At 67.3% G+C, this 46,790-nt stretch carries 39 protein-coding genes and 1 tRNA gene; 25 read left to right on the top strand and 15 right to left on the bottom strand.

Features of this window, described 5'->3' with window-relative positions:
• Positions 1 to 75: 75 nt before the first annotated feature.
• On the top strand, positions 76 to 1,914 hold the full coding sequence (glmS, locus tag AC3WON_RS19380) for a glutamine--fructose-6-phosphate transaminase (isomerizing) (RefSeq protein WP_492321194.1): 1,839 nt from the start codon (positions 76 to 78) through the stop codon (positions 1,912 to 1,914).
• Positions 1,915 to 1,991: 77 nt separating this feature from the next.
• Here the strand turns inward: glmS and AC3WON_RS19375 are convergent, their stop codons facing one another.
• Positions 1,992 to 2,627, bottom strand: a complete 636-nt coding sequence (locus AC3WON_RS19375) for a TetR/AcrR family transcriptional regulator (protein WP_492352512.1) — start codon at positions 2,625 to 2,627, stop codon at positions 1,992 to 1,994.
• Between the two features lie 186 nt (positions 2,628 to 2,813).
• Between AC3WON_RS19375 and AC3WON_RS19370 the strand changes: the two genes are divergently transcribed.
• A complete protein-coding gene (locus tag AC3WON_RS19370; protein WP_492352511.1) occupies positions 2,814 to 4,136 on the top strand; it encodes an MFS transporter in 1,323 nt (440 codons plus the stop codon).
• A 29-nt stretch (positions 4,137 to 4,165) separates the two neighbouring features.
• Here the strand turns inward: AC3WON_RS19370 and AC3WON_RS19365 are convergent, their stop codons facing one another.
• Complete coding sequence (locus AC3WON_RS19365) at positions 4,166 to 5,107, bottom strand: LysR family transcriptional regulator (RefSeq protein ID WP_492352510.1); 942 nt, start codon at positions 5,105 to 5,107, stop codon at positions 4,166 to 4,168.
• Positions 5,108 to 5,213: 106 nt separating this feature from the next.
• On the opposite strand from AC3WON_RS19365, the gene AC3WON_RS19360 reads away from it, so the two are divergent.
• From AC3WON_RS19360 to AC3WON_RS19345, 4 genes are all read left to right on the top strand, one after another.
• Positions 5,214 to 6,206 (top strand): Bug family tripartite tricarboxylate transporter substrate binding protein, encoded by a 993-nt coding sequence (locus tag AC3WON_RS19360; RefSeq protein ID WP_492352509.1) that lies wholly within the window; start codon positions 5,214 to 5,216, stop codon positions 6,204 to 6,206.
• A gap of 294 nt (positions 6,207 to 6,500) precedes the next feature.
• Positions 6,501 to 6,968: a bacterioferritin gene (bfr, locus tag AC3WON_RS19355; RefSeq protein ID WP_035820638.1), complete on the top strand. Its 468-nt coding sequence runs from the start codon at positions 6,501 to 6,503 to the stop codon at positions 6,966 to 6,968.
• 86 nt (positions 6,969 to 7,054) lie between these two features.
• Positions 7,055 to 7,129 (top strand) — tRNA-Cys (locus tag AC3WON_RS19350).
• Positions 7,130 to 7,447: 318 nt separating this feature from the next.
• A complete protein-coding gene (locus AC3WON_RS19345; protein ID WP_492321217.1) occupies positions 7,448 to 7,891 on the top strand; it encodes a GNAT family N-acetyltransferase in 444 nt (147 codons plus the stop codon).
• Between the two features lie 24 nt (positions 7,892 to 7,915).
• Here the strand turns inward: AC3WON_RS19345 and dmeF are convergent, their stop codons facing one another.
• Positions 7,916 to 8,899: a CDF family Co(II)/Ni(II) efflux transporter DmeF gene (gene dmeF, locus AC3WON_RS19340; RefSeq protein ID WP_492321218.1), complete on the bottom strand. Its 984-nt coding sequence runs from the start codon at positions 8,897 to 8,899 to the stop codon at positions 7,916 to 7,918.
• A gap of 381 nt (positions 8,900 to 9,280) precedes the next feature.
• Complete coding sequence (locus AC3WON_RS19335; RefSeq protein ID WP_492352508.1) at positions 9,281 to 10,747, bottom strand: aminotransferase-like domain-containing protein; 1,467 nt, start codon at positions 10,745 to 10,747, stop codon at positions 9,281 to 9,283.
• 330 nt (positions 10,748 to 11,077) lie between these two features.
• Here AC3WON_RS19335 and aptA point away from each other — a divergent pair, with 330 nt between their 5' ends.
• The 3 genes from aptA (at position 11,078) to bcaP (ending at position 15,820) form a co-directional block, all read left to right on the top strand.
• Positions 11,078 to 12,409 carry an omega-aminotransferase AptA gene (gene aptA, locus AC3WON_RS19330; RefSeq protein WP_492321220.1) on the top strand — a complete coding sequence of 444 codons (1,332 nt, stop codon included), beginning with the start codon at positions 11,078 to 11,080 and terminating at the stop codon, positions 12,407 to 12,409.
• Between the two features lie 109 nt (positions 12,410 to 12,518).
• Entirely contained in the window at positions 12,519 to 14,036 is a 1,518-nt protein-coding gene (locus AC3WON_RS19325; RefSeq protein ID WP_492352507.1) for a CoA-acylating methylmalonate-semialdehyde dehydrogenase, read from the top strand.
• A 386-nt stretch (positions 14,037 to 14,422) separates the two neighbouring features.
• Positions 14,423 to 15,820 carry a branched-chain amino acid transporter BcaP gene (bcaP, locus tag AC3WON_RS19320; RefSeq protein WP_492318889.1) on the top strand — a complete coding sequence of 466 codons (1,398 nt, stop codon included), beginning with the start codon at positions 14,423 to 14,425 and terminating at the stop codon, positions 15,818 to 15,820.
• Between the two features lie 6 nt (positions 15,821 to 15,826).
• Here bcaP and AC3WON_RS19315 read toward each other — a convergent pair whose 3' ends face one another.
• Positions 15,827 to 17,233 carry an aminotransferase-like domain-containing protein gene (locus tag AC3WON_RS19315; protein WP_492318890.1) on the bottom strand — a complete coding sequence of 469 codons (1,407 nt, stop codon included), beginning with the start codon at positions 17,231 to 17,233 and terminating at the stop codon, positions 15,827 to 15,829.
• 209 nt (positions 17,234 to 17,442) lie between these two features.
• On the opposite strand from AC3WON_RS19315, the gene AC3WON_RS19310 reads away from it, so the two are divergent.
• From AC3WON_RS19310 to AC3WON_RS19290, 5 genes are all read left to right on the top strand, one after another.
• Positions 17,443 to 17,781, top strand: a complete 339-nt coding sequence (locus tag AC3WON_RS19310; RefSeq protein WP_492352506.1) for a DUF2917 domain-containing protein — start codon at positions 17,443 to 17,445, stop codon at positions 17,779 to 17,781.
• A 281-nt stretch (positions 17,782 to 18,062) separates the two neighbouring features.
• Positions 18,063 to 21,353: a fused isobutyryl-CoA mutase/GTPase IcmF gene (gene icmF, locus AC3WON_RS19305; RefSeq protein ID WP_492352505.1), complete on the top strand. Its 3,291-nt coding sequence runs from the start codon at positions 18,063 to 18,065 to the stop codon at positions 21,351 to 21,353.
• Between the two features lie 142 nt (positions 21,354 to 21,495).
• Entirely contained in the window at positions 21,496 to 21,933 is a 438-nt protein-coding gene (locus tag AC3WON_RS19300; protein WP_013955378.1) for an HIT family protein, read from the top strand.
• A gap of 51 nt (positions 21,934 to 21,984) precedes the next feature.
• Positions 21,985 to 22,839 carry a 3-hydroxybutyryl-CoA dehydrogenase gene (locus tag AC3WON_RS19295; RefSeq protein WP_492318892.1) on the top strand — a complete coding sequence of 285 codons (855 nt, stop codon included), beginning with the start codon at positions 21,985 to 21,987 and terminating at the stop codon, positions 22,837 to 22,839.
• A 183-nt stretch (positions 22,840 to 23,022) separates the two neighbouring features.
• Positions 23,023 to 23,355 (top strand): hypothetical protein, encoded by a 333-nt coding sequence (locus AC3WON_RS19290; RefSeq protein ID WP_084187236.1) that lies wholly within the window; start codon positions 23,023 to 23,025, stop codon positions 23,353 to 23,355.
• A 48-nt stretch (positions 23,356 to 23,403) separates the two neighbouring features.
• Here AC3WON_RS19290 and AC3WON_RS19285 read toward each other — a convergent pair whose 3' ends face one another.
• Complete coding sequence (locus AC3WON_RS19285; RefSeq protein WP_492318893.1) at positions 23,404 to 23,826, bottom strand: DUF3293 domain-containing protein; 423 nt, start codon at positions 23,824 to 23,826, stop codon at positions 23,404 to 23,406.
• A gap of 1 nt (position 23,827) precedes the next feature.
• Positions 23,828 to 24,496, bottom strand: a complete 669-nt coding sequence (locus AC3WON_RS19280) for a Crp/Fnr family transcriptional regulator (protein WP_010814879.1) — start codon at positions 24,494 to 24,496, stop codon at positions 23,828 to 23,830.
• Between the two features lie 278 nt (positions 24,497 to 24,774).
• On the opposite strand from AC3WON_RS19280, the gene AC3WON_RS19275 reads away from it, so the two are divergent.
• The 7 genes from AC3WON_RS19275 to AC3WON_RS19245 all read left to right on the top strand — a co-directional run bounded on the left by AC3WON_RS19275 (position 24,775) and on the right by AC3WON_RS19245 (position 33,422).
• Positions 24,775 to 26,733 carry an AMP-dependent synthetase/ligase gene (locus AC3WON_RS19275; RefSeq protein ID WP_492352504.1) on the top strand — a complete coding sequence of 653 codons (1,959 nt, stop codon included), beginning with the start codon at positions 24,775 to 24,777 and terminating at the stop codon, positions 26,731 to 26,733.
• 14 nt (positions 26,734 to 26,747) lie between these two features.
• A complete protein-coding gene (locus AC3WON_RS19270) occupies positions 26,748 to 27,710 on the top strand; it encodes an ABC transporter ATP-binding protein (RefSeq protein ID WP_492318895.1) in 963 nt (320 codons plus the stop codon).
• Positions 27,711 to 27,721: 11 nt separating this feature from the next.
• Positions 27,722 to 28,636, top strand: coding sequence for a branched-chain amino acid ABC transporter permease (locus AC3WON_RS19265; protein ID WP_010814876.1), 915 nt, complete (start codon positions 27,722 to 27,724; stop codon positions 28,634 to 28,636).
• Between the two features lie 24 nt (positions 28,637 to 28,660).
• The gene (locus AC3WON_RS19260; RefSeq protein ID WP_492318896.1) at positions 28,661 to 29,737 is read left to right on the top strand and encodes a branched-chain amino acid ABC transporter permease; all 1,077 of its coding nucleotides are present in this window, start codon (positions 28,661 to 28,663) and stop codon (positions 29,735 to 29,737) included.
• A gap of 91 nt (positions 29,738 to 29,828) precedes the next feature.
• Positions 29,829 to 31,166 (top strand): ABC transporter substrate-binding protein, encoded by a 1,338-nt coding sequence (locus tag AC3WON_RS19255; RefSeq protein ID WP_492318897.1) that lies wholly within the window; start codon positions 29,829 to 29,831, stop codon positions 31,164 to 31,166.
• Between the two features lie 100 nt (positions 31,167 to 31,266).
• Positions 31,267 to 32,085: an ABC transporter ATP-binding protein gene (locus tag AC3WON_RS19250; RefSeq protein ID WP_010814873.1), complete on the top strand. Its 819-nt coding sequence runs from the start codon at positions 31,267 to 31,269 to the stop codon at positions 32,083 to 32,085.
• Positions 32,086 to 32,171: 86 nt separating this feature from the next.
• Entirely contained in the window at positions 32,172 to 33,422 is a 1,251-nt protein-coding gene (locus AC3WON_RS19245; RefSeq protein ID WP_010814872.1) for a phenylacetate--CoA ligase family protein, read from the top strand.
• A 140-nt stretch (positions 33,423 to 33,562) separates the two neighbouring features.
• On the opposite strand, the gene AC3WON_RS19240 is transcribed toward AC3WON_RS19245, so the two are convergent.
• The 8 genes from AC3WON_RS19240 to AC3WON_RS19205 all read right to left on the bottom strand — a co-directional run bounded on the left by AC3WON_RS19240 (position 33,563) and on the right by AC3WON_RS19205 (position 43,550).
• The gene (locus AC3WON_RS19240; RefSeq protein WP_492319065.1) at positions 33,563 to 33,931 is read right to left on the bottom strand and encodes a YbaN family protein; all 369 of its coding nucleotides are present in this window, start codon (positions 33,929 to 33,931) and stop codon (positions 33,563 to 33,565) included.
• Between the two features lie 119 nt (positions 33,932 to 34,050).
• Positions 34,051 to 35,028, bottom strand: a complete 978-nt coding sequence (locus tag AC3WON_RS19235; RefSeq protein ID WP_010814870.1) for an NAD(P)H-dependent flavin oxidoreductase — start codon at positions 35,026 to 35,028, stop codon at positions 34,051 to 34,053.
• A gap of 126 nt (positions 35,029 to 35,154) precedes the next feature.
• Positions 35,155 to 36,591 (bottom strand): two-component system sensor histidine kinase CreC, encoded by a 1,437-nt coding sequence (creC, locus tag AC3WON_RS19230; protein ID WP_492352503.1) that lies wholly within the window; start codon positions 36,589 to 36,591, stop codon positions 35,155 to 35,157.
• A 9-nt stretch (positions 36,592 to 36,600) separates the two neighbouring features.
• Positions 36,601 to 37,299 (bottom strand): two-component system response regulator CreB, encoded by a 699-nt coding sequence (gene creB, locus AC3WON_RS19225; protein ID WP_492318899.1) that lies wholly within the window; start codon positions 37,297 to 37,299, stop codon positions 36,601 to 36,603.
• Positions 37,300 to 37,470: 171 nt separating this feature from the next.
• On the bottom strand, positions 37,471 to 38,598 hold the full coding sequence (locus tag AC3WON_RS19220) for an NAD(P)/FAD-dependent oxidoreductase (RefSeq protein WP_492352502.1): 1,128 nt from the start codon (positions 38,596 to 38,598) through the stop codon (positions 37,471 to 37,473).
• 239 nt (positions 38,599 to 38,837) lie between these two features.
• Positions 38,838 to 40,163 (bottom strand): sigma-54-dependent transcriptional regulator, encoded by a 1,326-nt coding sequence (locus AC3WON_RS19215; RefSeq protein WP_492352501.1) that lies wholly within the window; start codon positions 40,161 to 40,163, stop codon positions 38,838 to 38,840.
• 8 nt (positions 40,164 to 40,171) lie between these two features.
• Positions 40,172 to 42,169, bottom strand: coding sequence for a sensor histidine kinase (locus AC3WON_RS19210; protein ID WP_492352500.1), 1,998 nt, complete (start codon positions 42,167 to 42,169; stop codon positions 40,172 to 40,174).
• A gap of 82 nt (positions 42,170 to 42,251) precedes the next feature.
• Positions 42,252 to 43,550, bottom strand: a complete 1,299-nt coding sequence (locus AC3WON_RS19205; RefSeq protein WP_492352499.1) for a dicarboxylate/amino acid:cation symporter — start codon at positions 43,548 to 43,550, stop codon at positions 42,252 to 42,254.
• 393 nt (positions 43,551 to 43,943) lie between these two features.
• Here AC3WON_RS19205 and AC3WON_RS19200 point away from each other — a divergent pair, with 393 nt between their 5' ends.
• The 4 genes from AC3WON_RS19200 (at position 43,944) to AC3WON_RS19185 (ending at position 46,683) form a co-directional block, all read left to right on the top strand.
• Positions 43,944 to 44,264 carry a (2Fe-2S) ferredoxin domain-containing protein gene (locus AC3WON_RS19200; protein ID WP_010814863.1) on the top strand — a complete coding sequence of 107 codons (321 nt, stop codon included), beginning with the start codon at positions 43,944 to 43,946 and terminating at the stop codon, positions 44,262 to 44,264.
• 148 nt (positions 44,265 to 44,412) lie between these two features.
• Positions 44,413 to 45,054, top strand: coding sequence for an alpha/beta hydrolase (locus AC3WON_RS19195; protein WP_492318904.1), 642 nt, complete (start codon positions 44,413 to 44,415; stop codon positions 45,052 to 45,054).
• A gap of 62 nt (positions 45,055 to 45,116) precedes the next feature.
• Positions 45,117 to 46,316 (top strand): D-alanyl-D-alanine carboxypeptidase family protein, encoded by a 1,200-nt coding sequence (locus AC3WON_RS19190; RefSeq protein ID WP_010814861.1) that lies wholly within the window; start codon positions 45,117 to 45,119, stop codon positions 46,314 to 46,316.
• Positions 46,317 to 46,377: 61 nt separating this feature from the next.
• Complete coding sequence (locus AC3WON_RS19185) at positions 46,378 to 46,683, top strand: YbeD family protein (protein WP_492318906.1); 306 nt, start codon at positions 46,378 to 46,380, stop codon at positions 46,681 to 46,683.
• The last annotated feature ends 107 nt before the right edge of the window (positions 46,684 to 46,790 follow it).

Here is a 46,790-nt window from a genome sequence, read left to right as displayed (position 1 = left end):
ACTCCAGGCGGCGCCACAGGATTCATACCGGCGCCTGAGGTCTACGGGCAGGGCGCCAGCAAACGGGGGTTCAGCATGTGTGGCATCGTCGGCGCGGTTTCCACGCGCAATATCGTTCCGGTCCTGATCGAAGGGCTGCGCCGCCTGGAGTATCGCGGCTATGACTCGTGCGGCGTCGCCGTCGTGCGCGACGATGCGGTCGAGCGTGCGCGCACCGTGTCGCGCGTGGCCGACCTGGAGGCGCAGACGCAGGCTTCCGGCCTGTCCGGCTTCACCGGCGTGGCGCATACGCGCTGGGCCACGCATGGCAAGCCCGATACCGTCAACGCGCACCCGCACCTGTCGGGCGAGACCATCGCGCTGGTGCACAACGGCATCATCGAGAACTACGAGCCGTTGCGCGAAGAACTGCGCGCGGTCGGCTACGGCTTTGAATCGCAGACCGATACCGAGGTGGTTGCCCACCTGATCCACCAGGCCTACACCTACCCCAGCAGTGCCACGCGCGGCGACCTGTTTGCCTCGGTGCGCGCGGTGACCAAGCGCCTGCACGGCGCCTACGCCATCGCCGTGTTCGCCAAGGACCAGCCCGGCCGCGTGGTCGGCGCGCGCGCCGGTTCGCCGCTGGTGGTGGCGCTGGGCGAGAACGAGGCCTTCCTGGCCTCCGACGCGCTGGCCGTGGCCGGCACCGCCAACCGCATCATCTACCTGGAAGAGGGCGATGTGGTCGAGCTCACGCTGGACGGCGTGACCATCCACGACATCGACGACCACCCGGTCGAGCGCGAGGCGCGCGTGGTCGAAGCGCACGCCGCGTCGGTGGAGCTGGGCCCGTACCGCCACTTCATGCAAAAGGAGATCTTCGAGCAGCCGCGCGCGCTGGGCGACACGCTGGAAGGCATTGAAAGCATTGCGCCGGAGCTGTTCGGCAGCGGCGCCGCCGAGGTCTTTGCCGGCATCGACAGCGTGCTGATCCTGGCCTGCGGCACCAGCTACTACTCCGGCTGCACCGCCAAATACTGGCTGGAGAGCATTGCCAGGATCCCGACCCAGGTCGAGGTCGCCAGCGAATACCGCTACCGCGAGACCGTGCCCAATCCGCGCGCGCTGGTGGTGGTGATCTCGCAGTCCGGCGAGACCGCCGACACCATGGCCGCGCTGCGCCATGCGCGCGCGCTTGGCCACGTGCACACGCTGGCGGTCTGCAATGTGGCCACCAGCGCCATGGTGCGCGAGACCGAGCTGCGCTTCCTGACGCGCGCCGGCACCGAGATCGGCGTGGCCTCGACCAAGGCCTTCACCACGCAGCTGGCCGCGCTCTACATGCTGACGCTGGCGCTGGCCAAGGTGCGCGGCCTGCTGACCGAAGACGCCGAGGCCAAGGCCCTGACCAACCTGCGCCACCTGCCCGCCGCGCTGCATGGCGTGCTGGCGCTGGAGCCGCAGATCATCGCCTGGTCGGAAGACTTCGCGCGCCGCGAGAACGCATTGTTCCTCGGCCGCGGACTGCATTACCCGATCGCCCTGGAAGGCGCGCTCAAGCTCAAGGAAATCTCCTATATCCATGCCGAGGCCTACCCGGCGGGCGAGCTCAAGCACGGCCCGCTGGCACTGGTCACCGAAGCCATGCCGGTGGTCACCGTCGCCCCCAACGACGCACTGCTCGAAAAGCTCAAGTCCAACATCCAGGAAGTGCGCGCCCGCGGTGGCCGCCTGTACGTGTTTGCCGACAGCGACACGCAGATCCAGTCGTCCGACGGCATCCAGGTGATCCGCCTGCCCGAGCACTACGGCGATCTCTCGCCGATCCTGCACGTGGTGCCGCTGCAGCTGCTGGCTTATCACACGGCCTGCGCGCGTGGCACCGACGTGGACAAGCCGCGTAACCTGGCGAAGTCGGTCACGGTGGAGTAAGACGAGGAAAGCCCCGCCGCGCTTTGCTGGAAGAACAAAGAGGCCCCGCGGGGCCTCTTTGCATTGGCGGCGCCTGGCTATGCCACGTACAGCAGGAACGCTCGCGCCATCTCCATATCCAGCCGCCGGTCCGACAGCGCAAAGGTGCTGTCGCGGTTGATCAGCGCGTACAGCAGGATGCCGGCCAGCGCCTGGTGCGCAAAGCGGATGCGCAGTTCCAGTTCCGGCGAGGCGCCCGCCGGGTGCAGCCGTGCCAGGCGCGAAGCCAGGTCGTCCATGTACTGCCGGTTGAGCTGCCGGATCGGATCCTCGCCGCTGGTGACGCGGGCAACCAGCGAGGCACGCAGCACTCCAGCATTGCGGTAAGCCCAGAGGCGGCTGTCGCGCGCCAGCATGCACACGGCGTCTTCCAGCGTCGGCGGGTGTGTGTCGAGTTGCGCAAGGCGCTCTGCCATGGCCTTGCGCAGCGTGGTCAGCACCAGGACCTGCAGCGCCTTGAAATAGCTCTCCTTGCCTTCGAAGCGGCTGTAGAACGCGCCGGTCGTGACGCCTGCGTGCGCGCAGATCTCGTGGATCGAGACCTGTTCCAGCGTGCGCTCGCGCAGCAGCCGGCGGCCGGCTTCCAGCAGCAGCAGCGTGGTGCGCAGGCCGCGCGAATAGCGCGGTGCGGCATAGCCGGCGTGGCCCTCCAGCCCGGTCAGCTTGTTTTCCATGACGACCCTTTCTCCCCGCGGGGCGTGGCCTGGGCCCGCCCCGTCATGTCCGCGTTTTTACGGATGTCGTGAACTGTATCAGGCCAACATACTGGCTCAAAAACGTAATCAATATTACGAATTGAGCGGCGCCAAGCCTATCGGGTGCCGCCCGGAGATCGATAAGTGCCCTCCCGGAGACCTCGCATGACCATGTCCTACCAGCCGCGCCGCGCGTGGCTGACCGCAGTGCTGTTGTTCTTCTTCCTGGTGGTCAACGCCATGGACAAGATGGTGGTGGGCCTGCTGGCCGCGCCGATGATGGATGAACTGGGGCTGACGCCGGCGCAGTTCGGCCTGGTCGGCAGCAGCTTCTTCTGGCTGTTCGCGGTGTCCGGCGTGCTGGGCGGCTTTCTTGCCAACCGCACGCCGACCTCGCGGCTGCTGGTCTGCATGGCGCTGGCATGGTCGCTGTGCCAGATCCCGCTGGCGCTGTCGTCCAGCCTGGCGGTGCTGATCGTCTCGCGCATCCTGCTGGGTTTCATGGAAGGGCCGGCTGCGCCAGTGGCGATCCACGCCTGCTACAAGTGGTTTCCGGACCGCCGGCGCAACCTGCCCGTGGCGGTGCTGACGCAGGGGGCCGGGATCGGCATCGTGCTGGCGGGCTTCCTGATCCCGGCGGTTGCCGTGCATTGGGGCTGGCGTGCCAACTTCTACGTGCTGGCGGCGCTGGGCGTGCTGTGGGCCGTGGCCTGGCTGGCGCTCGGGCGCGAAGGCACGCTCGACGAGCGCCCGGCGGGGCACGCTGCGCCCCACGCCTGCGTGGCCGCCAGCGCGCCGCTGCGCCTGCCGTACCGGGTATTGCTGAGCGATCCCACGGTGCTGGGCTGCTTCGCGCTGCGGCTGGCGGCATACTGGGGCCTGGCGCTGTGCCTGACCTGGATCCCGGCCTACCTGCAGAGCGGGCTGGGCTTCGACCACGCCGTCAGCGGCAAGCTGTTCGCGCTGATCATCGGCACCAACCTGCCGTTGACGCTGGCCATTGCCTGGTTCTCTGAGCGGCTGCTGGCGCGCGGCGTGTCGTCGCGGGTGGCGCGCGGGCGGGTCTCGGCCGGCATGCTGCTGCTGGCAGGCGGATTCTTCCTGTTGCTGCTGTGGCCGGACACCACGCCGGTCATGCGGGTGGGCCTGCTGGTAGTGGCCTGCGTGTGCGCGCCGGCGATCTATTCGCTGGGCCCGGCGATGCTGGCTGAGGTGGTGCCGGCGGGGCAGCGCGGTGCGATCCTCGCCATCGATGCGTCGGTGTCGTCGCTGGCTGGCGTGCTGGCGCCGCTGGTCACGGGCGTGCTGGTGCAGAACGTCCCTGGGGCACGCGGTTTCGAGCTGGGCCTGGCCGTCTGCGGCGCGATCATGGTGGTGGCGGCGCTGGCGGGCCTGTACGTGGTCAACCCTGAGCGCTCGCGCCGCCGGCTGGCCGCGCACCTGCCGTCGCGTGCCGAAGCGGGGCAGCCCGCGGTGGCAGCTGGCTGAATCCCCAACGCCCGGGCTATGACCCGGGCCTACCGCCCGGCATCGCCGCCGGCTTGCGCCACCGCTTCATGCACCAGCGCCGCGAAGACGCGCATGGCCGGCGACGGTGAGCGCCCGGCCAGCGACACGATCCCATACTGCGCCCTCAGCTCGGTTGGCGAGTGCATCGGCAGGGCCACGGCCATGCCTTGCGCGCAGGCCTCGGCCATCATCGCCACGGGTACCAGCGCCACGGCATCGACGGCCAGCAGCAGCGAGCGCAGCGCGTGCATGTCGTTGCAGGTGACGGTCATCAGCCCGGGCGCGTCCTCGGAGACCGGACCGCTGCCACCGCTGGCTTCATGCAGTGCCTGCCGGAAGAAGCGCAGGATATGTGCCGGCAGCCGCGTCCCTGCCACCGGATAGGCGCGCAGCTCGGCCAGGCTGACTTCGCGCTGCCGCGCCAGCGGGTGCCCGCTGCGCACGAAGAATGCCGTTTCCAGCGCCGGCAGCCGGTCAATCTGCAGGTGCCCCAGTTCCGCCAGGCTGCGGCTTTCGCCGACAAAGACATCGAGGCGTTCCGCTTCGAGCGAACGCCGCATGGCCGGCGTGTCCGCGGTCTCCAGGTCGATGCGCAGATGCGGGTAGCGCCGCACCAATGTCTCGAGCACGGGATCGAGCAGGAACGATGCCGCGAACGGCCCGAAGCCCGCGCGGATCGTGCCGATCTCTACTTCCTCCAGCAGTTGCAGGTCGCGCCGCAACTCGCGCTGTTCGCGCAGCATGCGGCGCGCGCGCTCGAGCGCCAGCATGCCGGCGGCGGTTGGCCTCACCTTGCCGTAGCTGCGGTCGATCAGCGGCCCCAGGTCCGCTTCCAGCGCCTGGATGCTGCGGGTCAGCGCCGGCTGCGACAGGTGCAGGGCGCTGGCGGCACGGGCAAAACTGCCTTGCTCGACCAGCGTGACGAAGTGATGCAGCTGCCTTAGTCCCATGAATTAATCTTTTATGCATCAAAAACTGAAAAATATTGCATTGGACGTAATTTCTCAAGCCCGCTAACGTTGTCCTTCAAAACCATAAAGACGACCTGGAGACGACATGAACCGACGCGCATGGCTCGCGCTGGCCGCTGGCGGGCTGACTGGCGGGCTTTCGCTCAGCCTGGCCCTGCCCGCCGCCGCACAGGCCTATCCCGCCAAGCCGATCCGCATCGTGGTGCCTTATGTGGCCGGCGGCGGCACCGACACCATCGCCCGTGCCATGGGCGAAAAACTCAGCAAGCGCCTGGGCCAGCCCGTGGTGGTGGACAACAAGGCGGGCGCCTCGGGCATCATCGGCACCGACGCCGTGGCCAAGGCCGCGCCGGATGGCTACACGCTGTTGATGACCCTGACGCAGTCGGTGCTGACCAACCAGTTCCTGTACCAGAAACTGCCCTACGACCCGCGCAAGGACCTGACCATGATCAGCGTGCTGGCCGATGCGCAGCTGGTGCTGGTGGCCCATCCGTCGGTGCCGGTGCGCACCGTGCGTGAACTGGGCGAGTACGCGCGCAGCCGGCCGGGCAAGCTCAGCTATGCCTCGTGGGGCGTGGGTTCGCTGTCGCACCTGAGCGGCGCCTACTACAGCAAGCTGGTGCACGGCCAGGCCACGCACGTGCCCTACAAGGGCGAGGCGCCGATGATGCAGGACCTGCTGGGCGGGCAGGTGCAGTTCGGCTTTGCCAGCATCCTGACCGCCAAGCCCTATATCCAGAGCGGCAAGCTCAAGGCACTGGCGGTGACCGGCACGCAGCGCAGCAGCGCGCTGCCTGACATGCCCACCTTCGCTGAGTCCGGCATGCAGGACAGCGCCTTCAAGACCGTCGGCTGGATCGGCCTGGTGGCGCCGGTGGGCGTGCCCGCGCCGATTCTCGCCAGGCTTGAAGGCGAAGTGCGCGCCATCCTGCAGGCGCCCGACATGCAGGAGCGACTGGTCGCGCTGGGGCTGCGCACGGTGGGCAGCTCGCCGGCCGAGGCGCAGGCGCTGTATGCGCGCGACTGGCCGGTGCTGAAGACGTTGGTGGCGGATTCAGGCGCGAAGCTCGACTGATTTTCACGGCTGGCTCCCGACGGCGGGCGGCGCGGCAATTGCCGTGTGCGCCCGCTTTTCTGTTTGCACGATGCCGCGCGAAGCGCTTTTGAAAGTCGAATGGAAACCATTGGTATTCGCATCCGCAATAGCGCGTGAAAACCCGGCGAAAATGCGGCGGCGAGGCCGAATTTGCTTGATGTCCGCTCTTGCCGGACTACCATGAAGTTCGCGGCGGGATAATCACTGCGGGGTTTTCGTGTTTACGAAAATGAGAGTAGGTCCATCAGTTTCGAGGGGTCGTTGGGGGCAGTCATGAAAAGCGACAAGAAGGTGATCCAGTTGCTCAATGGCCAGCTCCGGCATGAGTTGACCGCGATCAACCAGTATTTCCTGCATGCCCGCATGTACCGGCATTGGGGGCTCGGTGCCCTGGGCAAGCACGAGTACGAGGAATCGATCGAGGAAATGAAGCACGCGGACAAGCTGATCGAGCGCATCCTGTTGCTCGATGGCCTGCCCAACCTGCAGGACCTGGACAAGCTGCTGGTCGGCGAGAACACCGAGGAGATGCTCGGTTGCGACCTGAAGCTCGAACAGGTGTCGCAGGCCAGCTGCAAGGAAGCGATCAAGTTTTTCGAGTCGGTCGGCGATTATGTCTCGCGCGAGATCGTGGTCGATATCCTCGCCGACACCGAGGAGCATATCGACTGGCTCGAGGCGCAGCTGGAACTGGTGAACAAGGTCGGGCTGCAGAACTACATCCAGTCCGCGATGGGTTAGGGGCCGGCCCCGTCTCCTGCAAAGATTTCCATTTCCCGCTACACTGCGGCCCGCAGCACGTAGCGTCGCACAGACGCGGCGTCAGCGGCGGGGTGGCAGAGTGGTGATGCAACGGCCTGCAAAGCCGTATACGACGGTTCGATTCCGTATCCCCGCCTCCAGTCTTTCCTTGCCTGGCACAAGTTGCCGGGCCGTCTTGTGCGCGCCCGCGCAATTTCCCCGGTTTTCATGGGCTTGTCACAGTGACTCGTCTTGCACGGCAGCCATGCGGTGCTGCGCATAATTGGCGCGATGGCGCGGGCCGTTTCGGCCTCCCGTTTCCGTTACTTCCCCAATAGAACAACGCCACTGAATCGGGTAATGTTGCCTGACAGGCCACATGGCCTGCGTGCAACCCGTGCCGCCGGATGGCGGCACAACCATGTCCGGGCTTCCATGGTGTTCCCGTCGCGAGGTGATGTGAAAAAGAGAGGCTCCAGATGATCAAGGACTTGCGGATCCGCGCGGCCATGCCCTCGGACGCGCCAGCCGTGGGCAGCGTGCTGGAACGCTGCGGCCTGCCCGTGGACGATGTGGCACGCTTGCTCGAGCACTTCCACGTTGCCATCCTTGGATCGCAGATCATTGGCTGCGCTGCCGGCGAGCGTTTCGGCGAGACCGTGGTGATCCGCAGCGTTGCCGTATTGCCGGAACACCGCGACCAGGGCGTGGCCACGCATGTGGTGCGCGCCGCGCTGATGCGCGCACGCGCCAATGGCGCGCGGCGCGCGGTGCTGCTGGCCTCGAGCTGCCCGAGCTATTTCGCGCGCTACGGTTTTACGCTGGTGCCGGCCGCGAAGCTGCCGGCCGAGGTCATGTCATCGAGCGAATTCCACCGCCATACCGATACGCCGCCGCTATGCATGTGGTGCGAGCTGGACTGAACCCGCATGCACCGATGGCACGCCTCAGTGCGCGCCCTCGCAGCGGCTGATCTCCACCGTCACGTGCACCAGTTCTTCATGCACGGATAGTGCCTCGCGCACGCGCTGCGGGGTCAGCGCCGGATCGTGCGTGACCAGGCAGGCGATGCAGGCAAACTGCTGCCGGCCCACGCGCCAGACATGCAGGTCGGTCACACTGGTGCGCTCCTCGCCGTTGGCATCGGCAGGGTCCAGGCCCGCCAGCACCTCGCGCACTTCTTCCACCACCGGATGGTCCATCTCGCGGTCCAGCAGCACGGCGCCGCTCTGGCGCAGCAGCCCGACGGCCCACCTGCCGACCAGCGCGGCGCCCACCAGACCCATCGCCGGATCCAGCCACGCCCAGCCCAGCCACCAGCCGCCGGCCAGCGCGACAAGCGCCAGCACCGAGGTCGCGGCGTCGGCCAGCACATGCACGTAGGCGGCGCGCAGGTTGATGTCGTGGTGGTGGCCGTGGCCGTAATCATGGCCGTGGTGATGGTGGCCATGGTCGTGCCCGTGGTCGTGCCCGTGCGCATGGCCGCCCAGGATCAGCGCGCAGCCCAGGTTGACCAGCAGGCCGAGCGCGGTCACGGCCATGGCCTCGCGGTAGTGGATGTCCTGCGGGCTGAGCAGCCGCTCGACCGAGCCGGCCGCCATCAGCGCCGCGATGCCAAGCAGGAACACCGCGCTGGCAAAGCCGGCCAGCACCTCGATCTTCCACGTGCCGAAGGCAAAGCGCCGGTCGCCGGCGTAGCGGCGTGCGGCGGCGTAAGCGAAGGCCGACAGGCCGATGGCCAGCGCGTGCGAGCTCATGTGCCAGCCATCGGCCAGCAGCGCCATCGAGTTGAACCAAAGGCCGGCAGCGATCTCTACCACCATAGTGGCGGCGGTGATCGCCATCACCAGGCGTGTGCCGCGTTCGGCGGCGCGGTTGCCGGCGTCGAAAGCGTGGCTGTGGGTCCAGGCGGACAGGTCGTGGCTATGCATGGTCTGGTTCTGCTGCGCGCTTGAGAGCTGAAATCGTCACCCCGCGTGGGGCAATGCAGGCACAAGGGTAGCAGAGCCCCGGCGCTTCGGCGGCCGCGTCCCTGACGGCTGCAGGGACAGCTGGCGCGCACTTTGTGTGCTCCCTGCGGTACACAAATAGACCCTGGCTGTCAGCGGGGAATCCACGCCGTCCTTACATACATTCATGAATGGATGTATGATTCAACGAAAAATTCACACTGCCTTCACGACTTTGTTGTCCATTCCGAGATGAGCTATCGATTTATCGCTATCTGCCTGACCGCCTGGCTGGGACTCTGCGCTACCGCGGGCTGGCTGGTCGAGCGCCTCTGGAGCTGACCGCTCGATCCTGCGCGGGTGCTAAGCCGCGCGCGGTGCCTGCGCCAGACGGTCGAAGAACTGCCACAGCTGTGGCGCATCGCCGGTGGCCACATTGAAGCGGATCCACGGCGAATCGGTCTCGTCCGGCTCGAAATACGACCCTGGCGCCAGCCAGATGCCATGCTCCAGCGCCAGCGTGGCCAGGCGGTTGCCGTGCAGCGGCCCGCCGCGGCGGCTGGCCTGCAGCCGCGCCTGTGCCGCCTCGTTCAGGCGCGCCCAGGCGAACATCCCGCCCTCCGGGCGCAGCAGCACCTCCAGCCCGTGGGCTTCCATCTTTTCCGTCACGCGATCCTGCTGCGCGCGCAGCCGCTCGGCCAGCGCCGCCACGTGGCGGCCGTAGTGGCCGCTGGTCAGCACCGAGTAGACCAGCCGCTCGGTGACTTCCGACGAGGTCAGGCCGACCGCCATCTTGGTGCGCGCGAAGGCCTTGGCCAGGTCGGGGCTGGCGGCCAGATAGCCGACCCGCAGCGACGGCGTGATGGTCTTGGAAAAGCCGTTGATGTAGACCACCTGCGACAGCCCGTCCATGGCCGCCAGCATCGGCGAGCCGGCCGGCGCCAGCTCGCGGTAGATATCGTCCTCGACCACCAGCAGCCGGTGCTGCTCGGCCAGCTGCAGCACGCGGAAGGCGTTCATGCTGCTCAGGCTGGCGCCGGTCGGGTTCTGCAGCACGGTATTGATAAAGAGCGCGCGCGGGGCATGGGCGCGGATGGCATCGTCCAGCGCATCGGTATCCAGCCCCGCCGCAGAGCGCGGCACGCCCACCACGCGCAGTCCCGCCAGCCGCAGGATCTGCAGGAGGTTGCAGTAGCAGGGCGATTCCACCAGCACCGTATCGCCGGCACGCAGCAGCGTGCGCACCACCAGGTCCAGCGCCTGTGTGGCGCCCTGCGTCAGTACCACCTGCTGCGCCTGCAGCGGGATGCCGTACTGGCCCAGGCCGGCGGCGATATGCTCGCGCAGCGGTGCAAAGCCGTACGGATGGCCGTAGCCCGACAGCTGCGCCGCCGGCACGCGCGCCGAGGCGCGCATGGCCTGGTGCAGCCCTTCCTCATTGAGCCAGTCGCCGGGCAGCCAGCCGGCGCCGGCCTTGATCGGCACCGAGTGGTCGGCGAACACATCCGACAGCAGCCACGCCGCGTTCAGTCCCGGCGCCTCCCATTGCGGCGCGCGCGCGTGCCCGGCCGGGGCATGGCGATGGGCCACGGTATAGCCCGAGCCCGGGCGTGCCGCCAGGTAGCCCAGCGCGGTCAGCCGGCCGTAGGCCTCGGCCACGGTGAAGGTGCTGACGTGGTGGTGCTGGGCAAAGCGGCGCACCGAGGGCAGGGCGGTGCCGGCGCGCAGCGCGCGCTGCTCGACCAGTGCGGCGATGCCGGCGACGATCTGCTCGGTCAGGGTGTCGCCGTCGCGGCGGCTGCGGGTCAGGGTCAGGGTCAGGGTCAGCATCAGGCACTCGGGCAAGCGTGAACCTGTACAGTTTAGCGGTTGGAGGCAGGCCAGGGTGCGGTGGTTTTCCGCAAAGCGAAATTTGCCGCAGTGCAGCGTGGAATGACGTACCGCGGTCCAGAGCGGGTCGTGGTACGGCAGCGGGCTGGCGGCCCCCCGATGGCTCTTGCCTGTACGGTTTGGCATGTTCAAACTGCACGGTAAGGCAGTCTTGTCCGGACTGTATATTTTGTCGGCCAGACGCCGCCGGTAGAGTGGCCCTCATTGCCCGCCGCGCTGCCAGCCAGCGTGCCACCAGCCAATCCGACCCGATTTCCCCTAGGAGGACGTATGGACGCCGCCAAGACCGTGATTCCCGATCTCGATGCCCTGTGGATGCCCTTCACCGCCAACCGCCAGTACAAGGCGGCGCCGCGCCTGCTGGCGTCGGCCAGCGGCATGTACTACACCACCCACGACGGCCGCCAGATCCTGGACGGTTGCGCCGGCCTGTGGTGCGTGGCCGCCGGCCACTGCCGCAAGGAAATCGCCGAGGCGGTAGCGCGCCAGGCTGCCACGCTGGACTATGCGCCACCGTTCCAGATGGGCCATCCGCTGTCGTTCGAGGCCGCCACCAAGGTGGCCGCGATCATGCCGCAGGGGCTGGACCGCATCTTCTTCACCAACTCGGGCTCGGAGTCGGTCGACACCGCGCTGAAGATCGCACTGGCCTACCACCGTGCACGCGGCGAAGGCCAGCGCACGCGCTTTATCGGGCGCGAGCGCGGCTATCACGGCGTGGGCTTCGGCGGCATGGCGGTGGGCGGCATCGGCCCGAACCGCAAGGCGTTCTCGGCCAACCTGATGCCGGGCACCGACCACCTGCCGGCCACGCTGAATATCGCCGAGGCCGCCTTCTCCAAGGGCCAGCCGCAGTGGGGCGCGCACTTGGCCGATGAGCTTGAGCGCGTCCTGGCGCTGCACGACCCGTCCAACGTTGCCGCCGTGATCGTCGAGCCGCTGGCCGGCTCCGCCGGCGTGCTGGTGCCGCCGGTCGGCTACCTGGAAAAGCTGCGTGAAATCACCAGCAAGCATGGCATCCTGCTGATCTTCGACGAGGTCATCACCGCCTTCGGCCGCCTCGGCGCCGCCACCGCGGCCGAGCGCTTCAAGGTCACGCCGGATCTGATCACCATGGCCAAGGCGATCAACAACGCCGCGGTGCCGATGGGCGCCGTCGCCGTGCGCCGCGAAGTGCATGACACCGTGGTCAATTCGGCCGCGCCGGGCGCGATCGAGTTGCTGCATGGCTACACCTACTCCGGCCACCCGCTGGCCGCGGCTGCCGCCATTGCCACCCTCGACCTGTACCAGCGCGAAAACCTGTTCGGCCGCGCCGCCGAGCTGGCGCCGGTGTTCGAAGCCGCAGTGCACGGCGTACGCGGCGCGCCGCACGTGAAGGACATCCGCAACTACGGCCTGGTCGCCGGCATCGAGCTGGAGCCGCGCCCCGGCCAGCCCGGCGCGCGCGCATATGAGGCCTTCCTGAAGTGTCTGGAGCTCGGCGTGCTGGTGCGCTACACCGGCGACATCCTGGCGTTCTCGCCGCCGCTGATCATCTCTGAAGCCCAGATCGGCGAACTGTTCGATACGGTGAAGAAGGCGCTGCAGGACATCAAGTAAGCGGCGCGCGCCGCATCGCATTGCCGCCGGACCTGCGGGTCCGGCCTCCCTGATTGCACGCCGGGGCGCGCGCTGACTTGCGTGCCGCGGCAATCGAAGGAAATCCCAAGTGAGCATCGCAGAAAACCGGCAACTGGCCGAGATCCAGCATTTCATCGGCGGCGCCGTGCGCCGCGCCGGCGGCCAGCGCCTGGCGGACGTATTCAACCCCGCCACCGGCGAAGTCGCCGCGCGCGTGGCACTGGCCACCGCGCAGGACGTGGCCGACGCCGTTGCCGCCGCCCATGCCGCATTCCCCGCCTGGGCCGACACCCCGCCGCTGCGCCGCGCGCGCATCCTGTTCAAGTTCAAGGAGCTGCTCGACCAGCACCACGACGACCTGGCCGCGCTGATCACGCGCGAGCACGGCAAGGTGTTCTCGGATGCAAAAGGCGAAGTCACGCGCGGCATCGAGGTGGTGGAATTTGCCTGCGGCATCCCCAACCTGCTCAAGACCGACTTCACCGACAACATCGGCGGCGGCATCGACAACTGGAACCTGCGCCAGCCGCTCGGCGTGGTGGCCGGCATCACGCCGTTCAACTTCCCGGTGATGGTGCCGATGTGGATGTTCCCGGTGGCGATCGCCTGCGGCAATACCTTCGTGCTGAAGCCGTCGGAACGCGATCCGTCGCCGAGCCTGCTGATTGCCGACCTGCTGCGCCAGGCGGGATTGCCTGATGGTGTGTTCAACGTGGTGCAGGGTGACAAGGAAGCGGTCGATGCACTGCTGGCGCATCCGGATGTGCAGGCGCTGTCGTTCGTCGGTTCGACGCCGATTGCGGAGTACATCTATACGGAAGGCACCAAGCACGGCAAGCGCGTGCAGGCGCTGGGTGGTGCCAAGAACCATCTTGTGGTGATGCCCGATGCGGATCTCGACCAGGCGGTCGATGCGCTGATCGGTGCCGCGTATGGTTCTGCCGGCGAACGCTGCATGGCGATCTCGGTCGCCGTGGCCGTGGGCGATGTCGCCGACAAGCTCGTGCCGCGGCTCGCCGAACGCGCCAGCTCGCTGAAGATCCGCAACGGCATGGAGTCCGACGCCGAAATGGGTCCGCTGGTAACCGCTGCGCACAAGGCGAAGGTGGAGGGCTATATCGCCAAGGGCGTGGAAGAGGGCGCGACGCTGGTCACGGATGGCCGCGGTCATACCGTACCCGGCCATGAGAACGGCTTCTATGTCGGCGGCACGCTGTTCGACCACGTCAAGCCGGACATGACGATCTACAAGGAAGAGATCTTCGGCCCGGTGCTGTCGGTAGTGCGCGTGCATGACTTTGCCGAAGCGGTGGCGCTGATCAATGCGCATGAATACGGCAACGGCGTGTCGTGCTACACCAGCGACGGCGGCATCGCGCGTGCGTTCGCGCGGCAGATCCAGATCGGCATGGTCGGCATCAACGTGCCGATTCCGGTGCCGATGGCATGGCATTCATTCGGCGGCTGGAAGCGCTCGCTGTTCGGTGACCACCATGCCTATGGCGAGGAGGGCGTGCGTTTCTACACGCGCTACAAGAGCGTGATGCAGCGCTGGCCGGATTCGATCGCCAAGGGCGCTGAGTTCACTATGCCGGTGGCAAAGTAGATTATTGTGCCTATCGGGCGGGGATCGCTTGACGGTCCCCGCTCCGTTCAGGCGCCAGCGGCCGCTTCTATGTGCGTGATCCGTTCGGGCGGCTGGTGAATATCCTCATGCATGCCTGAGCGAGGTTACCCGGCGCTGCACGTGCTGGCTTGCCGATAGGCGGGATCCTGTCGGCGCCCGGCTGCGGCGGCTGACATTCTCCTTCCGCAGCTTTGCTTGCAGTCGGTGCCGGCCAGCCTGGCCTTTCCTATCATTCGATGACGTGCCTGCCGCGCGCGGGCGCGCAATGTGACGCCTTCGCGCCGCGGCGGGCGTAAACTACCGCCCTTTTTCCGGGCCTGCGCGCCTTGCCGCCGCGTGCCCGGCCACAGTTGCAGGGAGTCTGAATGAGCTTGTTCCGCACCAAGGACATCGACGCGATGCTGGCCGTCGCGCGCGATGACGGCCTGAAGAAGGTGCTGGGTCCGACCGACCTGGTGATGATGGGCATCGGCGCCATCATCGGCACCGGCATTTTCGTGCTGACCGGCACCGGCGCGCTGACCGCGGGGCCGGCGCTGACGGTGTCGTTCGTGATCGCGGCACTGGCGTGCGGCTTTGCCGCGCTGTGCTACGCGGAGTTTGCCTCGGCGATCCCGGTGTCGGGATCGATCTATACCTACAGCTATGCCACGCTGGGCGAGATCGTCGCGTGGATGATCGGCTGGGACCTGCTGCTGGAATACGGGCTGGCCACGTCCGCCGTGTCGGTGGGATGGTCGGGCTACTTCCAGTCGCTGATGGCAGGCTTCGGGCTGAAGCTGCCGGCGGCGCTGACCGCGGCGCCAGGCTCGGTGCCGGGGGTGAAGACCATGCTGAACCTGCCGGCGTGCCTGATCATGCTGGCCATCACCTGGGTGGTGTCCTACGGCGTGCGCGAATCCACGCGCATCAACAACCTGATGGTGGCGGTCAAGATCGGCGTGGTGCTGCTGTTTATCGCGGTGGGCGTGTGGCATGTGCAGCCGGCCAACTGGCAGCCGTTTGCGCCATTCGGCTTTGCCGGCATCTTCAATGCGGCGGCGCTGGTGTTCTTTGCCTTTATCGGCTTCGACGCGGTGACCTCGGCCGCGGAAGAGGTGCGCAACCCGCGGCGCGACCTGCCGATCGGCATTATCGGTTCGCTGGCGGTGTGCACGGTGCTGTATGTGGTGGTGGCGGCGATCATGACCGGCATCGTGCCGTTCGCGAAGTTTGCCGGCGTGGACCACCCGGTGTCGCTGGCGCTGCAGTTCGCGGGCCAGAACTGGGTGGCGGGCTTTGTCGACCTTGGCGCGATCCTGGGCATGACCACGGTGATCCTGGTGATGACCTACGGCCAGACCCGCGTGATCTTTGCGATGTCGCGCGACGGCCTGCTGCCCGAGCGGCTGTCCTCAGTGCACCCGGTGCATGCCACGCCGTATTTCGCCACCTGGACCGTGGGCATCGTGTTTGCCGCGATTGCCGCCTTCGTGCCGCTGAACGTGCTGGCCGAGCTGATCAATATCGGCACGCTGGCGGCCTTCACTCTGATCTCGGTGGCGGTGCTGGTGCTGCGCAAGACGCGCCCGGAACTGCCGCGCGCATTCCGTTGCCCGGGCGTGCCGGTGGTGCCGCTGCTGTCGATCGGCTTCTGCCTGTTCCTGATGGCGCACCTGCAGGCGCTGACCTGGATTGCCTTCCTGGTGTGGCTGGCGGTGGGGCTCGTGATCTACTTCGGCTACGCGCGGCGCAATGCCGTGCTGCATAACCACGGCGGCTGAGCGCCTTCAGCTGCCGCGCCCGGCCGCGGCCTTCATGAAGGCCACCGCGCGCGGCTCGTTGGCGTAGGCGGCGTTGATCCGGATCCATGCCGAGGTCTCGCCGCCCGGGCGGAAGTAGTTGCCCGGCGCCAGCGTCACGCCGTATTCCTCGCCCAGCGTCACCAGGTCGCGTGAATCCTCGATGCCGGGTGGGCGCGCCCACAGGAAGTTGCCGCCGGACGGCTGGCAGAACACCTCCCAGCCGTTGCCGGTCAGCTGCCGCACGGCATTGGCGCAGGCCTCGCGCACGCGCAGGCGCAGCCGCTCCACATACTTGCGGTAGCCGCCGCGCTCCAGCAGCGCCGCCGTGACTGCTTCCGCGAAGTGCGAGCCGGCCACGCTGGTCAGCACCTTCACATCGACCAGGTCCTTGACCAGCGCCTTGTCGGCCACCAGGTAGCCGACCCGCAGCGAGGCCGACACCGTCTTGGAAAAGCCGCCGATGTAGATCACGTGCTCAAGCTGGTCCAGCGTGGCCAGCCGGTCGGTGAAGTGGGTCTGGAAGTCCGAGAAGATATCGTCCTCGACAAAGCGGAAGCCATGCCGGCGCGCCAGCTCCAGCAGCCGGAATGCCACCGGCGGCGCCAGTGTCGACCCGGTCGGGTTCTGCAGCACGCTGTTGGTGAAGAACAGCTTGGGCTTGTGCTGGCGCAGCAGCGCCTCGGTGGCGTCCGGGTCGGGGCCGTTGGGCGTGTGCGGCACGCCCACCAGCTGCACCCCGTGCAGCCGCAGCAGGCCGAACAGGTTGTAGTAGCCGGGATCTTCCACGAACACCGTATCGCCGGGCTTGAGCAGGTGGCGCACCACCAGGTCCAGCGCCTGGCTGGCACCGGTGGTGATCAGCACTTGCGGCAGTTCGGCGGCGATGCCCAGCTGGCGCACGCGCAGCAACACCTGGCGGCGCAGTTCCGGATGCCCCATCGGCGTGGCGTAGTGGATCACGCTGTCGATCTCGTTGCGCGAGATCGCGCGGATCGCCTGCGTCAGCCCCTCAACGTCGCGCCAGGTCTCGGGCACGAAGCCGCCGGCCAGCTTGAGCGTGCCGCTGGGGTGGTTGAACTGCTCGAGGATGTGGTCGGAAAGATCCTCGGCCAGGCTCGGATCCGACCAGCCGCACGCTGAGCGCCCCGCCAGCGGACTGTCCGCCACATAGAAGCCCGAACCCTGGCGCGAATCCAGCAGCCCCTGCGATACCAGCCGGTCATAGGCTTCGATCACCGGGAAGCGGCTGATGCCGTTCTCCGCCGCCAGCTGCCGGATCGACGGCAGCTTTGCGCCAGGCCGAGCCTCGCGGTTGCCGATCCACGACTTCACGCCGTTGACGATCTGATCGGTCAGTGGAATTCCGGTAGAAGCATCTAAGATTAGTTTCATAAGGCAGGGCAGCCGGGGGAAACCGGAGGGCGCAACTGTCAGGGAAAACTACTGAACAGTTCATCGAAAACTGTTCACAACTGTACATGGGATTGTAGTGAGGGATGCGAATAATGGAAGCGTGGCGGAGAAAGGCGCCGGCTCCTGTGGTCATTCGGCATCCAGGAGTCGGCACCGGACCAGACCGCCGGGCTGATGAGGAGTGCGACATGCGCGAACTACGGACTTTCGAACTGGACGAGCCCGGACAGCCAGTGAGCTGGCGCGCCGGTTACGGGCAGACCGTCTGCGCGGCGGCGGGCAAGCTGTGGGTGACGGTGGAAGGCAATCCCAACGACATCTGGCTGGAGCCGGGCGCCGAACTGCCGTTGCCGGAAGGCTACCGGGTGTGGCTGTCGGGCGATGGCGCGGGCGCGCGCTTCACGCTGGCACAGGTGCCGGCACCGTGGTCGCTGCGGCGGCTGGTGGCGTGGCTGCGGGTGATGCGGCACCGGGTGGAGGAGCACAGCACGGATGCGTTCGGGGAGTGCCCCAGGATCTGGGCCTGAGCGGCCACTCACGCTCTGCCGGAACGGCCACCTGCGGGTGGCCTTTTGTTTGCCCGGGCGCTTGCGCGGCGCGTGCCGCGGGCGCCTACTCTATAGGGACAGCCCGTCCCACGCACGCCGGTCTCGGGGTTCCGCCTCATTGCTTTACGTTAACGTCAACGTCATATAATCGATCGGCCCCGATCCGGGGGCGCAGCCCGCGCGTTTGCAGCCAAGCCGGCACAGAGCGGTACTTCCGGCGCACGCTGCGGTGGCAGCCAACACCACAGACGGTGGAGACAATGACCGACCTTTCCGATGTGCATGATGTGCGCCGCGGTGCGCCCCAGCCCAAGCCCACCGCGCAAGGCCGCGGTCCGGTCAACAAGGTGCGCTTTGTCACGGCGGCGTCGCTGTTCGATGGCCATGACGCCTCGATCAACATCATGCGCCGCATCCTGCAGTCGCATGGCTGCGAGGTGGTCCACCTCGGCCACAACCGCTCGGTCGAGGAAGTGGTGACGGCGGCGCTGCAGGAAGACGCGCAGGGCATCGCGATTTCCAGCTACCAGGGCGGCCATGTCGAATACTTCAAGTACATGGTTGACCTGCTGCGCGAGAAGGGCGGCGAGCACGTGCAGGTCTTTGGCGGCGGCGGCGGCGTGATCGTGCCGGACGAGATCCGCGAGCTGCAGGCCTATGGCGTGGCGCGCATCTTCAGCCCCGAGGACGGCCAGCGCATGGGCCTGGCCGGCATGATTGCAGACATGGTGCAGCGCTGCGACATCGACCTGTCGCGCTATGCGCCGGCCACGTTGGAACCCGTTGCCGGTGGCGACCGCCGCACGCTGGCCCAGCTGATTACCGCGCTGGAGAACGGCAAGGCCGATGCGGCGCTGGTGCAGGCGATGCATGCGCAAGCGGCAGCGGCATCGAGCCCGGTGCTCGGCATCACCGGCACCGGTGGCGCCGGCAAGTCGTCACTGACCGACGAACTGATCCGCCGCTTCCGCCTCGACCAGCAGGATGCGCTGTCGATCGCCGTGATCTCGATCGACCCGTCGCGGCGCAAGTCGGGCGGCGCGCTGCTGGGCGACCGCATCCGCATGAATGCGATCAACCACCCGAACATCTTCATGCGCTCGATGGCGACGCGCGAGGCGGGCTCGGAGATCTCGCAGGCGCTGCCGGACGTGATCGCCGCGTGCAAGGTGGCGGGCTTCGACCTGGTGATTGTCGAGACCTCCGGCATCGGGCAGGGCGATGCGGCCATCGTGCCGCACGTGGACCTGTCGCTCTATGTGATGACGCCCGAGTTCGGCGCGGCCAGCCAGCTCGAGAAGATCGACATGCTGGACTTTGCCGACTTCGTCGCCATCAACAAGTTCGACCGCAAGGGCGCGCAGGACGCGTGGCGCGACGTGGCCAAGCAGGTGCAGCGCAACCGCGAGCAATGGCACGGCAAGGCCGAGGACATGCCGGTCTACGGCACGCAGGCGTCGCGCTTCAATGACGATGGCGTGACCATGCTGTACCAGGGGCTGCGCGCGGCGCTGGCCGAACGCGGCCTGAAGCTGCAGCCGGGCGTGCTGCCGGCGCAGGCGGGGCGCATCTCCACCGGCCAGAATGTGATCGTGCCGCCGGCGCGCAGCCGCTACCTGGCGGAACTGGCAGACACGGTGCGCGGCTACCACCGCCGCGTGATGGAGCAGAGCCGCATTGCACGCGAGCGCCAGCAACTGCGTGAATCGAGCCGCATGCTGCAGGCCGCGCAAGGCGATGGCGCCGCGCTGGATGCGCTGGCGGCGGAGCGCGACAACGCGCTGGGCCAGATCGAGCGCAAGCTGCTGGCGATGTGGCCGCAGATGCGCGAAGCCTACAGCGGCGACGAGTACGTAGTGAAAATCCGCGACCGGGAGATCCGCACCGGGCTGGTTACGACCACGCTGTCCGGCACCAAGGTGCGCAAGGTGGTGCTGCCGCGCTTCGAGGATGACGGCGAGGTGCTGAAGTGGCTGATGCGCGAGAACGTGCCCGGCAGCTTCCCGTACACCGCCGGCGTGTTCGCCTTCAAGCGCGAGAACGAGGACCCCACCCGCATGTTCGCCGGCGAGGGCGATGCTTTCCGCACCAACCGGCGCTTCAAGCTGGTGTCCGAAGGCATGGATGCCAAGCGCCTGTCGACCGCGTTCGACTCGGTCACGCTGTACGGCGAAGACCCGCACGTGCGCCCCGACATCTACGGCAAGGTCGGCAACTCCGGCGTGTCGATCGCCACGCTCGACGACATGAAGGTGCTGTACGACGGCTTCGACCTGACCAGCCCGAGCACCTCGGTGTCGATGACCATCAACGGCCCGGCCCCGACCATCCTGGCGATGTTCATGAACACCGCCATCGACCAGCAGCTCGACAAGTTCCGCGCCGACAACCAGCGCGAGCCCACCGCAGACGAGGAAGCGAAGATCCGCGCCTGGGTGCTGCAGAACGTGCGCGGCACGGTGCAGGCCGACATCCTCAAGGAAGACCAGGGCCAGAACACCTGCATCTTCTCCACCGAGTTCTCGCTCAAGGTGATGGGCGATATCCAGGAGTACTTTGTCCACCACCAGGTGCGCAACTTCTACTCGGTGTCGATCTCCGGCTACCACATCGCCGAGGCCGGCGCGAACCCGATCTCGCAGCTGGCGTTCACGCTGTCCAACGGCTTCACCTATGTGGAGGCGTACCTGGCGCGCGGCATGCATATCGACGATTTCGCGCCCAACCTGTCGTTCTTCTTCTCCAACGGCATGGACCCCGAGTACAGCGTGCTGGGCCGCGTGGCGCGCCGCATCTGGGCCGTGACCATGCGCGACAAGTATGGCGCCAACGAGCGCAGCCAGAAGCTGAAGTACCACATCCAGACCTCGGGCCGCTCGCTGCATGCGCAGGAGATCGATTTCAACGATATCCGCACCACGCTGCAGGCACTGATCGCGATCTATGACAACTGCAACTCGTTGCACACCAATGCCTACGACGAGGCCATCACCACGCCCACCGGCGAATCGGTGCGCCGCGCGCTGGCGATCCAGCTGATCATCAACCGCGAGTGGGGCGTGGCCAAATGCGAGAACCCCAACCAGGGCAGCTTCCTGATCGAGGAGCTGACCGACCTGGTGGAAGAGGCGGTGCTGCAGGAGTTCGAGCGCATTGCCGAGCGCGGCGGCGTGCTCGGTGCGATGGAGACCGGCTACCAGCGCGGCAAGATCCAGGAAGAGTCGCTCTACTACGAGCAGCTCAAGCACGACGGCACGCTGCCCATCATCGGCGTGAACACGTTCCGCAACCCGGACGGCGACCCGATCCCGCAGAAGCTGGAGCTGGCGCGCTCCAGCGAGGCCGAGAAGCAGAGCCAGCTCGACCGCCTGCATGCGTTCCAGCAGGCCCACGCGGCCGAGGCGCCGGCCATGCTGGCGCAGTTGCGCCAGGCGGTGATTGACAACCAGAACGTATTCGCGGTGCTGATGGACGCGGTGCGGGTTTGCTCGCTGGGGCAGATCACGCATGCGCTGTTCGAGGTGGGCGGACAGTACCGGCGCAATATGTAGAGCCGGCGGCACCGCGCAGCAAGCAGTGCCCGATTACCGCGCAGGGCGGCCGCAGTGAAGGGCCGCCCTGCGTTACACTCGAAGGCTGTGCCGGCGGCCGCGCCACGGCAAACGTATTCGAGACAACCGCAAGCCAACGATCATGGACACCCAGTACAACCCGACCAATATCTTCGCGAAGATCCTGCGCGGCGAGCTGCCGTGCATCAAGGTCTACGAGGACGACGACACCATCGCCTTCATGGACATCATGCCGCAGGCCGACGGCCATACGCTGGTGGTGCCCAAGGAAGCCGCGGTCAACCTGTTCGACCTGTCCGAGCAGGGCGCGCAGGCCGCCATCGTCGCCACGCAGCGCGTGGCGCGCGCGGTGCGCGCGGCGTTTGCGCCCGACGGCATCTCCATCGGCCAGTTCAACGGCGCGGCCGCGGGCCAGACCGTGCCGCACGTGCATTTCCATATCGTGCCGCGCTATGCCGACAGCGCGCTGCGCGGCCATGCGCGCGAGATGCAGGATCCGGAACAGCTCAAGGGCCATGCCGAGCGCATCATCGCAGCGCTGCGCGAGCAGGGCGCCTGAGCCGCGCCTGAACCGATCAATCAGCAATCCAACCAAGCAGAGGAAGACAAGATGAGCATCAGGACAGTGGGCATCGTCGGTGCCGGCACCATGGGCAATGGCATCGCCCAGGCCTGCGCAGTGGTAGGTCTCAACGTGGTGATGGTCGACATCAGCGATGCCGCCGTGCAGAAGGGTGTTGCCACCGTGGCGGGCAGCCTGGACCGGCTGATCAAGAAGGAAAAGCTGACCGAGGCCGACAAGGCCAGCGCGCTGGCGCGCATCAAGGGCAGCACCTCGTATGACGATCTCAAGGCCACCGATATCGTGATCGAGGCCGCCACCGAGAACTACGACCTGAAGGTCAAGATCCTCAAGCAGATCGACGGCATCGTCGGCGAGAACGTGATCATCGCGTCCAACACCTCGTCGATCTCGATCACCAAGCTGGCTGCCGTGACCTCGCGCGCCGACCGCTTTATCGGCATGCACTTCTTCAACCCGGTGCCGGTGATGGCGCTGGTGGAACTGATCCGCGGCCTGCAGACCAGCGACCCCACCCACGCCGCCGTCGAGGCCCTGTCGAAGCAGCTCGGCAAGTACCCGATCACGGTCAGGAACAGCCCGGGCTTCGTCGTCAACCGCATCCTGTGCCCGATGATCAACGAGGCCTTCTGCGTGCTGGGCGAAGGCCTGGCCTCGCCGGAAGAGATCGACGAAGGCATGAAGCTGGGCTGCAACCACCCGATCGGGCCGCTGGCGCTGGCTGACATGATCGGCCTGGACACCATGCTGGCCGTGATGGAAGTGCTGTACACGGAGTTTGCCGATCCGAAGTACCGCCCGGCGATGCTGATGCGCGAGATGGTCGCTGCCGGCTACCTGGGCCGCAAGACGGGCCGCGGCGTGTACGTCTATAGCAAGTAAGCTGCCCGGCACTTGCCGCGTGGTACAGCGGCCGCCTGCGGGCGGCCGCTGCTTTTTCGGTGCCGGTTCCGGTTGCCGCCAAATCCCGCTTACACGGCGTTATATGCCGAAACACTCCGCCGCATCCGGTAACAGGAATGCGCGGTAGAGTGCACCCATTCCCTTTACGACAAGACAAGCTCCATGGCTCACCCGATTCTCTTTGCTGCGCTGCTCGCGGGCGCAATGTCCCTGCTGGCGGCCCGTTCGGCGATGGCCCATGTGGACGTGGGCGTGCAGATCGGCGCGCCGGTTTATGCGGCGCCGGCCCCGGTCTATGTGGCACCCCCGCCGCACGTGGTGTATGCGCCGCGCCATCACGGCTGGCATGGCGACCGTTATTGGGATGGCCGTCGCTGGTATGGCCGCCATGAGTGGCGCGGCCGCCATCACCACTATCATCGGCATCATCACTATCGCCACCACGGCCATGGGCATCGCGGTCATCACGGGCATCGCGGTCATCACGGCCACTGATCGCCGCACCGGCTGAGGCGCCGCCCGGCACCACCGCCCGGCCGGCGTTCAGCGCAGCAGCACCAGCCGCGGCACCGCGTCCGCGCCGCTCCAGACCACCGCGTTCTGTTCGTATTTCTCGCCGAGTGCCCGTGCATCCGCCAGCGACAGCCCCGGCACCAGGAAGCTCGGCTCGGCCGGCCAGCCGTTGCGCGGATGCTCGCCGGCGGCTTCGATTGCGCGCAACCCCATCCTTGCCACGTCCTGCGCCAGCGCCTGCTGGCGCTTTGCGTTGGCGTCGTCGTCGCAGCGCAGGCTGAACGGGTTGGCGGCGGTAATGAAGGCGCTCGCTGCCACGCCCAGCGCGCGGTGCAGCGCCGCCAGCGGGGCGCTGGGTTGGTCTACCCGCAATATCATCGGCGGGTCGCCCAGCACGCGGTAATGGGTCTCGCGATAGGCCTGCAGCGTGGCGTCGTCGATGGTGCTGGCCATGTTATTCGCCGTACTGACGCAACCCCTCCAGGTCCAGCACCTCGATCACGCCGTAGTCCACCCGCACCAGGCCCTGCTGTTCCAGCACCTTGAGCGCCTGGTTGGCGCGCTGGCGCGAGATGCCAGCGAGCAGGCCGATCTCTTCCTGCGAGATCTCCAGCGTCTTGCCGATCCCCGGATACAGGTGCTCATTGAACAGCGACGACACCGCGCGCGCCACGCGCGAATCGATGTCGAGCAGCCGCTCGTATTCCACGGCGGCGATGAACTGTCCCAGGCGTTCGTTGAACTGGGTCAGCAGGAAGCGCGTGAACGGCAGGCTGGTATCCAGCAACCACAGAAAAGTGTCGCGCGGCAGGAAGGCGATGGTCGAGCGGCGCAGCGCCATCACGTCGTACTTGCGGATTTCCGACTTGAGCACCGCGCCTTCGCCGAACCAGCCGCCGGTGGGCACGCCGGTGAAGGTGACCGACTTGCCCGAGGGCGAAACCGTGGTGATCTTGACGATGCCTTCGAGCACGCCCATCCAGTGCTCGGCCATGTCACCCTTGTGACAGACGTAGTCGCCCTGGGTGTACTCGTGCACGAACATGGCGCGGCGCACGCGCTCGCGCTGCTCGGGACTCAGGTCTGCTGCCCACACGCAGCGGTCGACAAAATCGTTCAGCATGGCCTGCAGAAGCTCCCGTAGGGATTAACCCGGAATTGTCACCGGCGTGACAACCGGGGTTGTTGGCATGGGCTATCGTACGATCACAACGGAACCGCGGGTGCCACCAGCGGCACGCCGGGGCAAGGCGAAAACGCTTTCCCGGCGGCCTGACGCAAGGCACACCGGGCTTGATGCCAGGCGGCAATTGCTGCCGGGCAAAGCAAGCCAAGTATAACGATCGGACCGGCGCTTGACACCGGGCGTGGATCCCCACGCCGGAGGGACAGGAGACAGCGATGCAGGAATCGTCGGCGACGACCTTCCCGCGATGGCTGCTGGCGCACGCCCAGCAGCGGCCGGATCATCCGGCTCACCGCGAGAAGGATCTCGGCATCTGGCAGACATACAGCTGGGCCCAGGCGGCGCAGCAGGTGAGGGCACTGGCTTGCGGGCTGGCCGCACTCGGTTTCAGGCGCGGCATGAACCTGGCGGTGGTGGGCGACAACCGCCCGCGGCTGTACTGGGCCATGACCGCGGCGCAGGCGCTGGGCGGCGTGCCGGTGCCGCTGTACCAGGACGCCATCGCCAACGAGATGGTCTACGTGCTCAACGATGCGGAGATCGAGTTCGCCATCGTCGAGGACCAGGAGCAGGTCGACAAGCTGCTGGAAGTGGAAGCGCAGCTGGCCGAGTCCGGCCGCGCCGTGCGCCACGTCATCTTTGAAGACCCGCGCGGCCTGATGGACTACGACCATCCGTCGCTGATGTCTTATGAACAGCTACAGGAACTTGGCCGCGAGTTCGACCAGGCGCACCCGGGCTTCTATGACGAGGCCATTGCCGCCGGCCAGCCCGACGACACCGCGATCATCCTCTATACCTCCGGCACCACCGGCAAGCCCAAGGGCGTATGCCATTCGCACTACGGCCTGATCGGCGCGGCGCGCAACGGCTGCGCCTTTGACAAGCTCAGCGCGGACGACGACGTGCTGTCCTACCTGCCGATGGCATGGGTGGGCGACAACCTGTTCTCGTACGCGCAGGCGATGGTGGCGGGCTTCACGGTGAACTGCCCGGAATCGCGCGAAACGGTGATGACCGACCTGCGCGAGATCGGCCCCACCTACTACTTTGCGCCGCCGCGCATCTATGAAGGGCTGCTGACGCAGGTGATGATCCGCATGGAGGATGCCGGCTGGATCAAGCGCAAGCTGTTCCACTGGGCCATGGACGTGGCGAAGCGCTGCGGCACCGATATCCTCGACGGCAAGCCGGTATCGCTCGCGGACCGCGCGCGCTACGCCCTGGGCGAAGCGCTGGTCTACGGCCCGTTGCGCAATGTGCTGGGCATGAGCCGCATCCGCGTGGGCTATACCGCGGGCGAGGCGATCGGCCCGGACCTGTTCCGCTTCTACCGCTCGATCGGCGTGAACCTGAAGCAGTTCTACGGCCAGACCGAGACCTGCGCCTATGTGTGCCTGCAGCCGGACGGCAAGGTCAAGTTCGATTCAGTCGGCCCGGCCGCGCCCGGCATGGAAATCCGCATCGCCGACAACGGCGAGGTGCTGGTGCGCGGCGTGGGCCTGCTCAAGTCCTACTACAAGCGCGACGAGGCCACGCGCGAGGCCATCAACGACGAGGGCTACTTCATGACCGGCGACGCCGGCGTGATCGACGCCGACGGCCACCTGAAGATCATCGACCGCGCCAAGGACGTGGGCAAGCTGGCCGATGGCTCGATGTTCGCGCCCAAGTACATCGAGAACAAGCTCAAGTTCTTCCCGTACATCAAGGAAGCGGTGGCCTTCGGCAATGACCGCGACCAGGTCTGCGCGTTTATCAATATCGACTTCGAGGCCGTGGGCAACTGGGCCGAGCGCCGCCACCTGCCGTATGCCGGCTATGTCGACCTGGCCGCGCAGCCCGAGGTGCTGGAAATGATCGGCGAGTGCGTGAACCAGGTGAATGCCGACCTGGCCAACGACCCGATGCTGGCCGGTTCGCAGGTGGCACGCTTCCTGGTCCTGCACAAGGAACTGGATCCGGACGACGACGAGCTCACGCGCACGCGCAAGGTGCGCCGCGGCTTTATCGCCGACAAATACGGCGTGCTGGTGGACGCGCTCTATGCGGGCAAGTCCGAGCAGTTCATCGAGACGCGCGTCAAGTTTGAAGACGGACGCGAGGGCAGCGTGTCGGCCACGCTGAAGCTGGTCAATGCGAAGCGCCTGCCTGTGGCGGCGCGCGCGGCATGAGCGAGGGCAGCAAGATGACACAAGTAGCCTGGCAAGGCGCGGGGCAGCGCGAATGGGCGGGGACGGCACGCACGGATGCCAGCGGCACGGGCAGCGGCGGCGCGATCGCCCCGGCAGGCCCGATGTCTCCCGCGGGTCTGGCGGATGACAGCGGTGCGCATCCCGGCGCGCAGCGCGCGCAGCGCACCGGCGAGCAGGCGCGCACCGGCGGCGAGGTGATCCTGGACCTGCAGCATATCTCGCTGTCGTTCGGTGGGGTCAAGGCGCTGACCGATATCTCGTTCGATGTGTGCGAGCACGAGGTGCGCGCCATCATCGGCCCCAACGGCGCCGGCAAGAGTTCCATGCTCAACGTGATCAACGGCGTCTACCACCCGCAGCAGGGACGCATCGTGTTCCGCGGCGAGGAGCGCAAGCAGATGCACCCGACCGCCGCGGCGCGCCAGGGCATTGCGCGCACCTTCCAGAACATCGCGCTGTTCAAGGGCATGACGGTGCTGGACAACATCATGACCGGGCGCAACACGCAGTTCCGCACCGGGCTCTTCGCCCACGCGCTGTGGTGGGGCCCGGCGCGCAACGAGGAGATGCGCCATCGCCAGAAGGTCGAGGAAGTGATCGACTTCCTCGAGATCCAGTCGATCCGCAAGACCCCGGTGGGGCGCCTGCCGTATGGCCTGCAGAAGCGCGTCGAGCTGGCGCGCGCACTCGCGGCCGAGCCCTCGATGCTGCTGCTGGACGAGCCCATGGCCGGCATGAACGTCGAAGAGAAGCAGGACATGTGCCGCTTCATCCTGGACGTGAACCGGCAGTTCGGCACCACCATTGTGCTGATCGAGCACGACATGGGCGTGGTGATGGATATCTCCGACCGCGTGGTGGTGCTCGACTACGGCAAGAAGATCGGCGACGGCACGCCGGAAGAGGTCAAGGGCAACCCTGACGTGATCAAGGCGTACCTGGGCACTTCGCACTGAGGCTCTGAACCATGACGTTCTTCTTTGAAATCCTGATCGGCGGCTTGCTCTCTGGCCTGATGTACTCGCTGGTGGCGCTGGGTTTCGTGCTGATCTACAAGGCCTCGGGCGTGTTCAACTTCGCGCAGGGTGCGATGGTGTACTTCGCCGCGCTGGCGGTGGTGGGGCTGATGGACAAGGGCCTGCCGATGTGGGCCGCGGTGATCGGCGCCTTCGTGGTGATGATCCTGGTCGGCATGAGCACCGAGCGCTTCGTGCTGCGCAAGCTGGTCAACCAGCCGCCGATCACGCTGTTCATGGCGACCATCGGGCTGTCGTTCTTCCTCGAGGGCCTGGGGCCGCTGCTGTTCGGCAATGAGGTGCGCCCGATCAACCTGGGCATCGTCGACGAGCCGATCGAGTCGATCATGACCAACTTCAACATCGTGCTGTCCAAGTTCGATATTGCGGCGGCGGCCATTGCCGGCCTGCTGGTCGGATCGCTGGCGCTGTTCTTCCAGTACACCAAGGTCGGGCGCGCGCTGCGCGCGGTCGCTGACGACCACCAGGCAGCGCTGTCGCTGGGCATCCCGCTGCAGAACATCTGGGCGATCGTGTGGGGCGTGGCGGGCTTCGTCGCGCTGGTGGCCGGCATGCTGTGGGGCTCGCGCAATGGCGTGCAGTTCGCGCTCACGCTGACCGCGCTCAAGGCGCTGCCGGTGCTGATCCTGGGCGGCTTCACCTCGGTGCCCGGCGCCATCGTCGGCGGGCTGATCATCGGCGCCTCGGAGAAGCTGGCCGAGATCTATATCCCGCCGGTGTTCCAGTCGATGTTCGGGGGCAACTTCGGCGGCATCGAAGGCTGGTTCCCGTATGTGTTTGCCTTGCTGTTTCTGCTGGTGCGGCCCGAAGGGCTGTTCGGCGAGAAACACATCGATCGCGTCTGACCGACTTCGCACAGGAGACTTGCCATGTTTTATCGTGAAGCCGGCCAGTTCAAGACCAGCTACGTCGCCGACAGCCAGATCTTCCCCATCCGCCAGGACCGCATCGGCTTTGCCGTGCTGATGGCGGTGGCCTTCGTGGCGATCCCGTTCGTCGGGTCGGAATACTGGTTCTCGGCCATCCTGATCCCGTTCCTGATTTTCTCGCTGGCGGCGCTGGGGCTGAATATCCTGACCGGCTATGCCGGCCAGCTGTCGCTCGGTACCGCGGCCTTCATGGCGGTGGGTGCCTACGCGGCCTACAACTTCCAGCTGCGCGTGGAAGGCATGCCGGTGCTGCTGACATTCGTGATGGCGGGCCTTTCCGCGGCATTGGTGGGGGTGGCCTTCGGCCTGCCGTCGCTGCGCATCAAGGGCTTCTACCTCGCGGTGGCGACGCTGGCGGCGCAGTTCTTCGTGGTGTGGGCGCTGACCAAGTTCCCCTGGTTCTCCAACAACAGCTCGTCGGGCGTGATCACGGCGCAGCGGCTGGACCTGTTCGGCTTCGCCATCGACACCCCGGTGAAGAAGTACCTGTTCGTGCTGGCCATCGTCACGGTGCTGGCGCTGGCGGCCAAGAACCTGGTGCGCTCGGCCACCGGGCGCGCATGGATGTCGGTGCGCGACATGGACGTGGCGGCCGAGGTGATCGGCATCCCGCTGATGCGCACCAAGCTGCTGGCGTTCGCGGTCAGCTCGTTCTACTGCGGCGTGGCCGGCGCGCTCTATGCGTTCTGCTACCTGGGCTCGGTCGAGCCGGACGGCTTCTCGCTGGACCTGTCGTTCCGCGTGCTGTTCATGATCATCATCGGCGGCGTGGGCAGCATCCTGGGCTCGTTCCTGGGCGCGGCCTTCATCCTGCTGCTGCCGATCTTCCTGGACAACGTGCTGCCGCCGCTGGCCGCGCTGCTGCACCTGCCATTCACCAATGCCACCGTGTCGCACATCCAGCTGATGGTGTTCGGCGGGCTGATCATCTTCTTCCTGATCGTGGAGCCGCACGGGCTGGCCCGGCTGTGGCAGATCGCCAAGGAGAAGCTGAGGCTGTGGCCGTTCCCTCATTGACGGGAGGGGTGCCTGTATTACCGCAGTTCCTGTGTGAAGTTCTGAAGCTTACGCATAACGAAACGCTCCCTTGAGGGCGATGGAGACTGTCATGACCAACCTGATTCGCAATGTGCAACGCGCCGCCCTGGTGGTCAGCGCCGCGGCGGCACTGCTGGCGCCGGCGGCGCCGGCCATGGCGCAGACCAACGAGCAGTTCGTGGCGCTGCCAAGCTACCGCGTGGGGCCGTATGGCGCCAACGGCCAGTCCTGGTATGGCGGCTTCATCGACTACCTCAACTACGTCAACCTGAAGGAAGGCGGGGTCAATGGCGTCAAGCTGTCGTGGGAAGAGTGCGAGACCGAGTACAACAACGCCAAGGGCGTGGAGTGCTATGAACGCCTGAAGTCCAAGAACGCCACCACCAAGGGCACGGCCTACCACGCCATGTCCACCGGCATCTCGTACGCGCTGGTCGACAAGACCGCCGCCGACAAGGTGCCGCTGGTGATGATGGGCTACGGCCGCACCGATGCGGTGGATGGCTCGGTGTTCCCGTACGCGTTCCCGCTGGTGACCACGTACCAGATGCAGGTCTCGGCCATCGTCAAGTACCTGGCCTCGAAGAACGGCGGCTCGCTGGCCGGCAAGAAGATCGTCTACCTGTACCACGACTCGGCCTATGGCAAGGAGCCGATCGTGGCGCTGCAGGCCGAGGCCAAGCTGGGCAAGTTCAACCTGGTGGAGATCCCGGTGGCGCACCCCGGCAACGAGCAGGGCGCGCAGTGGCTGAAGATCCGCCAGGAGAACCCCGACTACGTGATCTTCTGGGGCTGGGGCGTCATGAACCAGACCGCGCTGAAGGCCGCGCAGAAGGTCGGCTTTGCGCGCGACAAGATGATCGGCTCGTGGTGGGCCGGCTCGGAAGAAGACACGGTGCCGGCGGGTGATGCCTCCAAGGGCTATATGAGCGCCACCTGGAACGTGGCCGGCCGCAACGTGCCGCTGATCGCCGATATCGAGAAGGTGGTCTACGGTGGCGGCAAGGGCAATATGCAGGACAAGAACAAGGTGGGTTCGGTGCTGTACAACCGCGGCGTGTCGGCGGCGGTGGTGACGGTGGAAGCGGTGCGCGTGGCGCAGGCCAAGTTCGGCAAGGGCAAGCCCATGACCGGCGAGCAGATGCGCTGGGCCTTCGAGAACCTGAACCTGACCAACGCGCGCCTGCAGCAACTGGGCGCGACCGGCCTGCTGCCGGAAATCAAGACCAGCTGCGACAACCACGAGGGCTCCGGCAAGGTGAAGATCCAGCAGTGGGATGGCACCAAGTGGGTGGTGGTGTCGGACTGGATCGAGGGCAACAAGAGCCTGATCCACCCGCTGTTCAAGGCCACGGCGGCGCAGTACGCGAAGGAGAAGGGGATTACGCCGGCTTGTTCGAAGTCCTGAGGCCGCCCCAATCGCGACTGGGTTCTCCCCACTCCCGCTTGCGGGAGTGGGAGAACCCAACAGGCAAGCTGGAAACCGCAACACCAACACGAGCCGCACCATGAGCCTTCTGTCCGTCAACAATATCGAAGTCATCTACGATCACGTGATCCTGGTGCTCAAGGGCGTCTCGCTCGAAGTGCCGGAGGGCAAGATCGTGGCGCTGCTCGGCGCCAACGGCGCGGGCAAGACCACCACGCTCAAGGCCATCTCCAACCTGCTGCAGGCCGAGCGCGGCGATGTCACCAAGGGCTCGATCGAATATCGCGGCGACCGCGTCGACCAGCTCACGCCCAACGACCTGGTGCGCCGCGGCGTGATCCAGGTGATGGAAGGGCGCCACTGCTTCGCGCACCTGACCATCGAGGAGAACCTGCTCACCGGCGCCTACACGCGCGGCCTGTCGCGCGGCCAGACGCGCGACGAGCTGGAAAAGATCTACGAGTACTTCCCGCGGCTGAAGACGCGCCGCAAGTCGCAGGCCGGCTACACCTCCGGCGGCGAGCAGCAGATGTGCGCGATCGGCCGGGCCATGATGGCCAAGCCCGCGATGATCCTGCTGGACGAGCCTTCGATGGGGCTGGCGCCGCAGATCGTCGAGGAGATCTTCGAGATCGTGCGCGGCCTGAATTCGCGCGAGAACGTCAGCTTCCTGCTGGCCGAGCAGAACACCATGGTGGCGCTGCGCTATGCCGACTACGGCTACATCCTGGAAAACGGCCGCGTGGTGATGGACGGCGACGCCGAGTCGCTGCGCACCAACGAGGACGTCAAGGAGTTCTACCTGGGCGTGGCCGCCAACGATGCGGACGACGGTGCCGGGCGCAAGTCGTTCCGCGATGTGAAGAGCTACCGGCGCCGCAAGCGCTGGCTGGCGTAGGCACCCGACCGATTTCATCCGGCATTGCCACCACGCGCCCAGCGGCGCGGCGGCATGCCGCATCCCATTCCCTGACGCACAGCACCATGCCAGAACACTTCGATTCGCTCGAAACCCGCGCGCCGGAAGTCCGCGAGCAGGCGCTCCTTGCCGCCCTGGCACGCCAGGTGGCCCATGCGCGCGACAACGCGCCTTACTTTGCCGAGATGCTGGGCGGCGTCGACCCGCGGCTGCTGAGCTCGCGCGCGGCGCTGGCGGCGCTGCCGGTCACGCGCAAGTCGGACCTGACCGCGCGCCAGCGCGCGCTGCCGCCGCTGGGCGGGCTCAACGCCACGCCGCTGGGCAAGCTGCGCCATGTGTTCCAGTCGCCCGGCCCGATCCATGAACCCGACGGCCATGACGCCGACTGGTGGCGCGTGGCCCGCGCCATGCATGCGGCGGGCTTCCGCGCCGGCGAGCTGGTCTACAACACCTTCTCCTACCACTTCACCCCGGCCGGCATGATGATGGAGACCGGCGCGCACCGGCTGGGCTGCTGCGTGTTCCCGGCCGGCGTCGGCCAGACCGATTCGCAGGTGCAGGCGCTGGCCAGCCTGCAGCCGACGGCCTACGCCGGCACGCCGTCGTTCCTGAAGCTGCTGCTGGAGCGCGGCGACGAGCTGGGCACGCCCTGCACCAGCCTGGCCAAGGCGCTGGTCTCGGGCGAGGCGCTGCCGCCGTCGCTGCGGGCCTGGTTCCAGGCGCGCGGCGTGCGCGTGCAGCAGATGTATGGCACCGCGGATGTCGGCCTGATTGCCTATGAGACCGAGGGCGGCGATGGCTGGGTGGTGGACGAGGGCGTGCTGGTGGAGATCGTCGAGCCTGGCGGTTCCCGGCCGATGCCCGAGGGCGAGACCGGCGAGGTGGTGGTGACGGTGCTGGGCAACGGCGACTACCCGCTGATCCGCTTCGGCACCGGCGACCTGTCGGCCATCGTGGCGGAGTCGTCGCAGCGGCCCAGCCCGTGCGGGCGCACCAATATCCGGCTCAAGGGCTGGCTGGGCCGTGCCGACCAGGCCACCAAGGTCAAGGGCATGTTCGTGCATCCCGGGCAGGTGGCAGACGTGCTGCGGCGGCATCCGGAGATCCGCGCGGCGCGGCTGGTGGTGACTGGCGACCCAGGCGCGGACGTGATGACGCTGCGCTGCGAGGCCACGCGCGAGGATGGTGACTTGCAGCGTGCGGTGGCGGAATCGCTGCGCGAAGTGATGCGGCTGCGCGGTGAAGTGGCTTTCGTTGCGGCGGGGTCGTTGCCGCAGGATGGGAAGCTGATCGAGGATGCGCGCAGCTACGATTGAGTTGGGTGGCGGCTGGCAGGATCGATTTCGTTGATACGCTGGCCCTCTCCCCCGGCCCCTCTCCCGCAGGCGGGAGAAGGGCCGGCCGGGGAGAGGGCCGGTGCGTCGACGGAGTGACGCGCTTCAATACGCCCGCATCCTCAAGACTTTCCCTCCTCCACCGGCCGCGTCGGCAGCCTGACCATCCAGACACTCACCCCCACCGCGCAAGCCAGCAACGCCGCGGAGGCAATCGGCCGCGCGCGCAGCATCCACGCGGTCGTCCCCATCGACGCCCACATCATCGACAACGCCAGGCACTTGGCCCGGAAGGGAATGCTGCGATGGCGCTGCCAGTCGCTGACCAGCGGCCCGAAGCGCGGATGTCCCAGCAGCCATTCATGGAAGCGCCGGGACCCCCGCGCGAAGCATGCCGCGGCCAGCAGCACGAATGGCGTGGTCGGCAGCACCGGCAGGAAGATGCCGATCACCCCCAGCAGCAGGAAGACCGCGCCCAGCACCACCCACATGGCGCGCAGCGCCTGCTGCCGGCGGCTCAGCGTGGCGTCGGAATCGGGCGGGGTGGTGGAGCTTGGACCAGGCAATGGTTGAATGAAGGGCCGCAATAGCGGCCCGGTGAAAACTTCGGTTAGCGCGCGATACCCAGGCGCGCCTTGGCGGCATCGTACTCCGCTTTCATGCGCGCGACGATTTCGCCGGCGGTGGGGATGTCGTGGATCTGGCCCACGCCCTGGCCGGCGCCCCAGACGTCCTTCCACGCCTTGGCCTTGGAGGCGCCGCTGGAGAAGTCCATCTTGCTCTTGTCGGCCACCGGCAGGTTGTCCGGATCCAGCCCCACGTTGCTGATGCTTTCGCGGATGTAATTGCCGTGCACGCCGGTGAACAGGTTGGTGTAGATGATATCGGCGGCGGCCGAGCTGGTGATCGACTGCTTGTACGATTCGGCAGCGTGGGCCTCCTGCGAGGCGATAAAGCGCGTGCCGACGTAGGCAAAGTCCGCGCCCATGGCCTGCGCGGCCAGCACCGCCTCGCCGGTGGCGATCGAGCCCGACAGCGCGATCGGGCCGTCGAAGATCTTGCGCACCTCGCCCACCAGCGCGAACGGCGACAGCATGCCGGCATGGCCGCCGGCGCCGGCCGCCACCAGGATCAGGCCGTCGACGCCGGCCTCGATCGCCTTCTCGGCATGGCGCATGCTGATCACGTCGTGCAGCACGATGCCGCCATAGCTGTGCACCGCGTCGATCATTTCCTTGACCGGTGCGCGCAGCGAGGTGATGAAGATCGGCACCTTGTGGTCCACGCACACCTTTACGTCATGTTCCAGCCGCGCGTTCGAGGTATGCACGATCTGGTTGACCGCGACCGGGCCCACCTGCGCGCCCGGGTTGGCGGCCTTGAAGGTGGCCAGCTCGCCTTCGATCTGGGTGAGCCACTCGTCGAGCAGCTCCGCCGGGCGCGCATTGAGCGCCGGGAACGAGCCGACGATGCCGGCCTTGCACTGCGCCAGCACCAGCTCCGGGTAGCTGACGATGAACATGGGCGAGGCGATGACGGGCAGGGCCAGGTTCTGCAGGGCCTGGGGCAGTTGCTTGGCGGCGGGCATGGTGTCTCCTGAACTACTGACGGGCACGTTGCAGGTGCCCTAAATGAACGGTCGTTCGATTATAGGGAGTTTCAGCGCGGTCACGTTAGAAGCCCCAGTCTATGCCGGTCCGGTCACCTCGTCGAACTACCCGGCCGGAAGGGTCAGTTCCGCCAGCGCGCCGCCGCCGGGGCGGTTGGCCAGCGTGACATCGCCATCATGCAACGTTGCCACCTCGCGTGCAAAGCACAGGCCCAGGCCGGTGCTCTTGTCCGCACCGTGCGGGCGCGGCAGCGAGTAGAAGCGCTCGAACACGCGCGGCAGGGCGTAGTCGGGGATGCCCGGGCCCTGGTCGGCGACGGCGATGGCCAGCGCGCCGCCGCGGCGCTCCAGCCGCACCGTGACTTCGCTGTCCGGCGGGGCGAAGTCGATGGCGTTCTCCAGCAGGTTGGCGATGGCCTGGCGCAGCAGGAACGGATCGCCGGCAACCAGGTCCGGGCTGGCGTCGGCGGCCAGCCGCAGCGTCACGCCGCGCTGGCGCGCGCGCGGTTCCAGTTCGCTGCCCAGTTGCGCCAGCAGCGGGGCCAGCCGCACCGGCTCGCGCACTTCCAGGCGCTGGCGCTGCTCCACATCGGCCAGTGCCAGCAGCTTGCGGATCATGGTTTCAAGCCGGCCCGACTGGGCCCGGATATTGGCGATGAAGCGCTGGCGGTCCGCCGCCGGCATCTCTTCCTGCAGCAGCTCGGCGGCGCCGCCGATCGCGGCCAGCGGGCTCTTCATCTCATGGGTCAGCGTGTGGATGTAGTGCTCGACATACTGCTTGTCTTCCAGCCGCTCGCGCATGCCCTGCACCGCGCGGCCCAACTCGGCCAGCTCGCTGCCGCCGCGCAGCGGCATCTCGGCGCGCTCGCCGGCCGCCACCGCGCGCGCATACCCGCGCAGCCGGCTCAGTCCATGCGCCAGCCACAGCGTGCAGGCCAGCCCGATCACGCAGGCAGCGCCGATCAGCAGGCCGCCGTAGAGCAGGATCTTGCGCTGGCTGCGCTCGATAAACGGCGCCATCGCCGCATTGGGCTTGGCCACGGTCAGCACGCCGATGATGCGCTCGCCGTCCGCGTCGCGTATTGGCGCGGCCACGTGCATCACGGTGCTGGCCTCGTCGTCGGGGTCGGTGCGCGTGCTGCGTGCGCCGTACTTGCCGCGCAGCGTCAGGTAGACATCGTTCCAGCGCGAATAGTCGCGGCCCACGTCAGTACCGGTGGAGTCAAAGCGCACGATGCCGTTGGCATCGGTCACGTAGACGCGGTAGCCGATGCTGTCCTTGTGCAGGCCCGACACATCGGCATTCACCGGCACATCGCGCAGCGCCGCCATGTGCCGCGCGAATTCGCCGTCGGCGATGCGGCCGGCCTTCATGTCGTCGCCGGCAAGCGCCGCGAGCACGTGTGCGGTGTCGATCAGCGTGTCTTCCATGGCCTGGCGCACGCCGGGCTTGACCTCCTGCACGAACACGCGCAGCGTCAGCACCGTGGCCAGTCCCACGATCAGGAAGAAGCCGAAGAAGATGCGCAGGCCGATATGCATGGCGTGCGCTCAGGGTTCCAGCGAATAGCCCATGCCGCGATGGGTGCGGATGCGCTCGGCGCCGTCGGCGGAAGCTTCCCGCAGCTTGGCGCGCAGGGTCTTGATATGGGTGTCGACGGTGCGGTCGCTGGTGTCGAGTGCATCTTCCCAGACGCACTCCATCAGCTGCGCGCGCGAGTAGATGCGGCCCGGATGTGTCACCAGCCAGGCCAGCAGCAGGTACTCGTAGCGGGTCAGTTCCAGCCAGCGGCCGCGGTAGGCCAGGCGCGCGCCGTCCTTGTCGTGCGTGAAACCGGCGACCTCGTCGCCCTTCGCCGCCGCTGCACCGCCGCCGCGCGCCCGGCGCAGGATGGCGCGCACGCGCGCGGCCAGCTCGCGCGGCGAGAAGGGCTTGACCACGTAGTCGTCGGCGCCGATCTCCAGCCCGACGATGCGGTCGATCTCTTCATGGCGCGCGGTCAGGAAGACCACCGGCACATCGCAGAAGGTGCGCAGCGTGCGGCAGACCTCGAAGCCGCTCAGATCCGGCAGGCCCACGTCCAGGATCACCAGGTCGGCCGGGTCGGCGCGCATGCGCTCGAGCGCGGCGCCGCCGAGCGTGCAGTGCTCGGCCAGCATGCCGTCGGTGCGCAAGGCATAGAGGATGGTGTCGGCGATGGCCTGCTCGTCTTCCACCACCAGGATCCGCGGTTGTTCCATGCCCGGCATTTTAGTCCACTGAATCACTGAAATCGGTCGGCGCCTGCCATGTCATGCGGGCGCATCGCGTCGTTGCAAATGCTCGCAATAGCCGTGCTATTGCTGCGCTTTGCGTCTAGCGCTGCATCCCGCATGACATGTCCTTCGCCTCCCATTTCAGTGATTCAGTGGACCAGCCGGTCAGGCGCTGGTGGCTGCGCGCGGCGGCGGCGCGGGATCCTCGCCTCGGCGCTTGTGGAAATAGATCTGCTCCGCCGCCCAGCGCAGCGGCGGCGAATACAGCATCAGGTCGAAGGGCCAGTCGCACTGGAAGCGGTCGAACATCCAGCGCAGCGCACGCTTGGCGCGAAAGCACGGCGCACTGGCGGTGGCGACGGCCTCCGGGGCCGGGCCGCCGCGCAGCAGGTGCGCGGCCACGGCCTGGCCGACCGACTCGCCATGGGCAAAGGCATAGTGGATGCCGCCTGCGGTGACCGGCGACACGATGCCGGCGGCATCCCCGGTCAGGATCACGCCGTCGCGCGCCAGCGGGAAGGCCGGGCCGCCGCAAGGGATCAGCCCCGCGCGCGTCGCCGCAGGCTGCGCCAGCTGCGGCAGCCCGGCGCGCTCGCGCACATGCGCCAGCAGCCCGTCCAGGTCCGGCGCGCGGCCGTGCCGCGGCAGGTAGCGCAGCGCCAGGCCGGCCTGCACGCCGGTGGGGTTCTGCGCGATCCAGCCGATATAGCCGGGCGCGAAGCGCCGGGTGATGAAGCAGTGCAACGCGCCCGGCTCGGGCAGCGCCAGTCCCGGGAACTCGTACTCCACGCCATACAGGAAGCTGTGCACGCGCCCCAGCCCGGCACACTGGGCCACGCGCGACTTCGCGCCATCCGCGCCGACCAGATAGCGCGTATTGCCCACGCCGGTCACATGCCAGCCGCCGTTGCGCGGCACCGCGCCCACGAACGCCTGGCCCAGGCGCAGTTCGACCCGGTGACGCACCAGTTCGGCGGCCAGCCAGCGCATCAGCCGCGGCGTATCGGTGGTGTGGAAGTAATAGCCGGGCGCGCTCAGGTCGATGCTGCGCAGCCTGGGCGAGTACAGCCGCACCTGCTCCACGCGGTGCACGCAATCGGCCGGTGCGCGGCCCAGCCAGGTCTGTTCGATGGCTTCCTTGACCAGGATGCCGGTGGTGTGGAGCTTGTCGCCCGGATCGGTCTTGCGTTCCAGCACCAGCACGCGCAGGCCGGCGCGCGCCGCGGCCAGGGCGCAGGCGGCGCCGGCAAAGCTGGCGCCGGCGATGACGATGTCGTAGTCGAAAGAGGGCATGGCAGTTCCCGGAGATGGCAGGGCTCCAGTCTGGCCAGCGGGGGTGAGGGGAATGTGTGGCGAGTGTGAAGTGGCGGGGCGGGGTGAACAACCCCAAAAAAACGCCCCGCATACGCGGGGCCGTCAATTACCACGAAGATTGATACACACGGCGGGCACCTGCCAATGCCGCAGCCGCCATCGAAGAATAGGCCGCCAATGTGACGGCGGCATGGCAGCGCAATGAAGGCAGCATGACATCACAGCCCGTAGCGCTTGATCTTGTCATAGAGCGTGGCCTTGCCGACTTGCAGCAAGTCCGCCGCCTGGCTGACCGCGCCGCCGGTGCGTGCCAGTGCATCCGCAATCACCGCGCGCTCGAAGTGCTCCATCCGCTCTCGCAGCGGCGCGGTTTCATCGGGGCCCGCGGCCTGCGCACCTGCCTGCCCGCCCTCCGGCACGCCCAGCACCATCCGATCCGCCGCATTGCGCAGCTCGCGCACATTGCCCGGCCACGGACGCTGGGCCAGTGCCTGGCGTTGCGCCTCGGACAGGAGCGGCGCCGGCCGCTGGTAGCGCACCGCGGACACCAGCGAGAAATGCTCGAACAGCGGCACGATGTCCTCGCGCCGCTCGCGCAGCGGCGGCAGCGCGATGGTGACCACGTTGAGCCGGTAATACAGGTCCTCGCGGAAGCTGCCCTGTGCCACCAGCGCATCCATGTCGCCCTTGGCCGCGGCGACGATGCGCACATCGATCTTCACCGAGGCATTCGAACCCAGCCGCTCCAGCGAGCCTTCCTGCAGTACCCGCAGCAGCTTGACCTGCAGCGCCAGCGGCATGCTCTCGATCTCGTCGAGGAAGAGCGTGCCGCCCGAGGCATGTTCGAGCTTGCCGATGCGGCGCTTGCCGGCACCGGTGAAGGCGCCGGCCTCGTGGCCGAACATCTCGCTCTCGAAGATGGCCTCGGGCACCGCGCCGCAGTTCAGCGCGATGAACGGGCCTTCGGCGCGGCCGGACAGCGCATGCAGGCTGCGCGCCACCAGTTCCTTGCCGGTGCCGGTCTCGCCGTTGATCATCACCGGCACGTCGGTGGGCGCGACATTGGCCACCAGCGCGCGCACCTGCCCGATCGCGGGCGAGCGGCCGATGATGCGCGTGCCCGCCGCGGGGCCGGCCAGTTCGCGGCGCAGCGCCTGGTTTTCCAGTTCCAGCGCGCGGCGTTCCAGCGCGCGGCGCACGGTGTCGGTGAGGCGGTCGGCGCCGAAGGGTTTTTCGATGAAGTCGTAGGCGCCTTCGCGCATGGCCTGCACGGCCATGGTGATGTCGCCGTGGCCGGTCACCAGGATCACCGGCACGCCCGGCGCGGCGTTGCGGCAGTGCTGCAGCAGGTCCAGCCCGCTGGCGCCGGGCAGGCGCACGTCGGTCACCACCACGCCGGCAAAGGCGCCGTGCAGGTGCGGGATCGCGGCCTCGGCTGAGGGCAGCGCCAGCACCGCGAAGCCGGCCAGCTCCAGGCTCTGCGCGGTGGCCTGGCGCACCAGCGGCTCGTCTTCGACAAACAGGACACGCAGACCGTCTTGCATGGCAATACTCATTGAGAGGCGGAAACCGATGGCGCCGGATCGATGGCGGGCGCGCGCGCCAGCACCAGCGTGAACTGCGCGCCGCCGCCGGGCAGGTTGGCCACGCTCAGCTGGCCGCCGAACTCGCGCACGATCGACGACGAGATTGCCAGCCCCAGCCCCAGGCCCTGCCCGGTTTCCTTGGTGGTGAAGAAGGGTTCGAACAGGCGCGGCAGCGCTTGCGGCGCGATGCCGGTGCCGTTGTCGCGCACGACGATGGTGACGGCGTGATCCTCTGCCTGCATGTCGAGATCGATCTGTCCCTGCGCCGGCGCGGCCGCGGCAATCGCATCGAGCGCATTGCCGAGCAGGTTCAGCAGCACTTGCTCCAGCTTCAGCTCGTCGGCGCGCACGGCCAGCCCGGGCAGGGCGTCCAGGCCGGTGACGTTGACGGTGACCGCGCCAAGGCGCGGTGCCAGCAGCGCCAGCACGTGATCGACCGCCGCGCGCAGCGCGACCGGCCGGTGCACCGGGCGCGCCTTGCCGGCGAACAGCTTGAGTTGGCCGGTGATCTTGCCCATGCGCTCGGTCAGGTCGGCAATGGCGGTCAGGTTGCCTTCGGCCGCGGCCAGCTGGCCGCGCTCCAGCAGCACGCGGGTGTTGTCCGAGAACGTGCGCAGCGCCGCCAGCGGCTGGTTCAGCTCATGCGTGATGCCGGCCGCCATCTGCCCCAGCGCGGCCAGCTTGCTGGCCTGCACCAGTTCGTCCTGGGCCGCGCGCAGCTCGCTTTCAGCACGGGTACGCTCGGCCACTTCGTCTTCCAGCTTTTCATTGATCGCCATCAGGTCGGCGGTGCGGGCCTCGACGCGGCGCTCCAGCTGGTCGTAGGCGGCCTCCAGCAGGCGGCGGCTGTACTGCATGTCGCGCGCGCGCTGGCGGCGCTGGCGCCAGTTGACCAGCAGCAGGCAGATGCAGGCATAGGCCAGCGCCGCCGCCACGGTGGCGTTGCGCGCATTGGCCAGCACCGGCTCCAGCGGCGCCATCACCTGCATGGTCCAGCCAGCCGGGCCGACCGTGCGGTCCAGTTCCAGGTAGCGGGCGGCGCGTTCGGCGCCGTCCGGGGCAAAGGTGGTCTTGCTGGCGGGCGATTCGTCGCGCACGCGCACCAGCCGCGCGCCGTCGGCCAGCGTGGTGTCCGCCAGCCAGCGCGTGACCGGCGAGGTCAGCGGCTCCAGCGGCAGCGGCGTCACCGCGCGGCCGTGGTACTGGCGGGTCTTTTCCATGTCGGCCTGCAGCGCCGGCGGCAGCGGGCGCAGGGTGCGGTACTGCCAGGCCGATACCGACGACAGGAAGATCACGCCATGGTCGTCACTGACCATCAGCGGCTCGGCGCCGCTGCCGGCGCGCTGGAACCACTCCAGGTTGAGCTTGACCACGGTCACGCCGATGACCTTGCCGCCGGACTCGACCGGCTGCGCGAGGTAGTAGCCGGGCTCGTCGCTGGTGATGCCGATGGCATAGAAGCGCCCCATCTTGCCGCCCGCGGCGGTCTGGAAGTAGGGGCGGAAGCGGTAGTCGGTGCCGACAAAGCTGCCGGGCTGGCCGTGGTTGCTGGCCGCCAGCGCAATGCCGTTGGCGGCGATCACATAAGTGGCCGAGGCATGCGCGCGGCGGTTGACCTCCGCCAGGTACTGGTTGGCGGCGGCCACGCGTTGCGGGTCGTTGGGGGAGTCCAGCAGCCCGCGCACGAAGGGGTGCAGCGAGACCAGCGCGGGCAGGAATTCGTAGCGGTCGAGGGTGCTTTCCAGCGTGGCGGCGTAGCGGTCGGCGCGCGTGGCCGTGCTTTGCTGCAGGCTGGCCAGGCCGCGCTGGACCGAGACCAGCCAGGTCAGCACGCACAGCAGCAGGAGACCGGCGGCCAGCGCCACGGCAAAGCCCCACCACCGCCCGCTGCCGGCGTCCGGCGCGTGGGCCGGACGGGTGGCGGCGGGGTCATGCACGGCGAGAAAATCGTCTGAGTGGGTCATCGGCGCGCGCGGGGGCTGTCGCGCCGATGATACCTGCTGGCGGGCGGCCGGGGCAGCCGTCCGCGCAGCGGTGGTGGCGCCCTCAGCGGACGCCCTGGCCCACGTCGGCAAGATCCGCCACATCGCCGCTGCCGCCGTTCAGCACGCTGGCCAGGCGCTTGCGGTCAAGCTCGCGCTCCCACGCAGAGACCACCACCGTGGCCACGCCGTTGCCGATGATGTTGGTCAGCGCGCGGCACTCGCTCATGAAGCGGTCGATGCCGAGGATCAGCACCATGCCCGCCACCGGGATGGTCGGCACCACCGCCAGCGTCGCGGCCAGCGTGATGAAGCCCGAGCCGGTCACGCCGCTGGCGCCCTTGGAGGTGATCATCGCCACCGCCAGGATGGTCAGCTGCTGCATCAGCGTCAGTTCGATGCCGGTGGCCTGCGCGATGAAGATCACCGCCATCGTCATGTAGATGTTGGTGCCATCCAGGTTGAACGAATAGCCGGTGGGCACCACCAGTCCCACCACCGAGCGCGAGCAGCCGAGCTTTTCCAGCTTCTCCATCATGTGCGGCAGCGCCGCTTCCGACGAGCTGGTGCCCAGCACGATCAGCAGCTCTTCCTTGATGTACGAGATAAAGCGCACGATGCTGAAGCCGGTCATGCGTGCGATCGTGCCCAGCACCACCAGCACGAAGATGATGGCGGTGAAGTAGAAGGTGCCGATCAGCTTGAGCAGCGGCACCAGCGAGCCCAGGCCGTACTTGCCGATGGTGAACGCCATCGCGCCGAAGGCGCCGATCGGGGCCACCTTGGTGATCACGTGGACGATGTGGAAGAACACCTTGGAGACCTGCTCGATCAGCTGCACCACGATGCGCGCGCGCTCGCCGAGCACGGCCAGCGCGGCGCCGAAGAACAGCGACACCAGCAGGATCTGCAGGATGTCGCCGTTGGCGAAGGCGCTGAAGACCGTGTCCGGGATGATGTGCATCAGGAACTCGACCGTGCTCTGGCCGTGCGCCTTGGACACGTACTGGGCGATCGCCTTGGTGTCCAGCGTGGCCGGGGCGATGTTGAAGCCCACGCCCGGCTTGAGCAGGTGCGCGGCGCCCAGCCCGATCAGCAATGCGAAGGTCGACACCACCTCGAAGTACAGCAGCGCCTTGCCGCCGACGCGGCCGACCTTCTTCATGTCGCTCATGCCGGCGATGCCGGTCACCACGGTGCAGAAGATGATCGGGCCGATGATCATCTTGATCAGCTTGATAAAGCCATCGCCGAGCGGCTTCATGGCCACGCCGGTGTCGGGCCAGTAGTGGCCGAGCAGGATGCCGACGCAGATGGCGAACAGGACCTGCACGTACAGGATCTTGTAGAAGGGTTTTCTCATGATGTCGTCCTCGGTGTTGACCGTACCCGGGCGCTATCGCGCGGGCCGCGCGCCGTCACGGTTGCGGCGCGTTCAGGGACGGGAATTCGCAACCGCCGTGCCAGTCAAACCGGCATTGCTAACTGGTTGATTCACAAGGAAACGCCGGCCAGGCAGGGGCGCGCGACCTCCGGGATTCCGGAAATCCGGACGGCGCGACTCCGGGGTTTCGGAATGCCGGATGTATTGCAGGTGCGCGAAGCGCCACCCGACGGGGGCCGGCGGCAACTTCGGCCGCCGTGCCAGGGCGCCGCCATCGCGGCCATGCCGCCGCGACACCGTATAATTCCGAGCTTCCGTTCAATGCCGTCCGGGCCGTGCCGCCGTCCGGGGCCGCCTTCTCACACCGTACGCATGAGCAGCTACTACCAGCACCACGTCTTCTTCTGCCTGAACCAGCGCGAGGCCGGCGAGAACTGCTGCGCCAACCACAACGCCCAGGCGATGCAGGAGTACGCCAAGAAGCGTTGCAAGGAACTGGGCATCGCCGGCGGCGAAGGCCGGGTGCGCATCAACAAGGCAGGCTGCCTGAACCGTTGTGAACTCGGCCCGGTGCTGGTGGTCTACCCCGAGGCCATCTGGTACACCTTTGTCGACGAGCACGACATCGATGAAATCATCGACAGCCACCTGATGAAGGGCAAGCCTGTCGAACGGCTGATGGTGGACCGCTGAACCAACCGAAGCCGGCGCATGCCGGCTTGTTGCTTCCCTGTTTTGCCGCTTTGCTGTATTGCCCCGCCGCCCGCCAGCCGGACGGTTTTTTCATTTTTGCCCGGGCTTCCCGCCGGGCGCTGGCTTCACCGCCATCCTGACCGCCATCATGAACGCGCATACCCAGGTACTTTCCATCGCCGGTCCCGCCGGTGCGATCGATCTCTCGGTAGACCTGCCGCAAGGTGAGCCGCGCGGCCTGGCGCTGGTAGCGCATCCGCATCCGCTGTTCGGCGGCACCAAGGACAACAAGGTCGCGCAGACGCTGGCGCGCAGCTTCGTGCAACTGGGCTATGCCACGGTGCGCCCCAACTTCCGCGGCGTCGGCGGCAGCGCCGGCGAGCATGACAACGGCATCGCCGAGCAGGACGACCTGCTGGCCGTGGTGGCCTGGATGCGCCAGCAGAGCGCGTGGTCGGCACAGGCCGCAACGCTGCCGCTGGCCATGGGCGGGTTCTCGTTCGGCAGCTTCGTCACCACCCACGTGGCGCGCCGCCTGGCCGAGGCCGGCACGCCCGCGCAGCGCCTGGTGCTGGTGGGCACCGCCGCCAGCCGCTGGCAGGTGGCCGAGGTGCCGGCCGACACCATCGTGATCCATGGCGAACAGGACGACACCGTGCCGCTGGCCAGCGTGTTCGACTGGGCCCGCCCGCAGGAGCTGCCGGTGATCGTGATCCCCGGCGCCGACCATTTCTTTCACCGCAAGCTGCATCTGATCAAGCAGCTCGTCGTCAATGCGTGGGACCGGTGAGGCCGGCACGCCGCCACCCGGACCATCCCCGCGCCACCTTCTTACTGTCGGAAAACAGAAACATGCTGAATAGAGCCACGACACGCCTTTCGTCCGCTTTTGCTCCCGCTGCCATTGCCGCCGCCATCGTGCTGGCGGCCGCGCCTGCCGCCGTCCTGGCGCAGGGTGTGCCGATGCCGCAAGTCGCAGCCAAGTCGTGGATGCTGTATGACGTGACCAGCGGCCAGGCCCTGGCGTCGCAGAATGCCGACGCGCGCATCGAGCCGGCCTCGCTGACCAAGCTGATGACCGCCTACCTGGCGTTCGAGGCACTCAAGGAAAAGCGCCTGACGCTGGACCAGGCGGTGGTGCCGACCAGCGTGGTGCTCAAGGTCAAAAGCGACGAGTCGCGCATGTTCATCGAGCCCAACAAGCCGGTCACCGTGCAGGACCTGCTGCTGGGCCTGATCGTGCAGTCGGGCAACGACGCCGCGCTGGCGCTGGCCGAAGCCGTAGGTGGCTCGGAAGAGGGCTTCGTCGCGATGATGAACCGCGAGGCCCAGCGCATGGGCATGAAGAACACCCACTTCACCAACACCGACGGCATTCCCGACCCGAACCACTACACCACCGCGGTCGACCTGGCCACGCTGACCACGCGCCTGATCAAGGACTTCCCCGAGTACTACGCCATGTACTCGCAGAAGGAGTTCACCTATAACAAGATCAGGCAGCCCAACCGCAACCGCCTGCTGTACATCGACCCGACCGTGGACGGCGTCAAGACCGGCCACACCAAGTCTGCCGGCTACTGCCTGATCTCGTCGGCCAAGCGGCCGCTGGCCAACGTCCCGGACGGCTCGCGCCGCCTGATCTCGATCGTGATCGGCACCACCACCGAACAGGTGCGCACCCAGGAAAGCCTGAAGATCCTCAACTACGGCTTCCAGTTCTTCGACACGCTGCGCCTGTACGACAAGGGCCAGGTGCTGGCCACGCCGGACATCTACAAGGGCAAGAGCGGCACGGTCAAGATCGGCGTGCAGAACGAGACCTTCGTCACCGTGCCCAAGGGCACCGGCGGACGCCTCAAGCCGGTGCTGGAGCGCCAGGAACTGCTGATCGCGCCGATCTCGGCAGGCCAGCAGGTGGGCATGGTCAAGCTGATGGACGGCACCAACAAGGTGGCGGAGTTCCCGGTGGTGGCGCTGGAAGAAGTGCCCGAGGCCGGCTTCTTCGGCCGCCTGTGGGACACCATCCGCCTGTGGTTCAAGCGCAAGTGACCTGAATGCGCGTAAGCCGGCGCGCCATGCGGCGCGCCGGTTTCGTGCCGGAGAATCCGACATGACAACCGACAACCAAGGCAGCAACAAGCCGGGCGACATTCCGCCGGAGCAGTCGCTGATCGAATACCCCAGCCACTTTCCCATCAAGGTGATGGGTGCGATGCAGGACGGCTTTGCCGAGGCCATCGTCACGCTGGTGCAGGAGTTCGATCCCGACTTCCACGCCGGCAAGATGGAAATGCGTCCCTCCAGCGGCGGCAACTACCTGGGCCTGACCGTGACGGTGTGGGTCACCAGCCGCGAGCAGCTCGATGATTTGTATCGGGCGTTGACTTCGCATCCGATGGTGAAGGTCGTCCTCTAAGGCGGCTTTCCCGCATTGTTTTCTCCCCTCTCCCGCGCGCGGGAGAGGGGCCGGGGGTGAGGGCAGGCGCTGGCATACCGACACGCGCCACTACGTTGACGCTCCCG

This window comes from Cupriavidus sp. FW305-46 (assembly GCF_058787075.1).
The sequence above is the reverse complement of the archived record's forward strand: the minus strand, read 5'-3'. Positions and strand labels throughout refer to the sequence as shown.

What these genes read in the sequence shown, in the direction of transcription:
- glmS (WP_492321194.1), top strand. Translation starts at nt 76, where the DNA reads ATGTGTGGCATCGTCGGCGCGGTTTCCACGCGCAATATCGTTCCGGTC.
- AC3WON_RS19375 (WP_492352512.1), bottom strand. Translation starts at nt 2,627, where the DNA reads ATGGAAAACAAGCTGACCGGGCTGGAGGGCCACGCCGGCTATGCCGCA.
- AC3WON_RS19370 (WP_492352511.1), top strand. Translation starts at nt 2,814, where the DNA reads ATGACCATGTCCTACCAGCCGCGCCGCGCGTGGCTGACCGCAGTGCTG.
- AC3WON_RS19365 (WP_492352510.1), bottom strand. Translation starts at nt 5,107, where the DNA reads ATGGGACTAAGGCAGCTGCATCACTTCGTCACGCTGGTCGAGCAAGGC.
- AC3WON_RS19360 (WP_492352509.1), top strand. Translation starts at nt 5,214, where the DNA reads ATGAACCGACGCGCATGGCTCGCGCTGGCCGCTGGCGGGCTGACTGGC.
- bfr (WP_035820638.1), top strand. Translation starts at nt 6,501, where the DNA reads ATGAAAAGCGACAAGAAGGTGATCCAGTTGCTCAATGGCCAGCTCCGG.
- AC3WON_RS19345 (WP_492321217.1), top strand. Translation starts at nt 7,448, where the DNA reads ATGATCAAGGACTTGCGGATCCGCGCGGCCATGCCCTCGGACGCGCCA.
- dmeF (WP_492321218.1), bottom strand. Translation starts at nt 8,899, where the DNA reads ATGCATAGCCACGACCTGTCCGCCTGGACCCACAGCCACGCTTTCGAC.
- AC3WON_RS19335 (WP_492352508.1), bottom strand. Translation starts at nt 10,747, where the DNA reads ATGCTGACCCTGACCCTGACCCTGACCCGCAGCCGCCGCGACGGCGAC.
- aptA (WP_492321220.1), top strand. Translation starts at nt 11,078, where the DNA reads ATGGACGCCGCCAAGACCGTGATTCCCGATCTCGATGCCCTGTGGATG.
- bcaP (WP_492318889.1), top strand. Translation starts at nt 14,423, where the DNA reads ATGAGCTTGTTCCGCACCAAGGACATCGACGCGATGCTGGCCGTCGCG.
- AC3WON_RS19315 (WP_492318890.1), bottom strand. Translation starts at nt 17,233, where the DNA reads ATGAAACTAATCTTAGATGCTTCTACCGGAATTCCACTGACCGATCAG.
- AC3WON_RS19310 (WP_492352506.1), top strand. Translation starts at nt 17,443, where the DNA reads ATGCGCGAACTACGGACTTTCGAACTGGACGAGCCCGGACAGCCAGTG.
- icmF (WP_492352505.1), top strand. Translation starts at nt 18,063, where the DNA reads ATGACCGACCTTTCCGATGTGCATGATGTGCGCCGCGGTGCGCCCCAG.
- AC3WON_RS19300 (WP_013955378.1), top strand. Translation starts at nt 21,496, where the DNA reads ATGGACACCCAGTACAACCCGACCAATATCTTCGCGAAGATCCTGCGC.
- AC3WON_RS19295 (WP_492318892.1), top strand. Translation starts at nt 21,985, where the DNA reads ATGAGCATCAGGACAGTGGGCATCGTCGGTGCCGGCACCATGGGCAAT.
- AC3WON_RS19290 (WP_084187236.1), top strand. Translation starts at nt 23,023, where the DNA reads ATGGCTCACCCGATTCTCTTTGCTGCGCTGCTCGCGGGCGCAATGTCC.
- AC3WON_RS19285 (WP_492318893.1), bottom strand. Translation starts at nt 23,826, where the DNA reads ATGGCCAGCACCATCGACGACGCCACGCTGCAGGCCTATCGCGAGACC.
- AC3WON_RS19280 (WP_010814879.1), bottom strand. Translation starts at nt 24,496, where the DNA reads ATGCTGAACGATTTTGTCGACCGCTGCGTGTGGGCAGCAGACCTGAGT.
- AC3WON_RS19275 (WP_492352504.1), top strand. Translation starts at nt 24,775, where the DNA reads ATGCAGGAATCGTCGGCGACGACCTTCCCGCGATGGCTGCTGGCGCAC.
- AC3WON_RS19270 (WP_492318895.1), top strand. Translation starts at nt 26,748, where the DNA reads ATGACACAAGTAGCCTGGCAAGGCGCGGGGCAGCGCGAATGGGCGGGG.
- AC3WON_RS19265 (WP_010814876.1), top strand. Translation starts at nt 27,722, where the DNA reads ATGACGTTCTTCTTTGAAATCCTGATCGGCGGCTTGCTCTCTGGCCTG.
- AC3WON_RS19260 (WP_492318896.1), top strand. Translation starts at nt 28,661, where the DNA reads ATGTTTTATCGTGAAGCCGGCCAGTTCAAGACCAGCTACGTCGCCGAC.
- AC3WON_RS19255 (WP_492318897.1), top strand. Translation starts at nt 29,829, where the DNA reads ATGACCAACCTGATTCGCAATGTGCAACGCGCCGCCCTGGTGGTCAGC.
- AC3WON_RS19250 (WP_010814873.1), top strand. Translation starts at nt 31,267, where the DNA reads ATGAGCCTTCTGTCCGTCAACAATATCGAAGTCATCTACGATCACGTG.
- AC3WON_RS19245 (WP_010814872.1), top strand. Translation starts at nt 32,172, where the DNA reads ATGCCAGAACACTTCGATTCGCTCGAAACCCGCGCGCCGGAAGTCCGC.
- AC3WON_RS19240 (WP_492319065.1), bottom strand. Translation starts at nt 33,931, where the DNA reads ATGTGGGTGGTGCTGGGCGCGGTCTTCCTGCTGCTGGGGGTGATCGGC.
- AC3WON_RS19235 (WP_010814870.1), bottom strand. Translation starts at nt 35,028, where the DNA reads ATGCCCGCCGCCAAGCAACTGCCCCAGGCCCTGCAGAACCTGGCCCTG.
- creC (WP_492352503.1), bottom strand. Translation starts at nt 36,591, where the DNA reads ATGCATATCGGCCTGCGCATCTTCTTCGGCTTCTTCCTGATCGTGGGA.
- creB (WP_492318899.1), bottom strand. Translation starts at nt 37,299, where the DNA reads ATGCCGGGCATGGAACAACCGCGGATCCTGGTGGTGGAAGACGAGCAG.
- AC3WON_RS19220 (WP_492352502.1), bottom strand. Translation starts at nt 38,598, where the DNA reads ATGCCCTCTTTCGACTACGACATCGTCATCGCCGGCGCCAGCTTTGCC.
- AC3WON_RS19215 (WP_492352501.1), bottom strand. Translation starts at nt 40,163, where the DNA reads ATGCAAGACGGTCTGCGTGTCCTGTTTGTCGAAGACGAGCCGCTGGTG.
- AC3WON_RS19210 (WP_492352500.1), bottom strand. Translation starts at nt 42,169, where the DNA reads ATGACCCACTCAGACGATTTTCTCGCCGTGCATGACCCCGCCGCCACC.
- AC3WON_RS19205 (WP_492352499.1), bottom strand. Translation starts at nt 43,550, where the DNA reads ATGAGAAAACCCTTCTACAAGATCCTGTACGTGCAGGTCCTGTTCGCC.
- AC3WON_RS19200 (WP_010814863.1), top strand. Translation starts at nt 43,944, where the DNA reads ATGAGCAGCTACTACCAGCACCACGTCTTCTTCTGCCTGAACCAGCGC.
- AC3WON_RS19195 (WP_492318904.1), top strand. Translation starts at nt 44,413, where the DNA reads ATGAACGCGCATACCCAGGTACTTTCCATCGCCGGTCCCGCCGGTGCG.
- AC3WON_RS19190 (WP_010814861.1), top strand. Translation starts at nt 45,117, where the DNA reads ATGCTGAATAGAGCCACGACACGCCTTTCGTCCGCTTTTGCTCCCGCT.
- AC3WON_RS19185 (WP_492318906.1), top strand. Translation starts at nt 46,378, where the DNA reads ATGACAACCGACAACCAAGGCAGCAACAAGCCGGGCGACATTCCGCCG.